49 protein-coding genes and 3 pseudogenes (2 of these 52 cut by a window edge) are annotated in these 57,671 nt (G+C 63.0%); 28 read left to right on the plus strand and 24 right to left on the minus strand.

Annotated features, from left to right (window positions below; translation table 11 throughout):
- Positions 1-841, plus strand: the 3' portion of a protein-coding gene (locus J2805_RS21060; protein WP_396134452.1) for a cupin domain-containing protein. 365 nt of this gene lie to the left of the window's left edge; only the last 841 of its 1,206 coding nucleotides appear in the window; its start codon lies off the left edge, out of view; its stop codon occupies positions 839-841.
- On the plus strand, positions 831-1,760 hold the full coding sequence (locus tag J2805_RS21065; protein WP_309979789.1) for a sucrase ferredoxin: 930 nt from the start codon (positions 831-833) through the stop codon (positions 1,758-1,760). The genes J2805_RS21060 and J2805_RS21065 overlap by 11 nt, the downstream gene beginning before the upstream one ends.
- Positions 1,761-2,024: 264 nt before the next feature.
- On the opposite strand, the gene J2805_RS21070 is transcribed toward J2805_RS21065, so the two are convergent.
- A complete protein-coding gene (locus J2805_RS21070; RefSeq protein ID WP_309979790.1) occupies positions 2,025-3,059 on the minus strand; it encodes an AAA family ATPase in 1,035 nt (344 codons plus the stop codon).
- 78 nt (positions 3,060-3,137) lie between these two features.
- Between J2805_RS21070 and J2805_RS21075 the strand changes: the two genes are divergently transcribed.
- The 4 genes and pseudogenes from J2805_RS21075 (at position 3,138) to J2805_RS21090 (ending at position 5,630) form a co-directional block, all read left to right on the plus strand.
- The gene (locus J2805_RS21075; RefSeq protein WP_309979791.1) at positions 3,138-3,902 is read left to right on the plus strand and encodes a hypothetical protein; all 765 of its coding nucleotides are present in this window, start codon (positions 3,138-3,140) and stop codon (positions 3,900-3,902) included.
- Between the two features lie 18 nt (positions 3,903-3,920).
- Positions 3,921-4,080: pseudogene (locus J2805_RS21080) on the plus strand (recombinase family protein); the annotation flags it as partial.
- Positions 4,081-4,143: 63 nt separating this feature from the next.
- Entirely contained in the window at positions 4,144-4,725 is a 582-nt protein-coding gene (locus J2805_RS21085) for a carboxymuconolactone decarboxylase family protein (RefSeq protein ID WP_309979792.1), read from the plus strand.
- Positions 4,726-4,730: 5 nt separating this feature from the next.
- A complete protein-coding gene (locus J2805_RS21090) occupies positions 4,731-5,630 on the plus strand; it encodes an RNA polymerase sigma-70 factor (protein WP_309979793.1) in 900 nt (299 codons plus the stop codon).
- A gap of 239 nt (positions 5,631-5,869) precedes the next feature.
- Here J2805_RS21090 and J2805_RS21095 read toward each other — a convergent pair whose 3' ends face one another.
- The gene (locus tag J2805_RS21095; protein ID WP_309979794.1) at positions 5,870-7,186 is read right to left on the minus strand and encodes an aspartate aminotransferase family protein; all 1,317 of its coding nucleotides are present in this window, start codon (positions 7,184-7,186) and stop codon (positions 5,870-5,872) included.
- A gap of 80 nt (positions 7,187-7,266) precedes the next feature.
- Entirely contained in the window at positions 7,267-7,878 is a 612-nt protein-coding gene (locus J2805_RS21100) for a TetR/AcrR family transcriptional regulator (RefSeq protein WP_309979795.1), read from the minus strand.
- Between the two features lie 167 nt (positions 7,879-8,045).
- Between J2805_RS21100 and J2805_RS21105 the strand changes: the two genes are divergently transcribed.
- From J2805_RS21105 to J2805_RS21130, 6 genes are all read left to right on the plus strand, one after another.
- Complete coding sequence (locus J2805_RS21105; RefSeq protein WP_309979796.1) at positions 8,046-9,062, plus strand: phosphotransferase enzyme family protein; 1,017 nt, start codon at positions 8,046-8,048, stop codon at positions 9,060-9,062.
- 135 nt (positions 9,063-9,197) lie between these two features.
- A complete protein-coding gene (locus tag J2805_RS21110) occupies positions 9,198-10,730 on the plus strand; it encodes an APC family permease (RefSeq protein WP_309979797.1) in 1,533 nt (510 codons plus the stop codon).
- A gap of 227 nt (positions 10,731-10,957) precedes the next feature.
- A complete protein-coding gene (locus J2805_RS21115; protein ID WP_309979798.1) occupies positions 10,958-11,725 on the plus strand; it encodes an SDR family NAD(P)-dependent oxidoreductase in 768 nt (255 codons plus the stop codon).
- Positions 11,726-11,921: 196 nt separating this feature from the next.
- Positions 11,922-12,716: a MoaF C-terminal domain-containing protein gene (locus J2805_RS21120; protein WP_309979799.1), complete on the plus strand. Its 795-nt coding sequence runs from the start codon at positions 11,922-11,924 to the stop codon at positions 12,714-12,716.
- A gap of 374 nt (positions 12,717-13,090) precedes the next feature.
- On the plus strand, positions 13,091-13,741 hold the full coding sequence (locus J2805_RS21125; protein WP_309979800.1) for a ScbR family autoregulator-binding transcription factor: 651 nt from the start codon (positions 13,091-13,093) through the stop codon (positions 13,739-13,741).
- An 884-nt stretch (positions 13,742-14,625) separates the two neighbouring features.
- Positions 14,626-15,171, plus strand: coding sequence for a hypothetical protein (locus tag J2805_RS21130; protein ID WP_309979801.1), 546 nt, complete (start codon positions 14,626-14,628; stop codon positions 15,169-15,171).
- 823 nt (positions 15,172-15,994) lie between these two features.
- Here J2805_RS21130 and J2805_RS21135 read toward each other — a convergent pair.
- The gene (locus J2805_RS21135; RefSeq protein WP_309979802.1) at positions 15,995-17,476 is read right to left on the minus strand and encodes an MFS transporter; all 1,482 of its coding nucleotides are present in this window, start codon (positions 17,474-17,476) and stop codon (positions 15,995-15,997) included.
- 141 nt (positions 17,477-17,617) lie between these two features.
- Here J2805_RS21135 and J2805_RS21140 point away from each other — a divergent pair, with 141 nt between their 5' ends.
- Positions 17,618-18,502, plus strand: coding sequence for a helix-turn-helix transcriptional regulator (locus tag J2805_RS21140; RefSeq protein WP_309979804.1), 885 nt, complete (start codon positions 17,618-17,620; stop codon positions 18,500-18,502).
- Between the two features lie 699 nt (positions 18,503-19,201).
- Here the strand turns inward: J2805_RS21140 and J2805_RS21145 are convergent.
- The 5 genes from J2805_RS21145 to J2805_RS21165 all read right to left on the minus strand — a co-directional run bounded on the left by J2805_RS21145 (position 19,202) and on the right by J2805_RS21165 (position 23,962).
- Positions 19,202-20,002: a peptidase M56 family protein gene (locus J2805_RS21145; RefSeq protein WP_309979806.1), complete on the minus strand. Its 801-nt coding sequence runs from the start codon at positions 20,000-20,002 to the stop codon at positions 19,202-19,204.
- The gene (locus J2805_RS21150; RefSeq protein WP_309979808.1) at positions 19,999-20,607 is read right to left on the minus strand and encodes an RNA polymerase sigma factor; all 609 of its coding nucleotides are present in this window, start codon (positions 20,605-20,607) and stop codon (positions 19,999-20,001) included. Before J2805_RS21150 ends, J2805_RS21145 begins: the two co-directional genes overlap by 4 nt.
- A gap of 470 nt (positions 20,608-21,077) precedes the next feature.
- A complete protein-coding gene (locus J2805_RS21155) occupies positions 21,078-21,392 on the minus strand; it encodes a GmrSD restriction endonuclease domain-containing protein (protein ID WP_309979809.1) in 315 nt (104 codons plus the stop codon).
- A gap of 411 nt (positions 21,393-21,803) precedes the next feature.
- Complete coding sequence (locus J2805_RS21160) at positions 21,804-22,562, minus strand: SDR family NAD(P)-dependent oxidoreductase (RefSeq protein ID WP_309979811.1); 759 nt, start codon at positions 22,560-22,562, stop codon at positions 21,804-21,806.
- Entirely contained in the window at positions 22,559-23,962 is a 1,404-nt protein-coding gene (locus J2805_RS21165; protein ID WP_309979813.1) for a DUF6421 family protein, read from the minus strand. Before J2805_RS21165 ends, J2805_RS21160 begins: the two co-directional genes overlap by 4 nt.
- Positions 23,963-24,640: 678 nt before the next feature.
- Here J2805_RS21165 and J2805_RS21170 point away from each other — a divergent pair.
- Entirely contained in the window at positions 24,641-26,203 is a 1,563-nt protein-coding gene (locus J2805_RS21170) for an amino acid permease (RefSeq protein ID WP_309979815.1), read from the plus strand.
- Between the two features lie 229 nt (positions 26,204-26,432).
- A complete protein-coding gene (gene arr / locus J2805_RS21175; RefSeq protein WP_309979816.1) occupies positions 26,433-26,843 on the plus strand; it encodes an NAD(+)--rifampin ADP-ribosyltransferase in 411 nt (136 codons plus the stop codon).
- Between the two features lie 134 nt (positions 26,844-26,977).
- Here the strand turns inward: arr and J2805_RS21180 are convergent, their stop codons facing one another.
- Complete coding sequence (locus J2805_RS21180) at positions 26,978-27,874, minus strand: LysR family transcriptional regulator (RefSeq protein ID WP_309979818.1); 897 nt, start codon at positions 27,872-27,874, stop codon at positions 26,978-26,980.
- Between the two features lie 129 nt (positions 27,875-28,003).
- On the opposite strand from J2805_RS21180, the gene J2805_RS21185 reads away from it, so the two are divergent.
- On the plus strand, positions 28,004-28,705 hold the full coding sequence (locus tag J2805_RS21185) for a type 1 glutamine amidotransferase domain-containing protein (RefSeq protein WP_309979820.1): 702 nt from the start codon (positions 28,004-28,006) through the stop codon (positions 28,703-28,705).
- Between the two features lie 308 nt (positions 28,706-29,013).
- Here J2805_RS21185 and J2805_RS21190 read toward each other — a convergent pair whose 3' ends face one another.
- On the minus strand, positions 29,014-29,922 hold the full coding sequence (locus J2805_RS21190) for a GGDEF domain-containing response regulator (RefSeq protein WP_309979822.1): 909 nt from the start codon (positions 29,920-29,922) through the stop codon (positions 29,014-29,016).
- Positions 29,919-33,359 carry a response regulator gene (locus J2805_RS21195; protein WP_309979824.1) on the minus strand — a complete coding sequence of 1,147 codons (3,441 nt, stop codon included), beginning with the start codon at positions 33,357-33,359 and terminating at the stop codon, positions 29,919-29,921. Before J2805_RS21195 ends, J2805_RS21190 begins: the two co-directional genes overlap by 4 nt.
- 515 nt (positions 33,360-33,874) lie before the next feature.
- On the opposite strand from J2805_RS21195, the gene J2805_RS21200 reads away from it, so the two are divergent.
- Positions 33,875-35,338 carry a protein adenylyltransferase SelO gene (locus tag J2805_RS21200; protein WP_309979826.1) on the plus strand — a complete coding sequence of 488 codons (1,464 nt, stop codon included), beginning with the start codon at positions 33,875-33,877 and terminating at the stop codon, positions 35,336-35,338.
- Positions 35,339-35,382: 44 nt separating this feature from the next.
- Here J2805_RS21200 and J2805_RS21205 read toward each other — a convergent pair whose 3' ends face one another.
- Positions 35,383-35,601, minus strand: a complete 219-nt coding sequence (locus J2805_RS21205; protein WP_309979827.1) for a YegP family protein — start codon at positions 35,599-35,601, stop codon at positions 35,383-35,385.
- A gap of 689 nt (positions 35,602-36,290) precedes the next feature.
- Here J2805_RS21205 and J2805_RS21210 point away from each other — a divergent pair.
- Positions 36,291-36,554, plus strand: coding sequence for a GlsB/YeaQ/YmgE family stress response membrane protein (locus J2805_RS21210; RefSeq protein WP_309979828.1), 264 nt, complete (start codon positions 36,291-36,293; stop codon positions 36,552-36,554).
- 254 nt (positions 36,555-36,808) lie between these two features.
- On the opposite strand, the gene J2805_RS21215 is transcribed toward J2805_RS21210, so the two are convergent.
- Positions 36,809-37,741, minus strand: coding sequence for a LysR family transcriptional regulator (locus J2805_RS21215; RefSeq protein ID WP_309979830.1), 933 nt, complete (start codon positions 37,739-37,741; stop codon positions 36,809-36,811).
- Between the two features lie 160 nt (positions 37,742-37,901).
- On the opposite strand from J2805_RS21215, the gene J2805_RS21220 reads away from it, so the two are divergent.
- The 5 genes from J2805_RS21220 (at position 37,902) to J2805_RS21240 (ending at position 42,256) form a co-directional block, all read left to right on the plus strand.
- Positions 37,902-39,203 (plus strand): aromatic ring-hydroxylating oxygenase subunit alpha, encoded by a 1,302-nt coding sequence (locus J2805_RS21220; RefSeq protein WP_309979832.1) that lies wholly within the window; start codon positions 37,902-37,904, stop codon positions 39,201-39,203.
- Positions 39,200-40,615 (plus strand): ferredoxin reductase, encoded by a 1,416-nt coding sequence (locus J2805_RS21225; RefSeq protein ID WP_309979834.1) that lies wholly within the window; start codon positions 39,200-39,202, stop codon positions 40,613-40,615. Before J2805_RS21220 ends, J2805_RS21225 begins: the two co-directional genes overlap by 4 nt.
- Positions 40,616-40,816: 201 nt before the next feature.
- Positions 40,817-41,224, plus strand: a complete 408-nt coding sequence (locus J2805_RS21230) for a YybH family protein (RefSeq protein ID WP_309979836.1) — start codon at positions 40,817-40,819, stop codon at positions 41,222-41,224.
- Between the two features lie 106 nt (positions 41,225-41,330).
- Positions 41,331-41,687 (plus strand): hypothetical protein, encoded by a 357-nt coding sequence (locus J2805_RS21235; protein ID WP_309979839.1) that lies wholly within the window; start codon positions 41,331-41,333, stop codon positions 41,685-41,687.
- Positions 41,684-42,256, plus strand: coding sequence for a hypothetical protein (locus tag J2805_RS21240; protein ID WP_309979840.1), 573 nt, complete (start codon positions 41,684-41,686; stop codon positions 42,254-42,256). Before J2805_RS21235 ends, J2805_RS21240 begins: the two co-directional genes overlap by 4 nt.
- Before the next feature lie 103 nt (positions 42,257-42,359).
- Here the strand turns inward: J2805_RS21240 and J2805_RS21245 are convergent, their stop codons facing one another.
- From J2805_RS21245 to J2805_RS21270, 6 genes are all read right to left on the minus strand, one after another.
- Positions 42,360-42,524: a hypothetical protein gene (locus J2805_RS21245; protein ID WP_309979842.1), complete on the minus strand. Its 165-nt coding sequence runs from the start codon at positions 42,522-42,524 to the stop codon at positions 42,360-42,362.
- Between the two features lie 122 nt (positions 42,525-42,646).
- Positions 42,647-44,101 carry a family 43 glycosylhydrolase gene (locus J2805_RS21250; RefSeq protein WP_309979843.1) on the minus strand — a complete coding sequence of 485 codons (1,455 nt, stop codon included), beginning with the start codon at positions 44,099-44,101 and terminating at the stop codon, positions 42,647-42,649.
- Positions 44,102-44,162: 61 nt separating this feature from the next.
- A complete protein-coding gene (gene yjfF / locus J2805_RS21255) occupies positions 44,163-45,179 on the minus strand; it encodes a galactofuranose ABC transporter, permease protein YjfF (protein ID WP_309979845.1) in 1,017 nt (338 codons plus the stop codon).
- Positions 45,179-46,210, minus strand: coding sequence for an ABC transporter permease (locus J2805_RS21260; protein WP_309979847.1), 1,032 nt, complete (start codon positions 46,208-46,210; stop codon positions 45,179-45,181). Before J2805_RS21260 ends, yjfF begins: the two co-directional genes overlap by 1 nt.
- Positions 46,207-47,733: a sugar ABC transporter ATP-binding protein gene (locus tag J2805_RS21265; RefSeq protein WP_309979849.1), complete on the minus strand. Its 1,527-nt coding sequence runs from the start codon at positions 47,731-47,733 to the stop codon at positions 46,207-46,209. The genes J2805_RS21260 and J2805_RS21265 overlap by 4 nt, the downstream gene beginning before the upstream one ends.
- Positions 47,734-47,812: 79 nt before the next feature.
- The gene (locus tag J2805_RS21270; protein WP_309979850.1) at positions 47,813-48,796 is read right to left on the minus strand and encodes an ABC transporter substrate-binding protein; all 984 of its coding nucleotides are present in this window, start codon (positions 48,794-48,796) and stop codon (positions 47,813-47,815) included.
- A 366-nt stretch (positions 48,797-49,162) separates the two neighbouring features.
- Between J2805_RS21270 and J2805_RS21275 the strand changes: the two genes are divergently transcribed.
- The 3 genes and pseudogenes from J2805_RS21275 to J2805_RS21285 form a co-directional block, all read left to right on the plus strand.
- A complete protein-coding gene (locus J2805_RS21275) occupies positions 49,163-51,700 on the plus strand; it encodes an alpha-L-arabinofuranosidase C-terminal domain-containing protein (protein ID WP_309979852.1) in 2,538 nt (845 codons plus the stop codon).
- Between the two features lie 121 nt (positions 51,701-51,821).
- Positions 51,822-54,077 carry an immunoglobulin-like domain-containing protein gene (locus J2805_RS21280; RefSeq protein ID WP_309979855.1) on the plus strand — a complete coding sequence of 752 codons (2,256 nt, stop codon included), beginning with the start codon at positions 51,822-51,824 and terminating at the stop codon, positions 54,075-54,077.
- A gap of 56 nt (positions 54,078-54,133) precedes the next feature.
- Positions 54,134-54,274, plus strand: a pseudogene (locus J2805_RS21285) (thiolase family protein); the annotation flags it as partial.
- A 63-nt stretch (positions 54,275-54,337) separates the two neighbouring features.
- Here J2805_RS21285 and J2805_RS21290 read toward each other — a convergent pair.
- Positions 54,338-54,694, minus strand: a pseudogene (locus tag J2805_RS21290) (CoA transferase); the annotation flags it as partial.
- A gap of 79 nt (positions 54,695-54,773) precedes the next feature.
- Between J2805_RS21290 and J2805_RS21295 the strand changes: the two are divergent.
- Entirely contained in the window at positions 54,774-55,595 is an 822-nt protein-coding gene (locus J2805_RS21295; protein WP_309979857.1) for a hypothetical protein, read from the plus strand.
- Between the two features lie 52 nt (positions 55,596-55,647).
- On the opposite strand, the gene J2805_RS21300 is transcribed toward J2805_RS21295, so the two are convergent.
- On the minus strand, positions 55,648-55,980 hold the full coding sequence (locus J2805_RS21300) for a ribosomal maturation YjgA family protein (protein ID WP_309979859.1): 333 nt from the start codon (positions 55,978-55,980) through the stop codon (positions 55,648-55,650).
- A 372-nt stretch (positions 55,981-56,352) separates the two neighbouring features.
- Between J2805_RS21300 and J2805_RS21305 the strand changes: the two genes are divergently transcribed.
- Positions 56,353-56,694: a DUF1801 domain-containing protein gene (locus tag J2805_RS21305; protein ID WP_309979861.1), complete on the plus strand. Its 342-nt coding sequence runs from the start codon at positions 56,353-56,355 to the stop codon at positions 56,692-56,694.
- 39 nt (positions 56,695-56,733) lie between these two features.
- Here J2805_RS21305 and J2805_RS21310 read toward each other — a convergent pair whose 3' ends face one another.
- Positions 56,734-57,438 (minus strand): SOS response-associated peptidase, encoded by a 705-nt coding sequence (locus tag J2805_RS21310; RefSeq protein WP_309979863.1) that lies wholly within the window; start codon positions 57,436-57,438, stop codon positions 56,734-56,736.
- A gap of 38 nt (positions 57,439-57,476) precedes the next feature.
- A protein-coding gene (locus J2805_RS21315) for a LacI family DNA-binding transcriptional regulator (protein WP_309979864.1) crosses the window boundary here: on the minus strand, positions 57,477-57,671 show its 3' end. The gene runs 885 nt beyond the window's last position; only the last 195 of its 1,080 coding nucleotides appear in the window; the start codon falls outside the window, past its right edge; it ends in the stop codon at positions 57,477-57,479.

Genomic DNA, 57,671 nt, shown 5'->3' on the forward strand with positions numbered 1-57,671 from the left:
CCGCACTTGGGAGCCTGTCACGGACTTCAGCAGCAGGCTGAGCACCGAGCTCGGACATCCGGTGCAGGCCAATGCCTACATCACACCGCCCCAGAACCGCGGGTTCGACGATCACTACGACGTGCACGACGTCTTCGTCCTGCAGATCGAGGGGACAAAGCGCTGGATCATCCATGAGCCGGTTCACACGGACCCGTTGCGTGATCAACCCTGGACCGATCGCCGCTCCACCGTGGCCGAGGCCGCGAAAGGCGAGGCCTACATCAATACGGTGCTCGAGCCAGGGGATGTCCTTTACCTGCCGCGTGGCTGGTTGCATGCCGCCCAGGCGCAGGGCGAGGTCTCCATCCACCTCACGCTTGGAATCCACAGTTGGACCCGCTACGCATTGGCCGAACAGCTCGCCCAGACCGCGCTCGCAGCGCTGTGCGACGATCCTGAGATGCGCCGTACATTGCCATTGGGCGTCGACGGACCAAACGGGGAGATCGACGTCGTCCGCGAGCGCCTGGCCGCTGCTGTCGTTGAGGCTGAAACCAGTTCTTTGTTCCACCGCACCCGGCGAGGACAGGGCCGCCCGGCACCGCTGGGGCCGCTGGCCCAGCTCGCGGCTGTCGACGGCCTAAGCCCCGAGTCTGCGGTCCGGCTTCGCGATGCACTGGAAGCACGGCTAGAGGGATTGCGCCTTGCCACGCGCGTGGGTTGGCTCGACTTCCCGGCGACGGATCTGCCTTCTGTAACGAGCCTGCTCGACGGGGAGATTCACACCGCGGGTGATCTCGGCGTCGAACTCGTTGAAAGACTGTTGCGCGCGGGGGTCCTCGTTCCCGTTGAACAGTGATCTAGACAGTGACTTCGCCACAGTGGCGGCCACGGAGCGCTTCTTCTGCTCTGAAGGCGCCCGGTTGCGCGGCGACCCGATTGCAGGCACAGCGTCGCACGGCGTCGTCTGGGTGCTCATCGAGTACCGGGGTGGGTGGCCTCTCAATGGCTTCGAAGGGCTTGGTCTCGAGCCTGAGACCAAAGAACTCGTGCTCGCCGCCGCGAAGGCGGCGCGGGTGCGGGTGCTGCTGGTGAGACGGCCCGGCCCCCGCCGCCGTGAGGGTCAGAGCCATTGGGCAGTACTGCACCATGAGGATTCGGGCGCCTATCGTCAGCAATGGGGAACGTGGGGCAAGGATGAGGACCTGGCGGAGATTGCCAGCGCCCTCAATCTCCCCGGAACGCTCGGCTATCCGCCCGTCATCCTGGTATGCACTCACAGCAAACATGACCAATGCTGTGCCGTGTGGGGACGGCCCGTGGGACGTGCGCTGAGTGAACAGTGGCCGGAGCTGGTGTGGGAGTGTTCGCATGTAGGCGGAGACAGGTTCGCAGCCAACGTCCTGGTTGCACCCGACGGCGTCTATTACGGGAATCTGGACGTGGAGTCGTCCGTCGCCACGATCAAAGAGCACCTCGCCGACCGTATCCACGCGGAATATTTGCGCGGATACACGGATCTCTTCCCAGCACAGCAGACCGCTGTCGCGGCCACGCTCAGACGTTTCGGCCCGGCCGGCCGGAATGACTACAGGGTGGTCGAGACCTCCCGCAACGGAGATCACTGGCGGATCCGCATCACCGGCCGCCCGCCTCACCCGGCGAGTGTCGACGTCGAACTGCACGCCCGCCGCGCTACGCCATGCCAACTGACCTGCCGCGGGCCGGCGATGAGCTCCGCCCTGGTCTACGAGCTCATTTCGATCCGCGCCGTCTAAAGGACGGTTTTACCGAAAGCAGTACCTTTGTCGGTGCGCCGCCAGCAAACCATCGGCATCCGCTTCGGCCAGGCAGGAATCGGAACACTTGTTGGTCTTCACTCATTCATGGCCAAGCGTTGTGGTGACGACATGACTAAGCCGAATGTCTTCGAGGATCTTCCTCGGAGAGCTGCTTTCTGACGGTTGCACGATAGTGGAATAGGTGTGCTTTTCCCGCTCGGAGGCGGGACTGCATTCGGCTGACAGCCGCCGCAGATCCGGTCAGGCCAGCCAGCGCCACCAGCGTGACCGCTCCGGTTCCGGCGTCGGTTCCGGTTCCGGCTCCTCGCCCAAGGCCAGTGCGGCCTCGACGATGTCGTCCGCGGTGAGCGTCATGACGGCCTCACGATCGAGCGCGTCGAGACTTTGTTCCTCGTCGAGCGACAGCCGCAGCGCCTGGCGGTTGAGCGCCTGCTCGAACAGCGTGCGGGCAAACCGTGCGTTGCCGGAGTCCTCGCCCGCGTGGAGCCCGGTGAGGATGCGGCGCAGCATCTGGTCCGCACCCGGCTCCAGCGTGTACTCGTGCTGGGCCAGCATTTGGTGGAAGATCGTCTGGAGCGCGTCGACGGAGTAGTCGGGGAACGTGATCTCGCGGGCGAACCGGGAGCGCAGTCCGGGGTTCGAGAGCAAGAAGGACTCCATCAGCCGCGGGTACCCGGCCACGATCACGACCAGGCGGTGGCGGTGGTCCTCCATCCGCTTGAGCAGGACCTCGATCGCCTCGGGGCCGAAGTCCATCCGGCCGTCCTCCGGGGCCAGCGCGTAGGCCTCGTCGATGAACAGGACGCCGTCCAGCGCACGCCGGATCACCCGGTCCGTCTTGATGGCGGTCGCGCCAACGTACTGGCCCACCAGACCCGAACGGTCGACCTCGACCAGGTGGCCTTTCTGCAGCAGACCGACCGCGCGGTACATCTCGGCCAGGAGCCGCGCCACGGTGGTCTTGCCCGTGCCCGGGTTTCCGAGGAACACCAGATGCTGTGATGTGGCCACCTCCGGCAGACCGTGCGTCTTACGGCGGGCCTGGACCTGGAGCAGTGCGACGAGGGCCCGCACCTGTTCCTTCACGGTCTCCAGTCCGACCAGCGCGTCGAGCTCGGCCTGCACCTCGGACAGCGGCCGGGCCGGCCCGGGCCTCGCACCGATCAGATCGCCGACAAGGTCGTCGACACGCTCCGAACCGTGCAGCTTGAGCTGATCGGTCAGATGGCCGATGGTTTCGCGCAGGTCGTCGAGCGGATTGCGGCTGGGAGCCATGCATCCACTGTAGTACTCGATTCCCGAGCGCAGTGGGGTTGGGGGCACAGCGTAGTCCCAGCCAGACACCTCCAGTACATGGGCGAGGACGAGAAGTTATCCAACTCGCCGTTCCCGAGCGCAACGGCGGAGCCGCGGTCTTTCCAAGACAACATTGATGACGTGGCGCGTTTGCTTGAGGTATCCGAGAATGCTCCTGGGATGCCATCGGAAGCAAACCCCGCAGGGGAGCTTACGGTGGATCTCGCTCCGGGGGATTATGAGATCAAGGCCGCCTGTGCTGGCCTGCTTACGGCTAAGCTCACCTTGGTGAAGGGCGGAGGCCCGCCGGAAACACTGTTATATCCGTGCGAGGCCACCGCTATGAAGAGATTCGAAAGGCACGCTGGCGGTCCCATCATGATCCGCGCGGAACCGTTGACAGGCAATACGGCTGTTGCCGGCGTTACGGTGGCGCCCAACCATCCCGTGGGGCCTAACCATGATTTGCAGGCTTCAAGGTCGAGAGATCTGTTGGAGTGGTCAGTACAGCAGCTGAAACCAGAGTTGCCCGGTGAATTGTCTTGGTCGGGGGAGTCGAGCACAGCCACCGGCTACAGAAGTGGTCCGTTGGCTGCATCCGGGAAGTACGAACTGCACTTAGTATGCCAGGGACCATCCGAGTCCGAGCTGTCGGTGTCGGACTTGGCGGGCGCCGAAGTTCTCGCCCCCGTGCTGGTCACATGCGATGGGAGGGTCTTCAAAGCAACCGTGCACCTGGCCACCGAAGGCGCAGACATCACGATGAATCCCGCTGCTGGTCCAGACTTCCGCTACGCCTTCAGGCTTGTACCATCCACCTAGCTTTGATGGAGGCGGCCCAGAATCTTCGCCGATCACGGATTTACGGGAGCGAATCGGGTGCGCCCCGGGCTCCGTGAAGCAATGGCGGCCTCCCGCGCCGGGCGACACGCTCGACCGGTTGGCGCGCTCACTTTCTGATGCCAGGGACATCGCCGACGAACTGTGCGCCCGACGTGTCACAGATCGTGCGCGGGCGGTGTCTTCATGTCGTAGGACCCAGAACCGACCCGCAGGAGGAGAAATGACCATCAGGATCCCGGCCGCAGAAATCACCGGTTTCTACGGCGCACTCATCAAGAAGTTCAGCGCGAAGATGTTCGGTAGAGTCCCGGAATCGCTGGGCGTCATGTGGCACAACCAGCCCGTTCTCAAGGCATCCATGGGCTTCGGACAGAAGCTGCAGAGGTGGAACAGCTGCGATGAGTCGTTGAAGTCCTACGCTCACATGGCCGTGGCCTCTTTCATCGGCTGCACCTGGTGCCTGGACTACAACTACTTCATGGCGCACAACCACGGCCTGGACCTGGAGAAGGCCCGGCAGATCCCGTGCTGGCGCGAGTCCGAAGTCTTCACGCCGCTGGAGCGGGACGTCCTGGAGTATGCCGAGGCCATGAGCGCCACGCCCGTCTCAGTGACGGACGAACTGTCGGCCCGGTTGCTCGAGCAATTGGGCGCGCCGGCGCTGATCGAACTGACCAGCGTCATCGGCTTCGCCAACCTCACGACCCGCAGCAACGTGGCCCTCGGCATCGAATCCGAGGGATTCGCGGACTCCTGTGAGCTGAAGCCGCTCGCCGCGCGCAGCGGCCGCGGGGTAGCCTGAGCGGCATGAGCAGCCTCGGCGCCACTGACAGACCGGACCCGTTCGTCGCCCACCGCAGCCTCTTCTTCACTGTCGCCTACGAGATGCTCGGCTCCGCCGCGGATGCCGAAGACGTGGTGCAGGAGGCCTGGCTCCGGTGGGCTGAACTGGGCCCCGACGTCCGCGCGGGCGTCCGCGACCCGCGGGCCTACCTCGTTCGCACCGTTACCCGCCAGGCCCTCAACCGCCTCCGCGCGCTGTCACGACGGCGGGAGGATTACGTCGGGGAATGGCTGCCCGAGCCCCTGCTCACCGTGCCGGATGTCGCCGAGGACGTGGAACTGGCCGAAAGCGTCTCGATCGCCATGCTCACGGTTCTCGAATCGCTCACCCCTGTGGAGCGGGCAGCCTTCGTTCTGCGCGAGGTTTTCGACGTGCCCTACGAGGAGATTGCCGAGGCTGTGGGCAAGTCAGCGGCAGCAGTGCGCCAGATCGTCAGCCGTGCACGCTCTCATGTGGTCGCCCGGCGCCCCCGCATGCGCGTGGACCGCAGAGAGCAGCAGGAAGTCGTCGAACGGTTCCTGGCGGCGGTCACCACCGGGGATGTGCAGGGCTTGATGGACGTGCTGGCTCCCGACGTCGTACTCATTGCAGACGGCGGCGGCGTCGCCCAGGCGGTTCGGGTGCCGGTGTACGGGGCGAAGAAGGTGACAAATCTGCTGCGGTCCTTCCCACAGGCCGCGCTCAACCCGAAAATCGCTCTGCTCTGGCTCAACGGCGGCCTCGGCATCCGGATCGACGACGAAGCAGGCGGTACCTCACTCATCAGTCTGGTGGTGGAGGGCGGCAGGATCGCACGGATCTTCGCCATGCGGAACCCGGACAAGCTCGGCCACGTGGAGGAGGAGACCCGGCTGGCACGTTAGCCGCTCAGAACGAGGAGGACGTGCCCTCCGCAAGGTGTGCCGCCCGCATCTGCGCGTCGGCGTCGTGCCTCATCCCTCATGGAGTTAATCGAACTCGATGAACTTCCGTACCGCCGCGACGAGCCACTCATCCATCGATGAGTACTCCGAGATCGCACGGCGTACCGCCGCCCCGCCTGCGTCTCGAACAACGTCGAAGTCATCGATGATTTTCCTGGCCTTATGTCCAGGCTGATTTGTTAGAGCAGGCTGGCGAGTGACAGCTCGAGCTGTTCGAGCAGGATGTCTGCGTGTTCCCGGCCGAATACAAGCGGCGGACGCATTTTCAGGACGTTGTCATGGGGTCCGACGCGGCTGATCAGCACTCCGCGTTCGCGCATGTCCTCGATGAGGATCTTCGTGAGCGCCGGGGCCGGCATACGGCTTCCGTCACTTTCTATGATGTCTATTCCGAAGAACAGTCCGCGCCCCCTTACGGAGCCAACGTTGGCGCTGCCTTGGGCAATCGTTTCGAGGCGTGCACGAACGTATTCGCCTAGCTGCCCGGCTTTGGCCATCAGGTCTTCCTGTTCCATGCAGCGCAGCACGGCCAGTCCCGCGGCGGAGGAGACAGGGCTTCCTGCAAAGGTGTTGAAGAACATATTGTGCCGGCCGAATTCGTCGAGCAGTTCAGCCGTAGTGACTACGGCACCGATAGGGTGTCCGTTGCCCATTGGTTTGCCCATTGTGACGAGTTCGGGTTCTATACCGAACATTTGGTATCCCCACATGCTGGAACCGGTGCGGCCGAAGCCTGATTGCACCTCGTCGGAGATGACAAGGCCTCCTGCGGCCCGGACGCGGGCAGCGACGCCCTTGATGTAGCCGTCGGGCAGTTGCAGCAGCCCTTCGGTGGAGAAGAGAGGGTCGAAAAGGAATACGGAGACGCCGTGCCCGGCCGCCTGGAGTGATGTGATGGCGGCATCAACATCAGCCAAGGACTGTTCGAGCAGTGCGGGAACGTCCGCCTCGGCAATTGCACTGATGTCAGGTATCCGCAGGGCCCGGACATGGGCACCGAGTGGTTCGCGCACGGTCAACCCGGTTGTAATCTCGGCCAGGCTGGTGGTGTTTCCGTGGTAACTAAAGTCCGACACCAAAACTCCGGTGTTCCCGGTGTGCTGCCGTGCGATACGCAGGGCCAACTCGTTGGCTTCCGACCCGCTGTTGGTCAAAAACAGCCGCTCCAGGGCACCGTCAAATTTCGAAAGCAGGGCTTCGGCGTATTCCACCACACGGCTGTTCAGATAGCGGGTGTGCAGGTTGATGGTGCGCAGCTGCTGGTTGATGGCATCGGCGACGGCAGAGTTCGCATGCCCCACGTGAGGCACGTTGTTGTAACCGTCCAGGTAGACCCTGCCTTGCGCGTCGGTCAGCCAAACGCCTAAGCCGGAGACCAGTTCCAGAGGCTGCTTATAAAAAAGGGGGGAGTGTGGGCCTAGTGTGGCAAATCGGCGGGCCAGCAGGTCCTTGCCGCTCTGCTGCACCTGGGGCGCAGTTGTGGATTCCGTAGTCATGGCTGTCTTTCTGGCGTCTGCCGGCGCATGCTGGCAGGTTCTATTCGTGTTGGAAGTGACGTGTGGGTGAAGGCTTGGCCTTATACCGGTTTGCTGAGGAGGCCTTCGACGAGCAGTTTCACGGCGGCTATCTGCTGCTCGGCGGTTCCAGGTTTCACGGCGGCCCGGGCGCCCGAGGCTCGGATGGCTCCTGAGAGCGCGGTGGCCAAGGCGTCAATGTCAGGCCCTTGGTGCAACTGACCTGCAGTGCGTGCCGTGGAAAGGTCGAGCTTGATCAGTTCCTCGAATGACTCGGATGTCCGTCGCACACCGGAAAGAACAGGTTCGACGTCTGGTCCCATGAGGCCATAAAAGCGTCCGGAGGGGCTACTGGTCATTTCCACAAAGGCCCGGGCCAAAGCCGCTATTCGACCGGCTGCGTCGTTGGCCTCCTCGCGAAGATGTATGCCTCTGGCATGTACAGCATCTGCGACCCGCAGGTATACCTCCCTGACCACGTCGTCCCGTCCGCCGGGAAAATGCGCGTACACAGTCCCCCGGGAGAGGCCGGCCCGCTGGCTGACTTCTTCGAGGGCGAGCCCGGCGTACCCGACCTCGCCCAACATTTCCGCCGTCGCGTCGAGAATGTCTGATCGTGTCCGCAGCCTGTTGCGTTCACGCAGCGACAGCCGCTCGTCCGTTTTCAGGTTCATCTGGGCACCCAACCTCTCCAAGGCCATCCGATTTGCTTACTTACTCAATAATGACACATGCCACACAAAAACTGAACACGCTGTACTGTTGCCAAACCGCGTGTTCAGGTTTAGCTTTGGATATGACCCCGCTCACACAATTGGGCGCAGGAAGCAGGTAGATCCGCATGAAGACAGAAGCAGCAATCCGTACAGCCAGGGGAGCGCTGGAGCAGTATGGTTTTGATCAAACTGCCCCCATTGAATTGGTCAAGTATCGGGAGAACTACGTCTTCCGGCTGACATCTGAGACCGGTGACAGCTATGCCATCCGCCTGCACCGGGCCGGCTACAGGACAGATGCCGAGATCAATACCGAACTCGCCTATCTGCACGCCCTGGCCGAGCAGGGGTTGGGCGTGTCTCAGCCGGTTGCAACCCTGAAGGGTGACTTCATGTGTGTTGTGGTATCTGAGGACGGCACGGTTTTCCAACTTGACGTTCTGCGTTGGGTCGAAGGCGGAGAACCCATGGGCGATGTCACCGAGGCCATGTCAGGTGAGAGTTCCCTTGACCCGGAAGCGTTCCGCCGATTGGGCATTCTCACCGCGGAACTGCACAGACGTACGTCCATCATCGGACGAGGCGCGGCGTTTCACCGTCAGGCCTGGGACGCTGAGGGCCTGGTGGGTGCATCAGCCCAGTGGGGAAACCCGCTTGCCCTGCAGGATCTGGGCCAGAAAGAGGCAGCACTGCTCGAAGCAGCGAAGGAGAAGCTGCGGCGTGACTTGGTACACCTGCCAAAGTCAGCCGACAGGTACGGGGTGATCCACGCGGACCTGACGCCGGAAAATGTCCTTGTCGGAAACGACGGGCAGATGGTGTTGATCGACTTTGACGACTTCGGTGAGGGGTGGCACCTCTTCGATCTGGCAACGATCCTGTTTTTCTTCCAGCCACACCCGCTCTACGACAACTACCGCGAAGCCCTGCTGGAGGGCTACGGCTCAGTGCGGCCCTTTCCTGATGGATTCCTCCAGCCTTGGGACCTGATGCTGCTCGCCCGCGGCCTGACCTATCTGGGCTGGGCAGCCTCGCGCAGAGGTGACGAAGCCGCTGAATACATCATCGAACGAGTTGTTCCTATGGTCCTTGGACTCGCGCAGAACTACACCTCCAAAAGCTTCACCTCCGCGGCTCCCTGACCTTCCTCGCCGCCGGTGGATCTTCGGCGCGCTCCCAAGCGCTCCCGGGCAGCGCACCCTTCCTCAGCCCGCCGACGATGGCCGGGACAATACCTGAACAGCCCGCCCCCCTTTCATCTCTCCTAGGAGTAACCCGTGAAACCTCAATCCCCTGAGCAAGGCGCAGCCAGCACTGAGCTCTCCTCCAATGCCTTGGGCGTCGGAGGCATCGTTTTCCTGGTCCTGGCAGCGGTAGCGCCGCTGACCGGCATCATCGTTATCTCGACGTTGGGCATCGCCTTGGGCAACGGAGGGGGTATGCCCGGGGCGTTCATCATTGCAACCCTGATCTTGCTGCTCTTCGCTGTCGGCTACGCCCAAATGGCCAAGAAGCTCGTCAGCGCCGGCGGATTTTACGCCTTCGTTGTCAAAGGCCTCGGCCGGCCCATGGGGCTTGTAGCCGGGAACATAGCCCTGCTCGGCTATAACTGCTTTGTTGCTGGAGCAATCGGCACGTCCGGCTTCTTCACCGCTGCAGTCATTAAGGAACTGACGGGCCTGGACCTGCCCTGGTTCGTCTGGAGCCTCATCTCCGTGGTGCTGATCTTCTTGCTGACGCGCAGGGGCATCGGTTTCAGCGCAAAAGTGCTGGGCGTCTGCCTGGTTCTCGAGGTGTCCATCCTCCTGATCCTGGACTTCAACATTCTGTTCACTCACGGATTCTCCTTCGAAGCGCTGATGCCCCACACAGTGTTCTCCGGCTCGCTGGGACTGGCGCTGCTCTTTGCAGCCAACTGCTTTGTCGGCTTCGAAGCGACCGGCCTGTTCAGCGAGGAAGCCCGGGACCCTCACCGCACCATCCCGAAAGCCACGTACATCGCAATCTTGTTCATTGGCGCTTTCGCCGCCTTCACCACGTGGGCCATTGTCAACGCCCTGGGTGTCGCCCAAGCTCAGGAGACCGCTATTGAGCACTTGCCCACAGGCGACCTGGTTTTTATGCTCTCCGCTCAGTACCTCGGTGACACCCTGACCAAGGTCATGATGCTCCTGCTTCTGGTCTCCCTGTTCGCTGCGCTGCTGGCACTGCACAACTCCGCGGCACGCTACATCTACTCCTACGGCCGTGTCGGCATCTTCCCGAAGGTCCTCAGCCGCACACGCCTCTCCAACGGATCCCCCCAGAACGCCAGCGCCGCCCAACTTGTTTTCGGGACACTAGTGGCTGGCATCTACTACGTAGCTGGTTTGGACCCCATCACAGCCCTGACAGCCTCAATGACTGGCTTCGGCACATTGGGGATCCTTGCCCTCCAAATGCTCGCCGCCGTTGCCGTTGTAGTGCACTTCCGCCGTAATCGGGACACAAGGTTGTGGAAGACCCTGGTAGCCCCGGGCCTCGGAGCACTCGGTCTTGCCCTGATCGTGCTGCTCGCGATCCTTAACTTCACCACACTTGCAGGTTCCGACAGCCCCATCATCGGCGCCCTGCCATGGCTGCTTGTCATCGCAGTAGTGACGGGACTCGCAACTGCGCAGTGGCTGAAGTCCCGCAGGCCCGCGGTGTACAAAGAGCTGCTCAGCGACATGGAGCACTACGACAAAGTGCATCACGAGCTGGCCGATGACACCAACGCCCGTGCAGCCAGCTCAGCGGTCATTGAGGACCGGGACCACAGCCAGCCCTAGACTCGCTGGACCCCGGCCAAGCGACATCAAATGGGCAGTAACTAACCCACCAACCTCTGGCATCGACTGGTGGTGCGAACGCGCAATCAGCCGCCAGCATCCCACCCCTGAGCCTTGTCGGAACCTGGCTCCCTAAGGCACGGCGACAACCTCAAAACCGTCGCGGTTGCCTGCCCGGCGGAAACAGGCGCCAAGCACTTTCAACAATGACAGCACAAGGAGAATCTATGGTAGACCTCGGATTGGCGGGCCGACGGGTCCTGGTCACCGGCGGAACGTCGGGTATCGGTCTTGCAGTAGCCGATGCCTTCGCGGATGAAGGTGCGCATGTTGGAATTATCGGCAGATCACCCCAGCGGCTGTTCACAGCGCTGGAAGATCTGCGCAGAAGACATCCCCGCGCAATGATCGTCGGGGGTTCCTGTGACATTTCCGCAGAGCCGGCTGTACAAAGCACCACCAACGACCTGGTGTCACAATTAGGCGGGCTGGATCACCTTGTCAGCAGCGCCGGCATCTCAGGGTCCCTTGGCGGCACCGTGGATCAGGTTGCAGCCGAGGAATTTATGGAGGTTCAGCGGACCAATGTGCTGGGCCCATTCCTGGCAATAAAGACCGCGTTGCCCCATCTCCGCGAGGGGACAGATGCGACCTATACGCTCATCGGAAGCGACTCTGGCTTTGTCACCGTGCCAGGCATGTTGGCCTACAACGCATCCAAAGGCGCCATCGTCCAGCTAACCCGGGCTCTGTCGACAGAACTCTACAACGACGGCATCCGAGTCAACAGCATCTGCCCCTCAATCGTAGATACGCCGATGGCCCGCGACGGTCTGGGCATCGATTCATTTCAGGATGCCGGATACCCCGTTAGCAAGCCCGCAAACATTGCCTGGCTGGTGCTCAGTCTTGCATCTCCACTCTCCGGTCCCGTCAACGGGGTCTCCCTTCTGGCTGACTACGGTTACCATGCGCGTTCGTCTTTTCCCGCCTGAGTGGGGACACTACCCACCAAAGCAATCAGGCAACCGGAGCATCTGAACCGCCACCGGAAGCCGTTCGACCGCCAACCCGGGCAGTCACTGTTTGAACCCAGCGATATCGGAGACAGGGTCTGTCACTGTCAAGGTGCCATCACCGTCCCCTCATAGCACACGCCCAATCTCACGAAACTCCTGAAAGGGATCTATTTTGAACATCACAGCAACACCAGAGTTTATTTCCGTCGGCGCACTGGGTGAAGGATTCGCCGTTAACAACAACATTCTCGAGGTGCACGAGGGCCTGAATGACCACGACCTCACCCTCAACTTCCCCAACGGCCGCACCCATGAGTGCCGGATTTTGAACAGCCACACGCTGGTCTGGGACGGCCGGGAGCAGGAAGCACGTGTCACATCCGTCAGGGAGGGCATCTACTTTGTGGATTTCCTCGCGGGGGACGCGGTAAAGAAGTCCGTAAGCCTTGTACTGGACGACAACAACGGGCAAGTGACCCTGATAGAGGGAACACTGCCTGACGGGCAGGCCACTTCCATCAGTGCTTACGACCGGGCACGCCAGGGCATGGAACTAACAGGAGTTGAAGCAGTCATTCTCCATGGGGCAGTGGCCGGGAACAAAGGCGGAACTGCGCACGCTCCCACCGATGAACTGATCGGTCTAAGGAACCGCTACCACTACAGCCCCGAAGAGGTGTACGAACACGTCTATCTGAACAACAACTTCTACACCTGGCACTGCATCCAAGGTTCAGAAGCCGGTCTGGGGGACACGGACCGCTGCCACTACATCAAGATCGCTGAGGATCTGTATCTTTTCGTCTGGCGTGAAAAAATCGTCCCCACCCTCGGCGTCATTCTCATCGATATGAAACGGCTGAAAACAGACGGCAAGATCTTTGGGTACAACGGCTTCGACTTCTCCAGCCACACCAACTTTCCCGTAGGCGCCATTACGGAGGTAATCAACGTGACCACTCACTGATCCTCCTAAGCTTCGCCGGAGGCGGGCAGCCGCCTCCGGCGCCTTTTATACCGACATGAACACCTGGGGCTGGCGGGTGCCTTTCCTGCGGTGGCGTCATGGGACTCTACGCCCTGATCATGCGGGCCGTGTGAAGGAAACAACGGCGTTCGAGGCTGAAACGCGGCACGTATGATCCCCACGACGCGTTCGCCGGATCGGAAGACCTGTCCAAATTTGGGTCGATACGCGACCCTTAACCGGGCCGAAATTAGCCTCCGGACCGGACCGGTTGACCGTCTTGCTAGGATCGAAAGGAGGATGCCAGCTTCTTGCGGGCAGCGAATGAGTGAGGGTCCGGGAAGCATCCGGATGGATGAGTTGAGGTTACATTCATGGTCCTTCAGGATCGCGCAAAGGCCACCCGCGACGCGGTAATTTTCGGGGCTTCCGCGGTTTTTGAGGAGCACGGCTATGGCAGCGCGAGTCTGACTCAGGTATCCGAGGCGGCCAAGGTGACCAAGGGTGCTCTCTACTTCCACTTTCAGTCCAAGGAAGACCTCGCCCGAGCGGTCATCGAAGAGCAGCACCGGATCGTGGTGGCAGAGAGCGAAGCTCTCCTCGCGGAGAACCGACCAGCCCTGCCAACGATGATCCTCTTGTGCCGCGCATTCGGTCTCAAGTTAGTGCACGAACCTGTCGTCCGTGCGGGCATCCGGCTCACTCTGGAAGCGAGCGCATTCGGCCAAGTGGTCCAAGGCCCCTACCAGGACTGGATCGCCGTCATGGAGCAGCTGACTGATAGGGCCAAAAGGGAAAGACAGGTGCGATCCTCCGTCGAGTCCGCGGCCTTTGCCAGATACCTCGTTGCGTCGTTCACGGGGGTGCAGATGGTTTCCGGAGTGCTGACTGGTCGCGCTGATGTCATGCAACGGATCGAGGAGATGTGGGCTCTGCTGCTTCCGGGGATCATGCATCAGGACTTTCACGAGGATCCGCGGGCCCTTTCCGGACTGGTTTCTGCGGGAAGTCTTATCCCTAAATAGGGCAGACACTCACCGGAGCGGACGAAACTCCGATGCTGTGAAATCAGCGTGGCCAGACCGTGAAGTTAACCCAAGGGCAGCTCATAAAACCGGCCAACCGTATTGTTTCTCGACCACTGTTCACTTACTCTTGTGTCGGATCTATTCAAAGTTCCGGCAGTAACGACGGCCGTGTCGGCGGCATTTTGGGGGGCGCCGACACGGCTCCGTCGTTAATTCTGGGCAACAGCCTGTATCGCCTGAGGTCCGGACAGCGTTCCTCGACAGATATCAGTCCTAGCGCCACGGGCTTGAATAGCGGCTTCAGGCGCAACCAGCCCCGTTGTCTAAACGCCGATGCCTTTTTCGTCAACTGAGCTTCCGGGGAGCGGGGTTTCCAGCGACTATTTTCATGGAATCCGGTAGGTTCGCCAGAGGCTTGTGGAAAACTGCGGACTGGAGAAATCGGATGCCGGGAGCCGAAGTTGAGGTTGTCTGGACTTCGCTGTCAAAGGCGTGGCGGAAGGCCCAGTACGAAGAACTGTGGCTACAGTTCCGGCTCCGTGGCTCGAAGGACGTCTTTGAGGCAGCGGAGGCTGCCGTCCAGATGGCGAACCAGGCCCACGATGACGCCGGCTGGGGCCATGACGTGTTCACAGCAGGGGTCTCGGATTCGGACGCCGTTCCGGTGGCGCTGATGAGCAGGGCCGGGCTCGTGGAAGGAGTGCGCGCCTGGTTCGCTGCTTTCGCCAAATCTGAGGACGCATTTGCGTTTAGACTTTGCCGGGATAGGGCCGAACAGGCCGATCACATACTGGGGGAAATATGCTTCGTCGTACCATCAGCGCGTCTTTGCTCATACTCACAGCCACGTTGGCATTCTGCGTCCGAGGCATGTAGCCGAAATGACGACAGCGCAGATCCTCAACATCGCCATCACCGTATTCACGACCGTGTCCATTGCCGCGATAGCGTGGTGGGCGCGGAAGCACCCCAATCGGTCCAAGGAGTACCCGGAGCGGGTCCGTATGCCCAAGGTGCTGCCGATCTTCGGCTGGATCTGCGTGGCTGTGGGGCTCCTCATGGGCGTGTTCGCCTTCACTACAGCCCGCGCACCCCTTGGTGCCCGTATTGCTGCGGTGGCGATTCTCTTGGGCGGGATGGCATTCGTCGCGATGTATCGCAACTTCTATGTCGCTCCGCGCCCCTATGAGGTGGCCTTCCGCAGCGTGCTCGGCAAGGAACACCTGTTTGCCTACAGCGACATCGCGCACTACAGCGCGGGGACGTTGAGAGGCCAGCAGTTTCTGACAGTCAAATCCATTCACGGCGTCAAGCTCAGCCTGAACATGAGTGCTTACGACATGACGCCATTACTACGGGCCATTGATTTCCGCGAGGTGACAGGCCGTTGGCCTGTCAGACCCGAGGTCACCAACCACGACATATAGCGCAGCGGCTAGGCTGGGAAATAGAGAAGCCGGGATGTTCCTCTAAGAAAAATGGCGGGCCTTGTCCTTCGGGAAGCAGGCCCGCCATTTCTGCGTGCATCGGCGCCTGCTAGGCGCCGAAGCTGTTCAGGAAGCCGAGGTGCTTGGGATCTGTAGGTTCGTAGGCCAGGTCGGCGTCGTGGTCCGTGAAGACCGTTCGGCGCTCGGAGCGTATGGCTGATTTACACCAACACCGTCAGCGCGCGATTCACGGAACAACTCGCAACTGCAATGGGTGGCAATCCGAAAGTCACCGCAGTACTTTTGACGGCTTCAGACGAAACTGCCTGGACCAGGTTGAGCGGCCGGAATCAAGGGCATGACCTGCTGGAGCACATCCGCCGCAGCAATGCCAGAGCGCTGGAGTTAGAAGATCTGACGCCGAATTGGATACATCGATTAGCCACAGACCGGCGAACCCTACAAGAGGTCGCCTCCGAACTGCATGCGTTAGCTGAATGGGCTTGAACATAGGACCGGGCGACCAGTTTCGGCTTTTCCCCTGAACGACTCGCACGGTGAAAGACGTCGCAGAAGGTGCACTGCACCATATCGAACTGGGGCCGGATCTCAAGAGAGCCATGACTGAGTGGGGCTGGATTCTGTCCACCTTTGGATACGCGACGTATCAGAGTTGGCCACATGGAATCAGTTGGCTGAAAGGTTCAACCTACAAAGAATCGCCGGACCTTGTTGCCGGGACATAGGGAAGAGTCCAGGGAGCATAAGAAAGCCCGACCGCCAAAGGGTGCTGGCGGCCGGGCGTCGTTAGAGGCTCGGAGGATTACGCTCTGGCAGGTGCGGGCCGGCGAAGGAACACAGCGACCAGGAGAGCGGCCGCCAGGCAGAGGGCGGCGTTGACGCCGATGGCCGGGAGCACTGCGCCCAGCACCTGTCCCGGGGCGGCGCTGCTGGTGCCGTGGTTGAGCAGAGCCGCGGCGATGATGGCGCTCATAATGGGGATGCCCATGGTGATGCCGATCTGCTGGCTCATGGTCGTCAGTCCGGTGGCGAGGCCCTGCTCAGTGTCGGGGAGCCCGGTGGTGGCGGTGACCATGAACCCGACGATCGCGGCGAGGTTCGCGACACCGCCGACGAACGTCGCCACGAGCACGATGATCAGCGAGGCCTGGTCAGTGTTGATGAAGAGCAGAGAACCTGTGGCGGCCGCCTGGACGGTGAGGCCGGCGATGATGGTGTTCTTGCTACGGAGCCTGCCGATAAGTTTCGGGGCGATGGTCCCGCCAACGACGGTCCCAATGCCGAGGACGGCGAACGCCAGCCCGGCCTCGAGCGGGGTGTAGCCGAGGACCTGCTGAAGGTAGAGGGTCAGGACGAACACCAAAGAGGTTTCAGTGGCGAACGCCAGGATCCCGGCGATGTTGCCCCACGCGATGTTGTTCCGCCGCAGGATCGTCACGGGCACCAGCGCGTGCGCGGTGTTCTTTTCGATGAAGAAGAACACGACGGACAGGAATACGCCAGCGGCAAGGGGTCCCCAGGCGAATGCGTCAGCCCAGCCTTTTTCTCCGGCGGTGGTCAGGCCGAAGACGAGCAGCAGCAACGCCAGGGTCACAGTGACCGCCCCCGGAATATCCAGGCGCGTTTTGTGCGCGCGTGCAGATTCTGTCAGGAGCTTGGGTGCAAGCACCAGCACGAACAAGGCGACCGGGATATTGATGAAGAACGCCCACCGCCAGGACAGCAGGTCCGTGAGCAGCCCGCCGAGGATCGCCCCGGCGGTGAACCCGGCAGCCATCAGTGACCCGTTCAGGCCCAGTGCTTTGTCCCGCAAGGGCCCTTCCGGGAAGGACGTGGTCAGCAGCGACAGAGCTGCCGGCGTCACTGCGGCGGTCGCGAGGCCCTGGGCGACGCGGGCGGCGAGCAGCAGCCCGGGCTCGGTGGCGAGCCCGCCGACCAGGGAGCCGATGCCGAGCAGTGCCATGCCGGCGATGAAGAGTCGTTTGCGGCCGAACAGGTCCGCCACCCGGCCAAGGAACAGGGTGAACCCGGCCGCGCACAGTGCGAACGACGTCGCGATCCATTGCAGGTGTTCCAGGGAGAAGCCGATGTCGGCCCCGATGCGGGGCAGTGCGACGTTGAGGATGGAGAAGTCCACCGCGAGGGTGAAACTTGCGGTCAGCAGCAGGACGACGATCAGCCGCTGCCGGGCTGTCATCCGGACAGGGCTCTGTTGAACCAGCTGTTGCGGTGAGTCCGGTGGTGCGGCCAGCAGGGGGAGGGGCGTGGTGTCGTTCGCTGTCATCGCGGGAGTATCCAATCAGTAGGTGCGTGGGCGTGTTTTCCTCTCCACCCTGCCGACCGTGGGTCGTAACAGCTACGCCGTGTTGTGGGTAGCACTGGCAGTGCTACCCAGGTTCTCGATTAATCGTGAATACTCGGGGATATGAACGAATCAGCGATGGGCGAGTTCCTGCGCAAACGCCGGGCTGCGCTGACGCCGTCAGATGTGGGCCTGATGGACTACGGCACGCGCCGTGTGCCAGGGCTGCGCCGCGAGGAAGTGGCCATGCTGGCCGGCATGAGTGTGACCTATTACGCCAGGTTGGAACAGGGCCAGCACGTCAATGCCTCCGATGCCGTGATCGACTCGTTGGCCCGGGCCCTGGCTCTGACGGATGTCGAACGGAAGCACCTCGCAGACCTCTCCGGCATCAAGCGCCGGACAGCCAAGATCACGAGAAGCAAACCGGATCAGGTCAGGCCCGGCACCCGTCGTCTTGTCGGGGCCATGGGTGGTGTCCCCTCAGTGGTGCTGGGCAAACGGACTGAAGTCCTGGCCTGGAACCGCGCCGGACACCGGCTCGTCGCCTCCCACCTGGGCTTTGATGCCCCGGACACGCCATCACAGCGGCCGAACTTGACCCGCATGCTCTTCCTCGATGAGCCGACGCGCACCCTGTACCCGCACTGGCGCACCGAAGCCGGCCGTGCAGTGGCGTCCCTGCGGCTGCTCTCCGGACGGTTTGCGGACGATTTAGACCTCGCTGCACTCGTCGGGGAACTGACCCTCAAAAGCCCCGAATTCGCGAGCATGTGGGCAGAACACCCCGTCGAGAACTGCATGTCAGGGCACAAGACACTGAACCACCCGCAGATCGGGTCCCTGGAGCTGGGGTTCGAGGTGCTGACCATGCCCGACGACTCCGGCCACCGCGTCCTCACCTACACCGCGGACCCGGGAAGCGAAGCCGCGGCCGCACTTGCCCGGTTGCAGAGGCCACCGCTCACCGTAGTTGCAGAAGATGCCAGCGTGGACCAAGCCGTCTAGGCCGGGGACGAATATTTCATGCGCAGCTGGGCCACTACTGAAAGGGAAGCTTTGAGCCTTGGGGGAAAGGCAGGACACCTTGTGCTGGCGTAATGGTGAACCACTCGTCACCCTGCTTGGAGGCAAAAATGATGACTCTTTCAGCGGTATCGAGTGGATCGCCGTCCGGGTAGGACCCTCCTACAGCGCAGGTCGGGGGCGGGGAAGTGATGCGCAGGTTCCCCTTTCCGGGATTCCCTTTGAGTACCTGCTCGACTTCTACAAGGTGGGTCGTGGCCTTGTGGCCATAAATGCTGGTTTCACCGGCCCGGCTTGCGGGCTTTCCGATGAGCACCAGGCCGGCGTTGTCGTATAGGTCCTGAGGGGTCTCGAACCGGACCCAGTCAACGCACGCGAAGGGGCCACCGTTTTGGACGGGGCTGCTGGTAGAACCAGGGATTGAGGTTGTGGTTTTGGGCGTGGGCTCGGCAGTTCCCGGTCCGCCCGTCACTCGGTCGCCGCATGATGTTAGCAGCATGGTGAGAAGCAGGAATGGAATCAGGCATCGCCACAACCTAATGCGTTCCATTGTGCTCCCTCATAAGTGGACCCTGATCGGTGGAAATAGGGTGGGTACCCGCATCCGTAGGATGGTGCTCTCGGCTCGGGGCTGGAACGGCATAATGCGCCGGAGTCAATGAATACGAGCGCATGATCGGTTCATCCTGGCGGGGCACTTCGTGGTGGGTAGGAGGGTATTCCTCCGCCGGAGCCGGCGGCCATGAAGACGCCTATCTGGGTTTCTCCGTCGCTTTGGAAGACGGGGATCTCGCGGGGAGGACGCGGGCTACTGAAGTTTTTGACGGCGTCTTCCGGGCTGGTGGGCATGGGACCTCCGTACAGGTCATGGGCGTAGGCGTACCCGGATTGTCCGTTGGTGGCCATCACAGCGATCAGGTCGGGGGTTCCGTTCTCCTGGCTTTCGACGCCATAGGTTTCGCCCTTGGCATTGACACCCAGGGGTGTCCGTTCCTGCTTTACGTACTCTGCGGTGAGCTGCCAACGGGCCTCTGGGTCGGTTTTTATCGTGACACTGTCCTGGCCAGGGGCGAGGCTTATGGTGTAGCCGCTCCACCCCAGTCTGTCGTTGGCCACATCCTTGTCCGAGCAGCTGCTCGATGCGCCGTCGGGATACTCAAACCAGCCAGGGGTCAGGCACCGAAGTTCCATTTGAATCCCCGTGGTTCCCTCGGGCGGAGTGCCAAGCTCAACGGTTGCTGTGCCGGTGTAGGTTGTGGTCACGGGCGAAGCCAATGACGTCACCTTTTCGCCTCCGGGGATGAAGATAAGCCCTGCGGCCGCCGCTCCAATGCCAAGCAGTCCCGCCCCGGCCAGCGCACCGGTACCTAGCCATAGCCTGGTACGCCTCCGCTTCGCGGCTGGTGATTCCTTCTTGACCTGTGAGACGAGTTCTGCCCGCAGGGCGTCACTGAAGCGGTCATCGACGTGAAACTGGTTCATGTCCGTTCTCCTTCCAACACCGGGGTTGGAGCGGTGCCCGGGTAAGTTGATGCGCCGCCGTCGAGGGCAGCTCTGAGCCGCTGGCGGGCGCGGTGCATCCGTGATTTCGCTGCACCAGGGCTAAGACCCAGGACAGCGGCGGCAGCGGCAATGGCGTACTCCTCGAAAACGACTAGGGCGACCAAGCGCAGGTCCTCGGCCGTCAAGGTAGTCAGCGCCCGTGCAAGATCCTGATCAAGGGAGTCCTGGTAGGAGCGGTAAGAATCTGCTGTTGGGTCGCTGAGGTCCTCGGTCCTGGGAAGGGCGCTTAGGAGGCGTTGGTAGCGGAGCGTTGAGCGGGTGCTGTTGCGTGCCATGTTCGTGGTCGTAACCAGCAGCCACGGAAGGATCGATCCTTCCACAACCCGGACCTTCTTTCGCCGCCGCCAGAGTTCAAGGAAGGAGGCAGCCATGATGTCTTCAGCGTCGTGGTGGTTCCCGCACAGCCGGTACGCGTGGCGGAAAACCCTGTCGCGATGCAGGTCATACAGGGCGCCAAAGGCGTCGCCCTGGCCCAGAAGGCTCTGGTGCCACAGCCCCTCTTCGCTGTCTCCGTTGTTCCCCATGCCCTTTAGTGTCCGGCAAAGCAGGAAAGGTTTCACTGAAGCGAAAAAACTTCAAACCGGAAAGTAGTCGTCGCAAGAGAATTTCCCGCGAGCATCTAGTTCCCACGATAATCGCGAACACGATGAACACCAGCAGCAGGGCCGGCGATATGAATTGCGCGAGGTCTCATGTCGGGAAGCCCAATTCCGTTATGGGCAGGAAGTGCACGGTATGGGGGTTTGCTCCATAAGTCGGGGACGCGAATCGGATTGTCAGTGAGAGCCTCCGTGTTGGTGCTGGCAGGAGTTCTTCCACGGCGAGGTGGTCGAACGCTGTCCCCGAGCTGTACACGTCCCTACAACGGCTGCCGGTCCCCGGCCAGGGGCCAGGCCGCGTTCTGGAATGCGGGTGCCCTCGGGACAGTTATGGCTGAGCATCTCCATCAGGGCGTCGTACTCTGCGGGGTCTACGCTCAGATTCCACCGCGACTTTACGAAGACACACTTGTCTGCATAGCCGCATTGCACTCCGGAACCCGCGGTTGCCACTGGGCCGGGTCTTTGGATCCTTTGTCCTGATCGACTGCCGATGTCACGGCCATCAGGGTAGTCTCCGGGTATTTCAGGTCGTTGGCGAAATCGCGCCGCTGTTCGGCTGTCCAGGCCCAGGCCCCCGACTGCGAGGCTTCCTCCAGCGGGACCATATGATCGACCGTCAGTTCGGCTGGGTCCGATGCAAAGGCCCGGTCGTACAGAGAAGACCAGCTGCCGGAAACAATCGCGCACAGTGGCTCGACGACGATCATGGAAGGGTGGGAAGCTGCAATGAGCACCTCGTTGGCAGTGTCACAGCCGTCGCCGTCCGCATCAGTCCAATGATCAAAGCTTATGGTATCGAACGGCGCCCTGTCTTCCTCCCGGACTTGCAGAGTTCCCAGCAGATCCGCCGAGGACGTTATCCCGCCCGGAAAAGGCCACCGCCGTTGTGGGCACTGCCAGGCCTATGAGGAAGAGGACCGGCACCAAGGCCGCTGCAATCCTGGATGGATGGCCTTTCGATTCCGCCGAATAGACTTTCCTGGCATTTCGTTTCCCCAGCGGCAGGTGCTGCCTCATGGGGTCTGGTCTCCGGTCGGCTGTGGCTTCGGCTGCCCGGCCGTCGTGCAGGCGCGCCGGCAGTCCCTACGGGAGGCCTGCTTTGGAGTCAAGGCTGACGCTCATGCCGGTAGACCCACGAGTTGGCCGGCAGTGAGGGGCAAGCGCTGCCCGTTGATCTTTTCTGCCTCTATGTCGAAGATCTGCTGAACAGCGTCGGCAAGGACACTGACATCGGTGAAACCAGGGAATTTCCGTTCCGGCTGGGCTGCTCGCATCCGGTCATCGACCAGAGCCTTGACGACGAAGATCAGGGCGGCCGCGTGCTGCCTGGAGAGAGGGCTTTCCTTTGCGCCCTTCAGGTGACGGAAGCCGTCAGCCACGGCCAGGGTCCACGCTTCCGCCGCGGACTTGACCGCGGCGTAAGCGGCGCCGTCCGCTGTCGGGGAGGAAGCGGACTGCGCGGAAACGATAGCCAGGCGTCCCACAGGGGACGTAGCTAGGTCATCATAGAACGCGCGGCTGGTGTTCCTCAGGGTGGTGAGGACACTGGTGTGCAGGAAGTCCCAGTCTTCATCCGCCTGGCCACTGATGCCGGCACCGCCTCTCCACCCTCCTACAAGGTGGATAAGGCCGTCAACGGGACCCAGATCGTTCCGGACCGAGGTTGCCAAGTCCTCAACGGCCTGAAGATCCGCGAGGTTGCAGACATAGCCCGCGACGTTTGCGTACGCTCCCGAGAGCTCCTGCACCCGGTCCTCAAGAATGTCTACCGCGGCTACGCGTGCCCCTGCCTGCGAAAGGGTGCGGACTACTGCGACGCCGGCTGCGCTTGTCGAACCGGCGACGACGACAGTACGCCCCGCGAGATCCTGACTCATGCGCCCGTCTCGCCCTCAGTCTTGACAGGGCTCTTACCCGTGATTCCCGCAGTTGAGTCAATAACACGGCGCATCTTCTTCTCCAGTGCCTCGTAGAACATCGATAGGGGGAATTCGTCATCAAGGATCTGGTCCGTTAGAGCCCGGGGCGGACCGTCCAGCGGAAGGGCATCCGGTCCCTTGGCCCATACGGAGGCCGGGTGGGGGGTGAGGGTTTCCGAGACGAGCTCATAGGCAGCGAGCCAGTGTGCCGTCTTGGGTCGGTCGATCGAACGCCAATAGAGTTCTTCGATGCGCAGGCCCAGCTCGACGACCACGTTGGCGACGTCCTTCCAGTCGATGCTCAACTTTCCATCGGTCCAGTGCAGGACCCGGTGCTGGTGCATCCAGGCGAACAGCAACTGGCCGCCCACGGCGTCGTAGTTACGGACCCGGTTCCCGGTGATGGCGAAGCGGAAAATGCGGTCGAAGATCACGGCGTACTGGACCAGCTTGGCGTGCTTGCGGGCATCCTCGGAAGCCGTTTCGTCCCGCTCGATGAGGACTGATTCGCGGAACGCGGTCAGGTCACAGCGGAGCTCCTCCAGAGAGTAGAGGAAGTATGGCATCCGCTGCTTGATCATGAACGGATCAAAGGGCAGGTCACCGCGCATGTGGGTCCGATCATGAATCAGGTCCCACATCACGAAGGTCTTCTCCGTGAGGTGGTGGTCGTCGATCAACTCCGCGGCGTCAGCGGGCAGGTCCAACGAAGTAATGTCGGCAGCAGCTTTCAGGACGCGGCGGAACCGGGCAGCTTCACGGTCCGCAAAAATCCCTCCCCAGGTGAACGAGGGGGTGCTTCGCACCGCTACGCTCTCGGGGAAGAGCACTGCAGAGTTCGTGTCATAGCCGGGCGTGAAATCCACGAAGCTGATGGGGACGAACAGCTTGTTCGAGTAGTTGCCCGCCTCCAGTTCAGCGACGAAAGAAGGCCAGATAACCTCCACGAGGACGGCCTCGAAGTAGCGGTTGGTGCTGCCGTTTTGCGTGTACATGGGGAACACAACCAGGTGCGCCAGCCCATCGATGCGCCACTGCTCGGGGTGGAAGGCTACCAATGAGTCGAGGAAGTCAGGTACGACGAAGCCGTCGGACGCCCACCGCTGGAAGTCCTGCACGAGCAGTTCCAGGTATTCGCTGTCATGGGGGAGGTGGGCGCGCAGGTCGTTGATGGAGTCAATGATGCTGCTGACATACTGGCGGGCCTGGACACGGTCAGCCGGTTCCGGAACGGAACCGTCCTGGACCTGAACCTGCTGCAGCCCGATGACGGCGGCCTTCAGGGCCTGCCATTCCGGGAGCGTCTTAAGGTCTTCTGCCTGGGTGGCTGTCACTTCCAGGTTCGCAATGAGAGACATGCTCGTTCCTTCTGTTGTTTCGTAATTCCTGATGAACGTAGCAATGCATAAGCAGCAGTGAAAGCCGAACTGGCCATGCGTAAGGGATTCTGTTGCTACCCGAGGTTCCTTCCCTGCTATGCATGAGAGAGGCCTTACGGTCGCGCATTTCTAGACATTTTTTTGCTGCGTCTCACCCCGGCTTTGTCGTTTGATGCCGATCGCCTGTCGTATCAGTACTTCAGTGCTGCTTACTCACTGTGCGAGCCAAGATCAGCGATTCTTAGGCTCAGCGCGATTAATGCCTGCCTTTCCGTAAGGACTTGGCGCCTTCGACGTGCAATATTCGTTCAGCCAGAGGTCGCCTCCTTTTCGTGTGTTAGCTTGATCACCGTCCTTTCCGGCCCGGGGCGCTGGAAAGCTTTTTCTTAACCGCAGCTACCTTTTCGGAGGCATCATGGGACTTGGATCCCACACGCAAACAAATGATCGGGCCATTGCTCCCGGCACCCCTGAAACCGGTCTGTGTTCCGGTTCAGGGCGGTTCCCCAGCGCGGGGCGAACCGCGCAGGCAGGACTCCGAGGGAACCGTTCGTCCTACCCGCTCGGCACGGCAAGCGAAGATGCCTGCACCGGTCGAGCCGCTGGCAGCACGGGAAACCTAAGCCGGAGCGCACTGATGCCCTTCGGGGGTGTTGCATGACGCTAGCGACGGGAACCTCCGCAGATATCAAGCCAGATAAAGTGGCACAACAGGGTTCTTCACTTGCAACCGGCGAAGATCGTAGCCCTGGCAGAACCGGCAATGAGCTCAAGCGCGGATTAAGCAGCCGTCACCTGCAGATGATTGCCATTGGCGGTGCAATCGGTACCGGGTTGTTTGTCGCCTCGGGCGGCACCATCTCACAGGCGGGTCCCGGCGGTGCGTTAGCCGCCTACGCACTGGTCGGGCTGATGGTATTCCTCCTGATGCAGTCACTGGGCGAAATGTCGGCCAAAATCCCGGTTGCCGGTTCTTTCCAGTCCTTTGCCACCCGTTTCGTCTCCCCGTCCTTTGGGTTCGCGATCGGCTGGAACTATTGGTTCAACTGGGCTATTACCGTGGCCGCCGAGCTGGTTGCGGCGGGAATCATCATGGATTTCTGGTTCCCGGGGGTCCCCGGCTGGGTATGGGCAGGAATCTTCCTGCTGGTGTTGACCGGGCTCAACGCCCTCTCAGCCAAGGCCTTCGGTGAGTCGGAGTTCTGGCTTTCCCTGATCAAGGTCAGCGCAGTGGTGATCTTCCTGATCGCCGGCGTGCTGATGATCTTCGGCATCCTCGGCAACTCCTCCCCAGGACTAAGCAACTGGGAAAACCGCGAAGACGTATTCCACGGGGGTTGGGTCTCGATCATCTCGGTCTTCATGATTGCCGGTTTCTCGTTCCAAGGCACCGAGCTGGTGGGTGTCGCAGCAGGCGAAGCCAAGAACCCCCGACGCGAGGTGCCAAAGGCTATCCGCACTGTCTTCTGGCGAATAATGCTTTTCTACATCGGTGCCATCTTCATCATCGGCTGCCTGATCCCATTCACCGATCCGAGCCTGCTGGCATCCGGCGAAGCCGATATCGCAACATCCCCGTTCACCCTGGTCTTCTCACGCGCTGGGATCGCCTTCGCAGCGGCCTTGATGAACGCGGTGATCCTGACCGCCATCCTGTCCGCTGGCAACTCCGGACTATATGCCTCCACCCGGATGCTTTACGCCATGGCCCATGACGGCATGGCGCCGAAGATCTTCGGCCGAACCAATACGCGTGGAGTGCCGATCCCGGCCCTGCTGGCTACCGCGTCCGTGGGACTCTTCGGGTTCCTCTCCGCGATCATCGGCCAGGGCGCGGCCTACTCCTGGCTTCTGAACATGTCGGGCCTGTGCGGCTTCATCGTCTGGGCGGGAATCGCAATCTCCCACTACCGTTTCAGGCGCGGCTTCCTCGCTCAGGGAAATAAAGTCAGCGAACTGCCGTATAAAGCATCCCTGTTCCCCATCGGCCCGCTGTTGGCCTTCGCCTTGCTGATCCTGGTAATCGCAGGACAGAACTACGAGGCAGTGCTTGCCGGACGGACTCTGGAGGTGCTTTCCTCCTACATCGGACTGCCAATCTTCATCGCCCTATGGCTGACTCACCGCTTCATCACCAAATCAAAAGTCGTGCGACTGCTCGAGATGGACCTCACAGGTCCAAAGGACCTCGAGGACGAGCCTCGGGGCGGCACCCAATAACCATCTGCTGCGCGGCTACCCTTTACAACGCAAGGGCCGCGCGGAACCCAGGGATAGCGACTAAAACGCAGGATTAGGCGAACAACAGGAAGGCCGGGTGAAAACTTCACCCGGCTTTTCGGTCCGCATGCGCAGGTCTTATTGGGACATTTTCGGTCAGTTTGGAAGCCAACGTACATGAAGGGGGTTTCGATCGCCGTAAAAACGGGCGTCGGTTTAGGCTGTACCTGTGAACCAACCGCTGGACGAGGGTCCGTTCTTTCACGGTACGAAAGCCAACCTGCGGGTGGGTGATCTCCTGACGGCGGGCTTCAGGTCGAACTACCGGCCCGAAGTCGTGATGAACCACATCTATTTCACCGCTCTTCAGAACGGTGCGGGACTCGCTGCGGAACTAGCGGCAGGTGATGGCGCCCCGCGGGTTTACACCGTCGAGCCGACCGGCGCATTCGAGAACGACCCGAACGTGACAGACAAGAAATTCCCTGGCAATCCAACCCGGTCATATCGCAGCAGCGCCCCGCTCAGGGTCGTCGGGGAAGTCACGGACTGGACACGGCTGGCGCCCGAGGAGCTCCAGGCGTGGAAAGATCGCCTGGCCGTACTCCTTGCGGACGAGCGAGGCGAAATCATCAACTGACGAGGAACAAGGGCCCAGGCCAGCTGCCGCGGACGGACTGGGGCCTGCGGGATCAAAAGTCGTCAGAAATCCGTCGTCGGTCCGGCGCGGCCCGTAACGGGTTTAGGTCGTCCGAATCTGCTGATGTTGGGCTTTCAGGAACCCGTTAGCCGCTGGATAACCGATGTGAGGGAGCGCAGCTGGTGGTTGCGGTCGAGGTCCCCGGTGCGCGTTGCCAGGTACACGGTGTTTAGGGGAGCCACCTCTGGAGTGTGCAGGGACATAAGGGTTCCGGCGGCGAGATCGTCTTCCACCAAATATCGGGGCAGCACGGACATTCCGGCTCCTGCCAGGACTGCCGCGCGCACGCCGCGGAGATCGGGGACGATGCAGCTGGGTCGGAGATCGTCAGGGCGTCGTTCGAACACGGTGCGCCAGTACCGCCTGATGATAGGCATGTTCTCGGCGTAGGCGACCACTGGGACCGCTGCCAACTCAGCGTCGGCCGGCGAAGTTCCCGGGCGGCTTGCCTGCCAGGACGGTGCGGCGACCAGAACAAATTCCTCGTCGTAGAGGGGCGTTCCGGTGACTCCTTGGACCCTCGGCTGGACTGCGCTGACCACGATATCCAGGTCGCCGGACCGCAGCTCCTCGAGCAGGCCATCAACCAAGCCAAAACGGATCCGCAGCCTGGCCCCCACTGCTGCGGCAAGTACCGGGGTGTGTGGAAGGAGCATGGTGGTAAGGAATTCTGCAGGGCCGCCCAAGTGGATCGACTCGTTGGCCCCCGACAGTGCGGAGATGTAGGCCAGGTCGTCCAAGGCGTCTATGTGAGGACCGACATCCCGGGCCAAGCCGTCTGCCCTGGGCGTTGGCGTCACGCCCAAGGGGGTGCGGTCGAACAGCCGTAGGCCAAGATTCTGTTCGAGGGAATGAACGTGTGTGGAGGCTGTGGGCTGCGAAATGCCAAGCAGCTTCGCTGCCTCGGTCAGGGACCCGGCGCGGTAGACGGTGAGGAACGTCCGCAGGTGCTCCAGATTGTGAGTGACCATTCCTGCAATACTCGCACGCTCCCGTCCAAGAAATACCAATAGGGGCCAGAGCTTTTTCGATAGGTGGCCCCGCCGCCTACGGAGCATCATCGAATAGCACCGCGTCAACCACTACCGAAAAGGAACCTCATGTCCCGCATTCTCATGGTCGTTTCGGCGGCCGATTCCCTTGTACTCGCCGATGGCACCCAGCACCCCACGGGCTTCTGGGCCGAGGAACTTGTAGTCGCCCACCAAGCCCTCAAAGTCTCCGGCGCCGACATCACCATAGCCACCCCAGGTGGAAAGCAGCCCACCATCGACCCCGCTTCCCTGCACCCGGGGGTCGTGGGCAGCGAAGAAAAGGTCAGCGAATTCAAGCACTACCTGACAGACATCGCAGGGGAACTTGAGAAGCCGAAAGCCCTGGCCTCGGTCAACGTTGCCGATTTCGACGCCGTCGTCCTCCCCGGTGGTCACGGCCCCATGGCAGACCTCGCCACCGATGCAGATCTTGGTGCCCTGCTGATCCAGGCCAACGACGCCGGCATAATCATCGCGCCGTTCTGCCACGGCCCCGCCGGCCTTCTCAGCGCCACCACCAAGGACGGCATTTTCGCCTTCGCAGGCCGCCAACTGACCGTATTCACGGATGAAGAAGAGCTGACGGGCGGAACTGGCGAGGCGACCCCATGGCTGGTAGCGACCACCCTCGCCGAGCGCGGTGCAATCGTGAAGGCCGGCCCGGCCTGGAGCAGCTACGTAGTCCGCGATGACAACCTCATTAGCGGACAGAACCCGCAGTCCAGCGAAGCAGTCGCCGCTGCGGTAGTCTCAGCACTCGCCGAGTAGGGCGGGGGCGATGCAAAGAACACGTACGACGGCGACGCTTCCCATTCGGGGGAAAATGTCCCCTCTAACGGAAGCCGTGTGGGTGCGAAGCAAATTTTGGCTTGGCATGTGCTGGTCTGCCGGACAGCTCATGAGATGTGTGAAGCACGTGTTGTCGCCGCTGACCGGTCCGTTGTCAGGCTGGCGGGCGGCATCTCACCAAAAAACGAAAACAGGGAGGGCACTCGCCCGGGATGTCCGCCGCCTACGTCGTTGACCCCTTCAAGCATTCCAGCCAGCAAGCTACCGATTTAGGAAGCACGCCCTAGCTAAACCGCCAGCTCCACACGGTTCCGGCCGGCAGCCTTCGCAGCGTACAGGGCGGCATCGGCCTTTCCCAGGAGGGTCTCGGGGTCGGACCTATGGCTTGCGCTGAAGGCGGCGATGCCGGCACTGAGGGTCAGTTGCCCCATCGGATCCCCGGAGTGCGTGATGTCCAGATCCCGGACGCAGGCCAGCGCGCGCTCTACGAACGCCTTCGCGGCCAGCTGCGACTGGTTCGGCAGGACCAGCAGGAACTCCTCGCCGCCGTACCGATAGACGCCGTCGCTCTTCCGGGCCGCGTCCACAAGCGCGACGGCGACGGCCCGCAGTGCAAGGTCGCCAGCCTGGTGACCGTAGATGTCGTTGTAGCTCTTGAAATTGTCCACGTCGCACATCGCCAGGCAATATTCCTCCGTGTAGCGCTGACTGCGTGCGTGCAGCTGCTCCAGGTCCTCGGACAGTTTCAGCCGGTTGTGCAGGCCCGTGAGCGGATCCGTCCGCGCCTGTTGCGACAGGACCTTGCGGTAATGCGCCAGGTCCGCGTGCAGTGTGGTCACCCGCAGCGCCACCAGCAGCCGTGCGTGCAGGATAAACGGGTCCAGCGGTTTCGTGACGTAGTCGTCCGCGCCGGCCTCGAGTCCGGCGAGCACGTCGTTGCGGGACCCCTGCGATGTCAGCAGGACAATGTACGTGTACAGGTCTGCATCCCGCGCCCTGATGGCCCGGCACAATGCGAGTCCGTCCATCCCGGGCATCATCCAGTCGGTCACCACGACGTCCGGCTGGTGCTCCAGGTACAGCGCCCAGGCCTCGTCGCCGTCCGCCGCCGTCACGCAGTGGTGCCCGGCTCGTTCGACGGCGGCCCTGGCCACCAGGAGCGAGCCCGGATCGTCATCCGCCACCAGGACTTTCATTGCGCCGCCTCCAGTGCGAGATCAAGGTCAAAATTCACCTGCACAAGCTCAGCTTCCAGGCGGCTGACGAGCTGCGGGCCGTCGTCGTGCTTTCCGCTGTGTCCCATCTCCTCCAGCTCACCGCACAAAGCTGCCGCGCCGGTTGCTCCGATGTTGGCTGCTGCGCCCTTCAGAGCATGTGCGGCCTGGGCCAGGGCGGGTCCGGCGCCCTTGTGCACCAACTCCCGCAAAACGTCGAGCCGGGCAGGGAGGTCCCTCCGGAACGCCTCGGCGGCCGCCGGGAGCAGGCCCAGGCCGCCCTCCGGGCCAAGGTCGCGCAAAATGGCCAGCCGGTCCGAGTCCAACGCCGGCGGCCGGCCTCCTGTGACAGCCAGGAGCTGGGGCGCCCGGTCGGGGACCCAGCGGGTTAGCGCGGCTTCAAGTTCGGCGGCGTCCACCGGCTTGGAGAGGTAGTCGTCCATGCCGGCGGCGAGGCAGCGTTCCCGGTCGCCGTCGAGGGCGCCTGCGGTCATGGCGATAATGGGGAGGCGGCTGTGTTTTCCGTCCCGGCTCCTGATGATTCGCGTGGCCTCGAAACCGTCCATCACGGGCATGTGGCAGTCCATCAGGACAGCGGCGTAGCGGACGCGGGCGGTTGCTGCCACGGCCTTTTCGCCGTTGGACACCACATCCACCGTATAACCGAACTTGGTCACGGTGGCGCGGGCCACCAGCTGGTTCACCTCGTTGTCCTCCACCACCAGGATGCGGCCGCGGGACGGTCCCTGCAGGACCGACTCAGAAGAAACCTCAGCGGACGACGCAGCCGCGGACCCGGCAGGGGACCCAGCCGAGGCCGGCCCGCTCATCGAGGCTGAAGGCGCTGGGGACGGGGCGGTCTGTTGGCGCGTGGACATCAGCCGCATCAGGCGGTTGTAGAACTCGGAACTGCGCACCGGCTTCATGAGCCATTCCCGGACCCCGGCATCGGCGATCTCGGCAGCGTTCACCTGCATGGTGGACGTGAGCATGATCAACTCGATATTGGCCAGCCCGAGGTCGGCCTTCATCCGGCGGGCCAGCTCCAGACCGTCGGTGTCCGGCATGCAGAGGTCCAGCACGGCGAGGTCGAACGGCTCGCCGGCCGCTGACGCTTCCCGTGCCCGGACCAGCGCGGCCTTCGCGTCCGGTACCGCCTCCGGCTGAAGCTTCCAGCCGCGCAGCTGGGATTCCAGCACCAGCCGGTTGGTGGCGTTGTCGTCCACCACCAGCACCCTGAGTCCGGCGAGGTAGCCTGCCGCGGGCACAGGATCGGTGGACGGCGGGGCCACCGGAAGCGGGATCCGGAACCAGAAGGTGCTGCCCGCCTCCGGGACGCTGTCCAGCCCGATCTCGCCGTGCATGGCCTCCGTGAGCCGGCGGCTGATGGCCAGACCCAGGCCGGTGCCGCCGTAGCGCCGTGTGGTGGAGGCGTCCGCCTGTGAGAAGGATTCGAATAGCCGCGCATGGTGTGCGGGATCGATGCCGATGCCGGTGTCGCGGACTTCGAAGTACACCATGGCTGTTCCACCGGGCCGAGGATCATGGGTGTCCACCTTCACCCGGATGGACACCTCGCCGCTGGCCGTGAACTTTACGGCGTTGGAGGCGAGGTTCAGCAGGATCTGGCGGATCCGGCCGGAATCGCCTTGCAGCCTTGCCGGAACGTCGGGTTCGCAATAGGCGATGAGCTCCAAGTCCTTGGCCTGCGCCGGTTCGGTCAGCAGCCCGGCAACTTCCTCCACGAGGATTCGGGGATCGAAGGGGCCGACGTCCAGGTCCACCTTCCCGGCCTCTAGTTTGGAGAAGTCCAGAATGTCGTTAATCAGGGCAAGTAGCGCCTCGCCGGCTCCCTTGACGCCCTGCGCGTACTGCTTTTGCGTCTCGTCCAGGGGCGTCTCCAGCAGTAACGCAGTGAGCCCCACTACGCCGTTCATGGGCGTGCGGATCTCGTGGCTCATGGTGGCAAGGAACTCGGACTTGAGCCGGCTGGATTCCAGTGCGGCTTCACGCGCGGCCTTCAGCTCCTGCTCGGCGGCCCGGCGCAGGGTGATGTCCCTGGCAATGACGGCGACCCCGCGCACGTTCCCGGCTTCCCGGATGGGGGAGATAGTCAGGGACACGGGAACGACCGTCCCGTCCTTTCGCAGATGCTCGATCTCGAAACTCATGGCTTCGCCGTTGTCGCGGAGCTGCTCAAACACTTCATCGTCCCCGACGGTGCTGTCCGGCGGCAGCAGGAACCGGGCGTCGCGGCCCAGCGCTTCCGCCGCCGAGTAGCCGTACTGCCGTTCCGCTCCGGGGTTCCAGCTGGTGATGACGCCCTCAGGCGTGGTGCTCAGGATGGCGTCCGAGGAGGAGTTGACGATCGCGCCGAGCCCCTCGAGCTCCGCCGTCCGGGCAGCCACCTCCTGCTCCAACCCTGAGGTGAGGGTGAGGTTTTCGACAATGATCAGCACTTGGCGGACCAGGATGAGGGCCACAGTGATCCTGGCCACCGCCAGCAGGAAGGCGCTCATCTCGCTGACGTGCGGCTGGGCGACCATCACGAGGGCAACCAGGATCGGTGCGTACGGAAGCAGCTCAAGTGCCAGGGCAAAAGCTTTGCGGTCCGGCCGAGGCTTCTCCGCGTACGGGAGCAGCGGTGCCAGCGCAATCAGGAGGAAGGCGCCGATCCAGCCCAGGGCGAGCGGGGACCCAGTGACGCCCGTCACGCCGTCGAACGTCAGCCGCACGTAGATGCTGTCCGTGATGGTCAGGACCAGCAGGCCGCCGCCGAAACACAGCCACGGCAGGCGCTCGCCGGGCTGCCGCCGCATCCCGAGGACCAGCACCAGGGATGTGATGATCACGTCCACCACGGGGTAGCCCATGGACGTGAGTCGGGTCAGGACATCGCCCTCGGCGCTGAAGGCCGGGCCCAGCGCGGTGTACCAGCTGACCACCAGGACTGCGCCGGCGATCACCGCGGCGTCCAGTGCGGTCCGGACCAGCCCCACCCGGGTGGTGCCGCCGGGGCGCTTGAAGCTGAAAAGGGCGATGGCGGCCGGCACCGAATAGGCCAGGAACAAGGCGTCTGCCAGGGAAGGAAACGGGTAGACGTGGTTGTGGGCGAGGCCGTAGTACGTCCAGACGAGCATGCCGGCCGCCCAAACATAGGCGGCGACCGACATCAGCGTCCAGGCGCGGGCATTTGAGCCGCCACGGCGGGCGGCGTGGGCGCAACTGCGGCCAGCCAGCGCGGCTGCCAGGAAGATGGAGAGATCACCCGTCACGATGGCGGCGGGAGTGCCGCTGGCGGCAGCAAAAACCAGACCGAGAACGGTCATGACCACGGCGCCAATCACAATCAGCCATCCCAGTTTGGCCATGCTCGTGCCGGCGGCGGGACGTTGCTCCAGGCGACCTATCTGAGACACACGGATCCCTCCCCATAGGTGCGCCTGTTACCCACAAAAAACCGAGACCGGGCCCGCCCGAGACCTGGGCGGAGACGCATCCTTATGATATCCCTCACAGCTCCGGAAGGGCGTTCGCCGCGACTGCGTGAACCATGTCCGCGGCGGCGTGGCGCCGCTGCTCAGACTGCCCGGTACTCATCGTTCCTCGCTGCGTATGAGGATGCCAGGCGCTTCTGCCATGGAATTCGAGTACGCCATTATGGCCCCGACCTCTCGCGTATCCCCCTCTTTTGGCCTGCGCTTTGGGTAACGCGTCGGGGTCAAGTCCACGCTCTGAGGAACACCCCGGGCGACACGAGTGCTCCTCAGGAGTACAAACCCACTTGGTCCTGTCTGTTGCCCGGGTCGGTGACGGCCATGGCAGGCGTCCCGAAAGCCCGGTTCAGGACGGGCTCCCTCCTGACCGGCCACGGCACGGGTGAAGATTCTGTGCCGGCGAACTGTTGGGACATTGTCGCCGGTATCCTTGGTAGATGGGTGACATCGCGCATTCAACAATTACCTTTGATTCTCTTTTCGCCCGGGATTTCAGGGAGATGGCCATTCCGTGGCGGGCGGCAGAGGTTCCGGATCCGCAACTTCTGGTACTTAATGAGACCCTCGCCGGTGAGCTAGGCCTCGATCCGGCCTTTCTCCGCAGCCCTGCTGGTCTGCATCTGCTGACTGGCAACGCCGTACCTGGGGAGGCTACTCCGGTGGCCCAGGCCTACGCCGGTCACCAGTTTGGCTGGTACGCGCCACGACTGGGTGACGGGCGCGCACTGCTGCTTGGCGAGATCGGGCACGCTGACGGGCAGCTCCGCGACATCCACCTCAAGGGATCAGGACCGACGCCGTTCGCGCGCAATGGCGACGGCCAGGCCGTGATCGGTCCGATGCTGCGCGAATACCTTGTCAGTGAGGCGATGCACGCCTTGAACATCCCCACCACCCGATCCCTTGCCGTCGTAGCGACGGGGCGCCAGGTCCAGCGCGAGACTCTCCTGCCGGGCGCCGTTCTGACACGCGTTGCCAGCAGCCACCTGCGGGTAGGCAGCTTCCAGTACGCCCGGTCCACAGGCGATCTCGGTCTTCTTCGCCGTCTTGCCGATTACGCCATCACCCGTCACCATCAGGCCGCTGCGGAGGTCGGGAACCCTTACCTGGCGTTGCTCCAGGCCGTCGTATCTGCCCAGGCTTCGCTGGTGGCCCAGTGGATGCTCGTGGGGTTCGTTCACGGGGTCATGAACACTGACAACATGACGATCTCCGGCGAAACCATTGACTACGGTCCGTGTGCCTTCATGGACGGCTTCGACCCCGGCGTCGTCTTCAGTTCGATCGACGAGACCGGTCGCTACTCCTACCGCAGTCAGCCAGTGGTGGCCGAATGGAACCTTGCCCGGCTCGCCGAGTCCCTCCTGCCTCTGCTCCACGAGGACCAGGATCAGGCGGTGGAACTGGCGGTGGAAGCACTTGCTGGTTTCCGCCAGCAGTACAGCGCCGCATGGTTCGCGGGCATGAAAGCCAAGCTGGGGTTCCGTGAAGGGCTCGGCGATGACGTGACCTCACCTCTCGTCGACGAACTCGTTGCCCTGATTCAGGAATCAAAGGCGGATTACACATCATTTTTCCGGAACCTCGGCAAAGCCGCCCGCGGCCAGTCTGGACCTGCGCGGGGCCAAGTTCTGGACCTAAGTGCCTTCGACGACTGGGCAGTGCGCTGGTACGCCTTGGCACCCGATGCTGACGCCATGGACCGGGTCAATCCCGTCTACATCCCGCGGAACCATCTGGTGGAAGAAACCCTCGACGCCGCCACCGCCGGGAATCTTGGTCCGCTGGAACGGTTCCTGGCTGCAGTTTCCTCACCCTTCGACGAACGCCCCGGTTTCTCCAGCTACGCCGATGCAGCCCCGGAAGGCTTCGGCACGTACCGGACCTTCTGCGGCACGTAAAGGCATTGTCGGGGTCCTGCATCAGTTCCTGCAGGTCTTGGATTTCAGACAGGCGCTGCACGTCCTTTTGTCTTTGGCCAGGACTCGCGCTTGTCATCGATGAGGCCGGAGGCGGCGATCTCCCGGATGGTGTAGATCCCGCGGGCGGCGGCTTCGGTGGTGGTGTACCTTTCCGAGACAGCCAGCACGTTCCCGGCATCGTCTACCAGTGTGACCCGGTATCCGGCCTCTGTGTCGTTGATGAGTTCAAAGTGACCGGTCATGGGCCCACAGTCCCTTCTTCTCGGGGGATTGGGGTGTGAGCGGCTGCTCTGCCTGTCTTTTCGCAGGCTCGGAAGGGCTGTCTATTTGTTCTCGTCGCTGGAGTTCGGCTGTCACAAGGTCCAGCAGTTCCCGGGCAGACTGAGACAGTGCTGGTTGCGGTCCGCCTCTGCTCGAGGCGTTTAGCAGGACGTGGCGGATGCGTCGAAGTTCGCGTGAGGGCACAAGGGGCAACCGGCCAAAGTGGTGTCGTGCTGCGCCAAGCGCGTATTCCGCTGAGGGGAGATCGGTAGCTGATCCGGGAGATGGGATGGGCCGATTGGGGGAGGAAGCCATGCCTTAGCCTTCCTAAAAGGGGTGGAAGCCGGCTGCATGACTAAACCCAGCATATCCACTGTTAGATAGCTCACACCAAATATGAAGCGGCTAGAGTCGGGGAAACCCGTCTTCAAAAGGCGGGCAGCGCTATCCGCAGAAACCCTTCCACATGACAATCATCACTTCAGATCTGCGGCGTCAGGCCTGGCCAACCAGACCGGCAGAGAGCCGCCACCGGCTTACGAAGGGCGCTGGCGCCCGCTCGCCCGTTCTTCAGCGTCGATTACTCCTTGCCAGATGCTAAGCATGCTGATTGAATCATGCATATCGGCGTCATTACGGCGCAGATGGTCCTTTTGGAAGGAAGTGCATCATGGGATTTCTCGGATTTCTCCTGCTCGGCCTGATCGCGGGTGCCATCGCCAAGGCCATACTTCCAGGCAGACAGGGCGGCGGCTGGCTGGTCACCCTGGTGCTGGGCGTCGTGGGTGCGATTCTGGGTGGATGGATCGGCTCACTGATCTTCGGCGGCGGCCTCGGTGACTTCTTTGACCTCAGGACCTGGCTGCTGTCGATTCTTGGCGCAGTGATCGTTCTGGGAATCTTCGGGGCAGTGACCCGCAGGAGCCGCGCCTGACCCCGGCAAGTCGCCGCCTTGAGGACAGACTCAGGACCGCATTAGCCGGTCCTGAGTCTGTTCATTTCCATTAATAACTTCAGGCTAACCCTGATACAGGGAAACCATCCAGAAGAAGTCGGCGGGGGAGACGCTCACCGCCAAGAAGATGTCGGTAGATGCCACTGGGGGTCGGTCAGCTCCGCCGGCCGCGGGGACGTGTCGCAACCCCTGGACCTGCCTCTCCGTCAGCAACAAATCGCGGCCATGCGTTCTCAGAGATCGTCTTCGGGTCGGGCGGTGAGGATCCGATTGGCCCTGACCTGAAGGATGCCGAGCGACTCCTGGATTAGGGGCGATGCGATGCTGCCGCTGCGCACCGCAGCGACAATGCGGCGCGCGGGCTTCCCCTTGCCGGTAATGCGCAGTCGAACCACGTTTTCGGCACTACGGAGGGGCGCCAGTCGCGGCAGCAGGCCCACGCCCAGCCCCGCACCAACGAAGGCGATCTGGGTTTCCCATTCAACGGCCTCATGGGCAATCCGGGGCGTCACCCCGACTGCCGTGAACGCCGCGGTGAATAGGGAATGGTAGGTGGAGCCGGCGGCCTCGGTGATCCAGGGTTCCGACGCCAACTCTTCGAGCGTCACCGTTTCCCGCGATGCCAACGGATGGTCGGAGGGAATGATCACGTCCAGGGGATCGTCGAGCAGAACGGTCTGCTCGAAGCGCGGATCGTCCTCAACATAGGTGTCGGACTGCATGGCGACGATGACCGCGAGGTCGATTCGCTCGGCAACCAGCAAGTCGAAGCAACGGTCCGGGTTGGCCTCGAGTACTTGCACCTCCAGCAGGGGGCGTGTTGAGCGCAGGGTAGCGGCCAGCGGCGCGAGCAGCTGGGCGGCCGCTGTCGAGAATCCGCCGAGGCCAAAATGGGACTGCACCTGGTCGCCGGCCTTCATGGCTGCGGCGCGCAGGCTCTCCCATTCGGCAATGAGGGTGTCCGAGCCCGCCACGAGAAAGCGGCCCGTGGCGGTCAGCCGCACACCCCGGCCGTCCTTCGTCAGCAGCTGCATTCCAAGCACGCGCTGGAGCTCCCGCAACTGCGCGGAGACGGCGGAGGGAGAATAGCCTGTCAGCTCCGCGGTTGCGCCGATGGTCCCGCACCGGGCAAACACCCGAAGTGTGATGAGCCTTGGATCGATCATGCACCTATTATGCAGGGTTATCATCTAAATCTTGCGCTTTTGTTGCAGTTCAATCGTCCCTAATCTCATGACTACAAGGATTTCGACAACGGCGGTTGCACCACGCACCGGTGGTCGTCACGAAACGTACTACTTACCCAGGCCTCCCGGGAGGAAACACATGTCTGCTCCAGTCTTGCCCCTCAACTCACGCGGAAAACTCGCGTCATCTTTGCCTGCAGCGCAGCTGGCGGAGATCAGCGAGCTGTTCGAGTTCCGGCGCAAGGGATATTCCCTCGACGCGCCCTTCTACACCGATGCCACGATTTTTAAGATCGACATGGAAGCGATTTTTGGCAAGCACTGGATTTTTGCCGCCAGCATCGCCGAACTCCCGGAGCCGGGCGACTACGTCACCGTCGACTATGGGCCCTACTCCCTGATCGTGCTGCGCAATGACGACGGCGGCGTGAACGTCCTGCACAACGTCTGCCGCCACCGCGGCGCCCGCGTCCTGACTGAGCCCGCCGGGTCAACAGGAAACCTGGTCTGCGGCTACCACTCTTGGACATACTCCCCGGAGGGCAATCTGATCCACGCCTCGGCACCGGGGGAGACGAAGTTCGACAAGGGCTGCTTCGGCCTTAAGCGCGCCCACAGCCGCGTTGTGGCCGGACTCATCTTCGTCTGCATTGCGGACGAACCGCCGACGGATTTTGACGAAACCGCTAAGATCTTCGAGCCTTACCTCGCGCCCCACGATCTGTCGAAGACGAAAATCGCCTACCAGCAGAACATCGTCGAGGAGGGCAACTGGAAGCTCGTCATGGAGAACAACCGTGAGTGCTACCACTGCGACGGCCACCCGGAACTCGCCTGTTCCCTCTTTCCCACCTGGGGCCTGACGGAGGGCCTCATCCCGGCCCACCTTGAGGAAGTGTGGGACCGCAACAAGGAAGCACAGTCATCGCTCGAGGAGCGTTGCCGCCGCTATGGCCTTCCCTATGAGGTGGTGGAAGAACTCGACACGCGCATCGCAGGAATCCGCATCTCCAGGGAATCGCTCGACGGCGACGGCGAATCGTTCTCGCCCGATGGGCACAGGCTCTCCAAGAAGCTGCTCGGCGACTTGCGGGACTTCCGCCTTGGCCGCTGCTCGATGCACCTGCAGCCCAACAGCTGGTTCCACTTCCAGAGCGACCACGTCATCACGTTCGGCGTTTTCCCCATCAACGAACACCAGTCCCTGGTGCGCACCACCTGGCTGGTAGCTGACGACGCCGAGGAAGGCGTCGACTACGACCTGGAGAAACTCACCTACACCTGGAAGCAGACCAATCTGCAGGACAAGGCGTTCGTGGAGTTGTGCCAGACGGGCGCCGGCAGCCCCGCCTACGAGCCCGGCCCTTACATGAAGAGCGAGTACCAGGTGGAGGCGTTCATCAACTGGTACGTGCAGCGCGTGCAGGAGCACCTGGCATGACTGAAGTCCTTACCGAGACGGCCATCCAGGAACCACAGCGCATTCGCGGTCTGGAGATGCCGTGGAACAGGGTGATGGGCACCACCGAGGGACCCGCCGGCGCCGCCCGCGCATTGGGCCCCTGGCATCCGCAGGAGTTCATGGCCGAATGTGTCGAGACCGTTCCCGAGGCTGGCGGCATGATGACCTTCGTGTTCCGCCGCTGCGACGGTGCGCCCCTGGCGTTCCGTGCGGGCCAGTACGTGAACGTCGCCTTTCCCGTGAACGGCGAGGACCAGGATCCGGTGGACCGCAGCTACTCACTGTCCAGTTCGCCCACGCAGCCGTGGACCTTCAACATCACAGTCAAACGCGACACCGCTGGAATTGTCTCACCGTGGGTGCACGAGAACGTCAAACCCGGCACCGTCCTCGAAATGCTCGGACCGGTCGGGGCATTCCACCTTCCCGATGCCGACCGCCGGGCACGCTACCTCTTGCTGGCCGCCGGCGCAGGCATCACCCCCATCATGTCGATGCTGCGGACCATCCACTCCCTGCCCGGAACGGCCGATGTCGTGGTGCTCTACCACGGAGCGGAGGCCGGAGGATTTGCCTTCCACCAGGAGCTTGCCTACATCGCCTCCGTGGACTCGCGAGTCAAGGTCTTCTACGCCCTGGGCGACCGCAGCAAACCCGAAGGATGGGAATGGCTCAGCGGAAGGCTGACGGCGGCCATGCTCGACGAGGTTGCCCCCGATGCCAACGGCCGCCAGGTCTATGCCTGCGGCCCCGAAGGTTACCTGAACACCGCCACCGAGCTCCTGGGGAAGATCGGCGTCGACGACACCTCCATCAACATGGAATTCTTCACGGGAGACCGCCAGACGATCCTTGAATACCAGGCGGAGCTCGCATTTGCAGTGGACATTGCGGAGGAAATCGCCGAGGAAATCGCTGATTCGGCCGAGGACTACTACGAAAGCCAGCCGACAGCGTTCGGGCTCTACGAGCCCGGTTACGACGCCGGGGGAACCCTAAAGGCCACGGGGCTGCCGCTGGAAACCGTCGACCCGGACGCGCCCAAGTCCGAAGCCCCTAACGGCGGTTCGGATGCGGGAGCGGAGGTCTCAACTCCCGATGCTTCGAGCTTCGAGACAGTGGGAACGGGAAGCCTCACCCTGTCCTTCATGCGCACGGGCATCAATGTCCGCGTGGACCCCACCGAGCACATCCTGGGCCCGGCCCAGCGTGCTGGCGTCAGGATCGGCGCCAACTGCAAGGAAGGCATGTGCGGCTCCTGCAAGGTGGTCAAGCTGTCCGGGGAGGTGGAGATGAATCACCAGGGCGGGATCCGGGCACGGGAAATCGATGCAGGCAAGTTCCTGCCCTGCTGCTCCACCGCGCGGACCGATATGGTGATCGATGCCTAGCCGCTTCCAGGTGCTCTGGCCGAAAGACTTCTGAACACTCTTCGGGCTGCAGGAGGGTCTGCCCCGGGAGACTGCGGCGATTGGCGGTAGACAACCTGAACGATGGGTGCCACCATGGCCGGATACTGGCGGCGTCCGTACCAGGACACGGGCAGGAGCCGAGGGCGGAGGAATCAGATGTCGGGGCCGGATTTTGAGCTGATGGTGGAGCAGTACCATCGGGCGCTTGACGCGGTCGTCAGGGGAGACCCCGCTTTGATGAAGGGGTTATTTTCCAGAAGGCCTGACGTCTCGCTCGCCAATCCGATCGGTCCGCCAGTGCAGGGCTGGGGCGAAGTCGAGAAGACGATGGAACGCGCGGTTGCCCAGCTCAGTGAGGGTGAGCCCAACCGTTTTGAGCGGATTTCCGGGCATGTCGGGACCGACTTGGCCTTCATCGTGGAGGTGGAGCGAACGCGCATGAAGGTCGGTGGGTCCGATGAGGTGTTCTCGGTGTCACTTAGGGTGACAACCATATTCCGGCTGGAGGACGGAGTATGGAAAGTTCTCCACCGGCATGCAGATCCGATAACGTCCCCCCGGCCGATCCAGTCCATCGTCCAGATGTGACTGGCCAAAGCCACGGGGCCTCCTCGCGACGGTAGGCTGAATCAATGACGTTGGGGGACGCAGAGCAGTCACTGCACTGGATTATCGACACCGTGCGGGGCGGGCCATGAGCCCTTTACTGGTTGTACCCGTTATCGCCGTGGTCCTCTGGTTGGTGCACGCCAGCTTGGGCACCGGTGGCCACAGAGCCTACTGCTTCACCCGCTGGATTCTGTTCGGCGGGCTGGCAGCGGCGGCCGCGGTGTTCTTTTCGCTCGCGGTCGCAGCGAGCAGGTCTGTCCCAACAGCCTGGAAGGACGACTCCTCAGCCGGGGTCTTTGAAGGTGTACTCGCACTCCAGACCCTGCTGGTGCTGCCGGCCCTCGCACTTTTGGCGGTCATCCATGTCGCGGTGACCATGACGATCCGTGATGCTCAAGCCAGGGCCGAGGTCCGGCGCCCGACCCAGCTCAGCAACCCATGAGACGCCGCGAGATCTGGGGCGCAGCCCTTGTGACTGTTGCTGCCCTGGCCGCCTGGGCAGACCACGCCATCGATGCGGCGTATTGGGCCGCTGCACGGGAAGACCTGCTGCTCTACGCCGGCATCCCTGGCGACTCCATCGCCTCCTGGTTCCGGATCATTGCGCTCTTGTCCGCCGCCGTCGGCCTGTTTCTCATGCTCCCCGCGCTGATTTCCCGCGTTCCCGGCAGAATTCCACGGCGCATCATTGGGTGGACCACGGCGGTGGCAGCGGTAACGGCGGTGCCGTATTTGGGCATCATCTTAGTCTTCGCGTATTTGGGCGCCTTCGGCATAGGGGACACCGTCAAAGTCGTAGCCGCGAACGGACAGTCCGTGCTCATCACCCAAGACGGTTTCGACGGCGACAGCGTCAGCATCTACACCGAGCACGATGAGCTCCACTACAGGCGACTCCGCGGTGCAACCGAAATTTCCGGTTGGCCGCGGGTGAAAGACCAGGACTGCCTGTTGGACGCGTCCGGCGCGGATCTAGTGCTGACCTGCGGGGCCATCACATTGGTTGTTTGAACGTGTCACCTATGGAGCTGAACTGGACGTAGCCGATCGCCAGGCCGAAGGGGATTTAGCCCGGCGCCGGTGGGACTTTGACGTCGATCTATTGCGGCCTGCCTTAGTGGTGGTTCGCTTTGACCAATTCGCTGGTGAGGATGCTGGTCGGGACGAACCGCCGGATACCGGTCTGGTGGGCCGCTTCGGCGAGGCCGGTGAAGGCCCGCTTCTTCGGGTTCCCATTGTTGCAGGGGCCGGAACCCGGTTCGAGTCCCACCTCGGACACGGCATATCCCTCGTCAGATAACAGGACTGGCGGAGAAACCGCCGGCCCTGCCCAAATGCACAACCACCCGTCATCAGCTATTAGCAGTCACGGACGCACCCTGCACGGGGGTCGATGCAGGGCTAGGAGCGCAGGTAGAACGTGGCCGCCGGCCGCTCGTCTTTGCCCACCTTTGCCAGCGCCAGGGCACCCTGCCGGAGGACTAGGTAGGAGCCCGGGACGTCGACCGACTCGAAGGAGGCGCCGGCGGCGTCCGACAGGCCGCCCCGCCGAAGGAAGGCCGAGGACGACCCCTCCGTGGTCGCGATGCTCACCGATGATCCCTGTACCCGGAGGTAGCGGCCCTTGGTCAGCACCGGTTCGATCACCACTGAGTTTTTCTTGGCGTAGCCGGGCGCGATGCGGAACTGGGATGACCCAAGTGCAGGGTTCCATGCCGCGGTGAGGGTGGCGCCGTCGTGCGCCAGGAAGGTGCCCCGACCTGAGGCGGACTCCAGGCGGACGGGCAGTTCGCCGTCGCCCACCGGTACGCCGAAGTTCGGCGTGCCGTCTGCATTCCAGTACAGCCGCTGCACCCGCGCGTGCCGGTTGGGGTCGTAAAGCGGGTCGCCAACGATAGTGCGGTAGGACCGGGCGTGGTACACCAGTACGTCGTTGCCGGCCTCGTCAACAGTGAACGAGTTGTGCCCGGGGCCGTACTGCTTCGAGCCTTCGGTGGTGACAAAGACGGGAGTCGGAGTCTTCGTCCACGACGCCGAATTGAGCAGGTCGGCGGTGGCATCGGCCGTCAGCAGGCCCATGCAGTAGTTGGCGTCCGTGGCGCTCGCGGAGAACGTGACAAAAATGCGGCCGTTCCGCTTGATCACCGCGGCGCCCTCGTTGACCTTGTAGCCCCGGGTCTCCCAATCCAGGGTCGGAACAGCAATACGTACCGGGGCGCTGGAGAGTGTGGACGGTGACGACATCGAAGCGATGTACAGGCTGGAGTTCACGCCGGTGTCGCTTTGGGCCCACAGCAGGTAGCGCGTGCCCTCGTGCTCGAACGTGGTGGCGTCCAGGGAGAAGGTGTCGGCATGCGTGTATACGCGGACCGGCGGTCCCCACACGGCGGTGGTCGGATCGGCGTCGTCAGTGGAAATCACGTAGATCCGCACCCGGAAGACATCGCTGCTGTCCCCGGCGGCGAAGTAGATGTGCCACTGGCCATCGAAGTGGTGCAGCTCGGGAGCCCAGATGTGGCCGCCCATGGTTCCGGAGGCGGGCCGTGTCCAGACCACCGCCTCAGAAGCACTGCCAAGCCCCGCAATGGTGGGGGAGGAGCGGACGATGATGCGGTTGTACTCGGGTACGGAACCGGTGAAGTAGTACCTGCCGTCCGTGTGCTTCATGAGCCACGGGTCCGCCCGCTGCGGAACCACCGGGTTGATCACCTGAGCAGGATCGGCGGCTGCCGCAGCGGCGGGCGCGGCCAGCACGGCCCCGCCTCCCGTACCCGCGACAGCGAGGACTGCGGCTGCGGCGGTTCCGGAGCCCAGGAAGGTCCGGCGGGAGAACTCGCGGTTGATGGAATCATTCATGCTGAAAAAGTCCTTTCGACGTGCGGGAGGGCGGAACGGGAGGCGCGGGACAGGTAAAGACTCAGCCGGCTTTCCGGGCGAAGAGCCGCTGGAGCAGGATAAAGACGAGGAGCAGGCCGCCGATGACGATCTTGGTCCACCAGGAGCTGAGTGTGCCGTCGTAGGCGATGAAGGTCTGGACTATCCCCAGCACGAGCACCCCGACGACGGATCCGAGCACATATCCGGTGCCGCCGGTCAGCAGGGTCCCGCCGATGACCACCGCAGCGATGGCGTCGAGCTCCATGCCCTGGGCAGCCAAGCTGTAGCCGGAGAGGCTGTAGAAAGAGAACAGGATGCCGGCAACAGCCGAGCAGAGGCCGCTAAGGGCGTAGACCAGGATCTTGGTGCTCTTCACCGGCAGGCCCATCAGCATGGCGGAGTGTTCGTTGCCGCCGATGGCGTAAACGGTCCGGCCGAAGCGGGTGTGGTGCAGGACGAAGACGGCAATGGCCACGATTCCGAGGGCCAGGAGGACGCCGGGCGAGACGAAGAGGTCGCCGGGCAGCGGGATCTGTGCCTGCGCCATACCGGTGAAGAACCCCTCGGTGACCGGGATGGAGTCGAGGCTGATGACGTAGCAGAGACCGCGGGCCAGGAACATGCCGGCCAGGGTCACGATGAAGGGCTGGATGTCGAAGTACTGGATGATCAGTCCCATCAGGAGCCCGAGCCCGCCGCCTATGAGCAGCACGAGGACGATGACGGCCCCTGCGTTCCAGCCCTGCTGCAGCAGCGTGGCGCTCACCATCATGGACAGTGCGACGACGGCCCCGACGGAAAGGTCGATGCCGCCGGTGAGGATCACGAAGGTCATGCCGACGGCCAGCACGATGAGGAAGGTGTTGTCGATGAAGAGGTTCAGGAAGACCTGGCCGGAGAGGAAGCTTGGGTACATCCCCGCCCCCACGGCGAACATGGCGAGGAACAGGCCCACCGTGGCCAGCGTCGGCGCGTAGCGGGCACCTCCGCGCAGGCGGCTGCGCGCCGGCGACGGCTGCTTGACGGTCAGGGGCGTGAGCGTGGACAGCGGAGACATTAGATGGCGACCTTTTCCTTTGCGGCGGGCTTGGGCGCTGCCTTGAAGCTGTTGAGCAGGTTCCGCGCCTTGGGTGCCTGCAGGAGGCAAACGGTGATGACGACGAGGGCCTTGAACACCAGGGTGACCTCCGGCGGGATGCCCAGGGTGTAGACGGTGGTGGTAAGGGTCTGGATGATGAAGGCCCCGACGACGGTTCCCACCAGGGTGTACCGCCCGCCTGCCAGCGAGGTGCCGCCGATGACGACGGCCAGGATGGCGTCCATCTCGATGTAGAGGCCGGCGTTGTTCGCGTCGGCTGCCGTGACGTTTGAGCTGATCATCAGGCCGGCGATCGCGGCGCACACGGCGCTGAAGACATACACGATCCAGATGATGTTCCGTGCGCGGACTCCGGCCAGGCGGCTGGCGACGGGGTTGATGCCGACGGCCTCGATCAGGGTTCCCAATGCGGTGCGCCGGGTGAGGACGGCGGCCAGGACGAAGACGGCCGCGGTGATGAGGATGGAGATCGGCAGGGTCAACAGGTATCCGGCGCCGATTGACTTGTAGTGGTCGTTGGACACGGAGATGATCTGGCCGCCGGTGATGAGCTGGGCGACGCCGCGGCCGGCTGTCATGAGGACCAGGGTGGCAATGATCGGCTGCACGCCGATAGTGGAGACCAGGAAGCCGTTCCAGACGCCAAGGGCGAGGCCTGCGACGACGGCGATGAGGACCGCCGTGGCGGCCGTCACCGGGGACCCGGGTTCGGGGGAGGCGGCGATGTAGGCGCACGAGGCGGCACCGGCGATCGCCACCACTGCTCCGACTGAGAGGTCGATGCCGCGGGTGGCGATGACCAGGGTCATGCCGAGGGCGATGAGGATAGTGGGTGCACCGTTGCGCATGATGTCGATCAGGCTGCCGTAGAGGTGCCCGTCCTGCATTCGAAGGCCCAGGAAGTCGGGGCGGAAGATCTGGTTCAGCAGCAGCAGCGCCGCGAGGGCTATCACCGGCCAGGCAAGGCGGTGTTTGAGGAGTGATTTCACTGGGCACCTCCGGCGATGACCGTCATGACGTCTTCCACGGAGACGCCGTCGTTGTTGATTTCCGCGACCATTGCCCTGTCCTTGATGACCGCGACGCGGTCGCTCACTCGCAGCACTTCCTCAAGTTCTGAGGAGATGAAGAGGATCGACATCCCGTCGGCGGCGAGTTTGTTGACGAGTTTCTGGATCTGGGTCTTGGCTCCGATGTCGATGCCGCGGGTGGGCTCGTCGAGGATCAGGAGTTCGGGGTGGGTCACCAGCCATCGGGCCAGGAGCACCTTTTGCTGGTTGCCGCCGCTGAGGTTGCGGATGAGCGCGTCGGGGTTGGCTGGCCGGATGTCGAGGGCTTGGATGTACTCGGCCACCAGCTCGTCCTGGACGCGGCGGGGGATGCGCCGCGCCCAGCCCTTGCTGGCCTGCATGGCCAGCACCAGGTTGTCACGCACGGTGAGGTCCCCGATGAGGCCTTCTTCCTTGCGGTCCTCGGAGCAGAATCCGATGTGCTTATCGATGGCCACGCGCGGCGAACGGATCTTCTGGCCCGAGCCCTTGACCTTGATGGAGCCTTCGTCGGCCTTGTCCGCTCCGAAAAGGAGCCGGGCGATCTCCGTCCGGCCGGCACCGAGCAGGCCGGCCAGGCCCACCACTTCACCCGGATAAATGGACAGGTCCACGTTGGACACCGACCCCTTTCGGCCGAGGCCCTGGGCCTCGATGAAGGGCGTGACGCCGGCGCCGCTGCCGGCGCGGGTCCGGGCGGGGGCCTGGTCCAGTTCGGCGAGGGCCTCCATGTCCTTGCCGATCATCTTGGAGATGAGGCTCATGCGGGAGAGGTCGCGGGTCAGGTACTCACCCACGAGTTTTCCGTTGCGCAGGACGGTCATGCGGTCGGAGATCTCGTAGACCTGCTCCAGGAAATGGGAAACGAACAGGACGGCGACGCCGCGGTCGCGGAGGTCCCTGATGACGCGGAACAGCTGGCTGACTTCGTCGGCGTCCAGGCTCGACGTCGGCTCGTCCAGGATGAGGACCTTGGCGTTGATTTCCACCGAACGGGCGATGGCGATCAGCTGCTGGACGGCGATGGAATGGGTGGACAGCAGGGATCCGGGATCGATGTGGTCCAACTGCAGTTCGGCCAGGACCTCCCGGGTCCGGGCCCGTACGCCCTTCCAGTCGATGGAACCCCGACGGCGGGGCTCGCGGCCCAGCAGGACGTTTTCCTCAACAGTGAGGTTGGGGCAGAGGTTGCCTTCCTGGTAGACGGTGCTGATGCCCGCTGCCTGGGATTCGCCCGGTGTCGAGAACCGCTTCGGTTCGCCGAGGACCGTGATGGCACCCGAATCGATGGTGTACACACCGGTCAGGGCCTTGATCAGCGTGGACTTCCCAGCTCCGTTCTCGCCCATCAGGGCGTGGACCTCACCTTGGAAGAGGCGGAAATCGACGCCGTCGAGCGCCTTCACCCCTGGGAATCCAATAGCTATGTCGGTCATCTCGACGACCGGAACGATTTCGTTCATCCTCGTGTCTTTTCTGTGATTGGTGTGCCGTGCGGCGGCGGTGATCCGCCGCCGCACGGACGTTCAGGGGCGCCGCGACTCAGTAGGGGCGGCTGGCGAGAACCTGCTTGGCCTGCTCCTGCGTGAAGGTCGTCTCCTCGGTGACGACGCGCTCGGGCACGCTCTCACCGGCAATGACCTTCTTCGCGAGATCCATGAGCTGGTCGCCGAGCATGGGGCTGCACTCAACGATGTAGTTGATCTTGCCGTTGCTCAGCGCTGTCATCCCGTCCTTGACGGCGTCGATGGTGATGATCTTGATGTCTTTGCCCGGAACCTTGCCGGCGGCTTCGATCGCTTCGATGGCGCCGAGTCCCTCGTCATCGTTGTGGGCGAACACGACGTCGATGTCAGCGTTGTTCTTGAGGAAGGCCTCCATGACCTGCTTGCCGCCGCTGCGGGTGAAGTCGCCGCTCTGCGAGGCGACGACCTTCAGCTTCGGGTCAGCCTTGATGGCTTCCGCGAAGCCTTCCTTCCGGTCGTTCGCAGGTGCGGAGCCGGTGGTGCCCTGGATTTCGACGATGTTGACGGTGTCGGTTGCCGACTTGGAGTCGTTGACCAGCCAGTCGCCGGCCTTCTTGCCCTCCTCCACGAAGTCGGAGCCGAGGAAGGTCTTGTAGAGCGTCTTGTCCGTGGAGTCCACCGCACGGTCTGTGAGGATCACCGGGATGTTGGCGTTTTTGGCTTCCTTCAGCACGGTGTCCCAGCCGGACTCCACGACGGGGGAGAACGCGATGACATCGACCTTCTGCTGGATGTAGGAGCGGATGGCCTTGATCTGGTTCTCCTGCTTCTGCTGGGCGTCGGAGAACTTCAGGTCGACTCCGGCCTTCTTCGCCGAATCCTGGACCGACTTGGTGTTGGCCGTCCGCCAACCGCTCTCGGCGCCAACCTGGGCGAAGCCCATGGTGATCTTGTCACCGCCGGAGTTGCCGGCAGCACTGCCGGCGCCAGCTGTTCCGCCGCACGCAGTGAGGGTAAGCATTGATGCGGCGGCCACCGCAAGCAGGGATTTTTTAAACACAACATCCTCCCGGAAGCATAGTTATATTGCAGGCGGGAGACTGCCAACACCGCCATTGCTGCAAGTGAGCTGATGCGCTCTGTGGAACATTGTGAACGCTAACAATTGCGTCGTCAAGTAGCCCCGGTCACAATTTCGAAGCATCCCTTGACGGACTGTTGAATTTTGAAAATGCTCTTTACAGGAAGCGAAAGATGTCGAATACTCAACTTCGGTCGGCAATTTGTTAGCGTTCACAATTCGCCTCCAAGCTTTCGCCAAGCCTGGTATCAGCAATGTCCTGGCGCCGGCAACCACTACGCAACAGCTGGCCGCAGCCTGCGCCGATTATCGGCGAACCGTTCAATGGAGAAAGGCCTCCCTTCCATGCCATCCAAACCATCAAGTCCCGTTAAGCGGACCTGCACCCTGGTGCTTGCCGGGTCCCTGGCGGCCGCTCTGCTGTCACTGACTCCGGCCATCGGCGCCAATGCCGAGTCTGCGCAGAACCGGACCATAAGCATCGACGCCGCCGGTTCCGGGCCTGCAATCGACTCGACAATGTACGGAGCCTTTTACGAGGACATCAACCAGGGCGCCGACGGCGGCATCTACGCGGAACTTGTCCAGAACCGGTCCTTTGAATTCAACTCCGGGGACAACCGCACTTACACTCCGATGACCGCCTGGGAAACCCTGAAGCGGGGCAGCGACGGAACAGTCGCCGTCGTCAATGACAACAACCGGCTGAACGAGAACAACCGGAACTACCTGCAGATCGAAGCCACCAGCGCGGGCGCGGGAACCGGTGCCGGAGTGGGCGTTCGCAACAGCGGCTGGAACGCCGGGCAAAAGCTCGAGGCGCACAAAAAGTACAATTACTCAGTGTGGGCGCGCACGTCCAATCCCGCCGGGTCAACCCTCGCCGTGACGCTGGAGACCCCGGAAGGTACCCGGTTGGACATCGCCACGGTCAAGATCAAGGGTGACAGCTGGGCCAAATACGAGGTGACCCTGTCGCCCAAGACCTCCACGGACGCCGGTCGGCTCGCCACCCTTGTCCAGGGCACCGGCACCGTCCGGCTCGACATGGTTTCGCTGTTCCCCAAAGACACCTGGAACGGCAGGGAAAACGGGCTCCGCAAGGACCTCGCCGAGAAGATCAACGGCCTGCACCCCGGATTCCTGCGCTTCCCCGGCGGCTGCATCGTCAACACCGGAAGCTATGACACCTACTCGGCCCCTAACTACACGCGGGCCCGCACCTACCAGTGGAAGGAAACCATCGGGCCGGTGGAGCAGCGCCCTGCGAACCGGAACTTCTGGGGCTACAACCAGACCTACGGACTGGGCTACATGGAGTACTTCCAGTGGGCAGAGGACATGGGAGCCGCACCCGTTCCTGTGGTCCCTGTGGGCGTGACCGGCTGCGGCGATACCGAGCAGGCCCCGGACCAGGCCACGCTTGACCGGTACATCCAGGACACCCTGGACCTGATCGAATTCGCCAACGGTGATGCCAGCACCGAATGGGGCGCCAAGCGCATCGCCTACGGCCACCCCGAACCCTACAACCTGGACCGCATCGGCCTGGGCAACGAGGAGTACAAGCCGGAGTTCAAGCAGTACTTCACGCAGTTCTACAACGCCGTCCGCAAGGCCCACCCCGAGATCCAGATCATTGGAAACACCGGCCCGTTCAGCCAGGGTCCCGAATTCGACGATCTCTCCAAGTTCAACGCCGAGACGGGTGTGGACCTCGTGGACGAGCACTACTACAACGAACCGTCCTGGTTCCTGAACAACAACCACCGCTACGACTCCTACGACCGCAACAGCTACAAGGTCTTCCTCGGCGAGTACGCGTCCCGCGGGAACAAGCCGGAGAACGCCCTGGCCGAAGCCTCCTACATGACGGGGCTCGAGCGGAATGCGGACGTGGTCAAGATGGCCTCGTACGCGCCGCTGATCGCGAACGAAGCGAACACGCAGTGGAGCCCGGACATGATGTTCTTCAACGGAACTTCCGTGCGCACCACACCCAACTACGAGGTCCAGAAGCTGTTCATGAACAATGTCGGCAACCAGGTGGTGCCGAGTACGCAGGACAACCCGGCATCCACCGTGGTGCCGATTTCCGGCAAGATCGGCCTGTCCACCTGGGCCACCTCCGCCCGTTATGACGACGTCAGGGTCACCGGCCAGGACGGCGCGACCCTTTTCAGCGACGACTTCTCCGGAACCGCCGCGGCGTGGACCGGCAACGGCACCGGATCCTGGTCCATCCAGGACGGCGGCTACGTCCAGTCCAGCACCACCGCCCAGAACACGTTGGTGACCGCCGGGAGCGCCGACTGGAGCAACTACACGCTCAGCACCAAGGCAACCAAGCTGGCCGGTTCCGAAGGCTTCCTCGTCTCCTTCGGCGTCAAGGACACCGGAAACTACTTCTGGTGGAACCTGGGCGGCTGGAACAACTCCAAGTCCGTCGTCGAAAAGGCCGTCAACGGCGGCAAGACGAATGTCATCGAGAAGAACACGGTGATCCAGACCGGACATGAATACGATATCCGGATCGAGGTCACCGGGCGCACGGCCAAGCTCTACCTGGACGGAGTCCTGTGGGGCACGGTGGACGACACGCAGGCCGATCCCGTCTACTCCGTCGTCACCAAGGACGCCAAGTCCGGCGACACCATCGTGAAGGTGGTCAACACCTCCGCGGACAAGACGCCGGTGGACATCAAGGTGGCAGGCGCAGCCAACATCAGCACTACGGCTGCGGTCACTACCCTGACCCAGACTGCCGACGGGCAAAACCTGGCCCCGGCGGCGAGCACCTTCAACGGAGCCGGGGCGGCATTCACCTATGAGTTCGAGTCCAAGTCGGTGACCTTCATCCGGCTCGCCGCAGCCCGCAAGTAGGCGGCACACCAAAGCCAACGCTTGGACCGGGAAGGCCCGGCTGGATTGCACAGCCGGGCCTTCCCCCTTACCCGGAACATTCCCCCAGCGGCTTCCGGGCCGCCCGAACGAAAGCGTCTCAATGTTTCCAACACCCTCAAGGGCCCGCACGGGCCCAGCACTTGGTGCAGCCGCACTGGCCGCTTCGGCAGCCTTGGCGCTCGGCGGTCTGGTCGCTGCGGCGCCGGCCCACTCCGCCATCCACGATGGCCTGGTCCTCAAGTACAACCTGACGGAAGCCGCCGGGACCGTGGCGGAGGACAGCTCCGGCAACGGACGCAACGGTGTGATCAGCGGTGACGCCACCGCGCTGGGCAGCGAAGGGCTTCAGCTCGGCGGCACAAACGCCCACGTCCGGCTCCCAAACGACGTCATGCGCGGGCTCGACTCCATCACCGTCTCCACCGACGTGAAGATCGCGGCCGACCAGGGCGCCCCTTACTTCATCTGGGGGATGGGCAACACCGCCAACGGCACCGGCAACGGCTACCTGTTCACCACCGGCAACGCGTACCGGACCTCCATCGCGAGCGGCAACTGGTCCACCGAGCAGACCCTCAGTGCCAACCGGGACCTGGTGCGCAGCGCGTGGAAGACCATCACCTACACCCTCAGCGGCGGAACCGCCGTCCTCTACGAGGACGGCACCGAAGTTGCCCGCAAGACCGGCGTCACCATCACGCCGGGAAGCATTGGGGGAGGAACGACGACGGCGAACTACCTCGGGCGGTCGGTCTACAGCAGTGACAAGTACCTCAAGGGGCAGGTCCGGGATTTCCGCATCTACAACCGAGCCCTCTCGGCAGCCGAGGTTCGCGAGCTCGGCTACGTTTCCCCGGAACAGCGGGTGGCCCTCGACCTGCAGGACCTGTCGCTGGGAGACACTTCTGCAGTGACTGCCAACCTGAAGCTGCCCGCCACCGGCCCGAACGGCTCGGCTTACACCTGGTCCTCGTCGGATCCGGCCACGGTCTCAGCCCAGGGCGAGGTCACCCGCCCGGCTAACGGCACCGGAGACAGGACCGTGACGCTGACCGCCACGGCCACCTCAGGTGAGGCGTCGGCGTCGAAAACGTTCACCGTCACGGTGCGGGAAGATATCAGCGACGACCAGAAGGTCACCGAGGCCGCAGCGGCGCTGAACGTATGGGATGCCGACGCGATCAGGGGTAGCATCACCCTTCCCACGGCGGGGCTGCACGGAACCAAGGTTGAATGGACGTCGAGCGACGAGTCCGTGGTCACTGCCAGCGGCGAGGTCACGCGGCCGGCCTACGGCAGCGAGGAGGCGAGGCTCAACCTGCACGCCACTGTTTCCCTTGGCAAGACCAAGGACAGGAAGAAGTTCCGGGTGACGGTGCTGCCGCTGCCCAAAGCCGAGGCCAAGGAAGGCTACGCCTTCGCCTACTTCACCGGCAACGATCTCGCGGGCGAGAACATCTACATGGCCGCAAGTCGCGGAAACGACGCACTCAAGTGGGACGAGCTGAACGGCGGAAAGCCCGTCCTCACGTCCGGACTCGGCACCAAAGGCCTCCGCGATCCGTTCATCATCCGCTCCCCGGAAGGCGACAAGTTCTACATGATCGCCACGGACCTCTCCATCGGCAGCGGCACCAGCTGGGACTCCTCCCAGCGCCAGGGGAGCCAGTACATCGAGGTCTGGGAGTCGACCGACCTGGTCAACTGGTCCGGGCAGCGGCACGTGAAGGTCGCGCCGGACACCGCGGGGAACACCTGGGCTCCGGAAGGACACTACGACGAGAAGATCGGCGCCTATGTTGTGTACTGGGCCTCCAAGCTCTACGCCGACAACGACCCCAACCACACCGGCGGCACGTACAACAAGATGATGTACTCCACCACCCGGGACTTCCGGACCTTCACCGAGGCCAAGGTGTGGAATGACCCGGGTAACTCGGTCATTGACTCCACCGTCATCAAGGAGGGCGACACGTTCTATCGGTTCACCAAGGATGAGGGCCGTGTCTCCGGCTGCCTGGACATCATGCAGGAAAAGTCCCAGGACCTGCTGGCCGTTGACCTGCCCGGCACGAACCCCCGCAATTGGTCGCTGATGGGCAACTGCATCGGCAAGAACGCCGGAACGGGCGGCGTGGAAGGGCCCACCGTCTTCAAATCGAACACCGAGGAGAAGTACTACCTGTTCGTCGATGAATTCGGCGGCCGCGGCTACATCCCGCTGGAAAGCACCAGCCTGGAAAACCCCGACTGGAAGCTGTCCACCAACTACGAGCTGCCCCGCGCACCGCGCCACGGCACGGTCCTGCCCGTTACCAGGACTGAGCTGGAGCGCCTGCACAGCCAGCTCGGTTAAGGCTCCGGCCAGGGGGTGTGGACATTGTCCACACCCCCTGGCACGGGGCAGGGGGAAAAGTGATCCTCGGTAACGCCAACGGTGCCAGCGAGGAGAACCGCAACGTCGCCCGCATGGCATGGCTGCTCGCCGCCTTCCCGGACACCGTCTCCGGGATCACCGTCAACCGGCTCTGCGCCTCCGGCCTGAGCGCCATCATCATGGATGAGGTTCACCTCTATGCGCTGGCCCCGGCCACTCTCGCTGCGCTCATGGAGCGCGGAAAGCACGGCGATGGCGGCGCGGAGTCCGGTTATGACACCGAAGACCGCCACGCCGGAGCGATACGCGGGGGTTTGCGGACCTCCGGTAAGGCTCATGAGCCCGGACATTGCCTGGACCAACAGGTCGTAGCCGGGCAGGGCAGCTCCTCCGGCAGAGCCGAATCCCGTGATTGATGCGTCTGGCCCGGGGCCAGGACGCAGCCTCGCCGGCATGAGACAGCAGCCAGCACCGAGACAAGGGGTGGCTCGGGGACTCGAAGGCATCGACCTCACCCTCCGATAACTCCGGGACAAGCGCACCGGCGAGCAACGACTCGCCCGGTATGGCCCAACCGACCTCAGCGTTCCTGCCATCCGCACTTGAAGTACTGAGCCGCCGCCCGTATGGATTTCCTTTACCCGGGCCCGCCGCCCGCATTGCTACAGTGAGCCCATGAGCATGGCTGGAGGGGAACAAGACCCGCCGGACGCCCAGGCAGGCGCCTTGGCGGGCGCGAAGGGAGGGGCCTTGCCGGGCGGCCCAGTCGGCGTCGGTCCGGCGGCTGTTGCGCCAGCTGCAAATAGGACGGTCCGGAATCCTGCTTCCCGGCCCTCTGTCCCGCCGACTGTCCCGCTGCCTCCGCGGCTGCCCGCCTGGCTGGTCCGGAATCCGCTGCATGCGGGCTGGGCGTGGACGGGTTTCTGGGCGTTGCTGATCATCGCTGACGAATTCGTGGACCTGGCCGGCTGGACCTGGTACGTGCTTGTGGGGATGGCCGCCCTGCCCACACTGGCGTGCACTGTGGCCGTGCTCCATGCGACCCCGCGCCGGTACCTCAAGCCACAGAAGGAATCGGTGCTCGCGCACTTCTTTGTCCGGTTCCTCGCGCTGACGGCTGCGTTTATGGTGTGGGGCCTCTCCGTGGTGGCCAGCGCTTCGATTTCCACAACGGTACAGGCACTGGCCGGAAGCTCGGAGCGTGCCGTGACGTCATTGGGGTTCAACCTGCTCCTGGCAGCGGTCCCGCTGGTTGTCTCGGTGTTGTGGATGGCGCTTATTGTGCGCTGTGCGTGGTTCCTGCGCGGTCTCCGCGGCTGGCGCCAGATCCCGCAGAATTCGCGGCTGCCCAAGAGCTTCCTGCGGCATTCGCCCCAACTCCGGCGCGTTGTGGTGGGTCTCGCCCACCCCGGCCTGCTTCTGGTGGCCGGGCTTGGCACATCGGTTCTGGCACTCTTCCTCGGTGCCGTGGAACTCACGCTCAATGTGATGGCCTGAAGACCGGCACCTTCCGGCAGAAAGAGGCCGCAACCCAGGCTGGTCCAGACGCCTAGTGATGGCGAGTGCTATTCACCGCTGTGCCCATCTTCCGATCCACTCCGTAAGCGACGGCCGCACCACCGGCGTAGGCCAACAAATCCGCGGTGCCGAACGTGGTTCCAAGGACCAGCCGAAGGGGTGGCCAGGCTTCTCCGAGTTCGGCAGGAAGGCCAGTGAGTTGGAACAGCTCGATCACCACGCAGATCGTAACGGCTGCGGCTGCAATCAGTGCCTTGGATTTCGACGGAATCAGGATGGCCACGAGAACGTAGACCAGAACCGCGTACAGGCCATCACCGGCAGGGCCGGTCCAGGCCGCATCGCTGAGTGTGCGAATGCTCAACCCCAACACAACGCTCATCAGCCCGGCGACGCACAGCAAGACCCGTCTGACTCTTGAACGCCCCGGTTCGACGGAACCGGCACCGCCACGTTTCCCAGAAAAGTTCACCGTCCCGGGCCCCCATTGTCGAAGCTGCACATTTCCCTCCCCGAGGGGGACTCCCTAGAATCTCCGCCTTCAGCCTAGCTCAGTGGTCTGCTGCGGTAGGCGAGCCGGCCGATGACGGGAAAGCTGCACTGAATCATGCCTCGACGACCTCCGGCCCGGCGACGTAGGCTTGGCGCCGTCGCCGGTTGCAGACGCCCTTGGGATCCACGGGCGCACGAGGCCGGCAGCAACTCTTGCCTGACGACAATTGAAGGAGGCTCGAACATGATGTTCACGAAGAAGGGTGATGCGGCCGTTCTCAGCAAACTCAGCGAAGCACCCGCACAGTACCGGGAGATTGGAGAACGCCTGCATCGCATCATCCGGGAGAGCGCGCCCTCATTAGAGCCGATCGTCCGCTGGGGACTCCCGTTCTATGTGAAGGACGGCAAGGACATCTGCTACATCAAACCGGATAAGGACTTCATCGCGTTCGGCTTTGGCGAAGTTGTGAACCCCGCACGCGAGGAGGGCGCCCACATGCACCCGGTCGCGTGGACAATCACCTCGCTGGACGCTGCGACGGAGGCCAAGATCCGCGCGCTCGTCGAGAAAGCGGTTGGCTGACACGGTCCGTGCCACGCTGTGGGCAATGTTCGAAACTTCTCATGACGCCGGTTCGATCAGCTCGTGGCCGTTGTTCCGGACGCTGTTCACGCGGTCGCTGACGATCCGTGGGGTGAGAACCGGTTCCGGGATGGTATTCAGCAACTGCTCTATCGCGTCTTTGTCGGTGTTGGCCGGGTCCAGCCAAGAGGCGTACACGTCCGGCGGGATGATGACCGGCGCCCTGTCATGGACATGGCCGAAAGAGTCGTGGGCAGTCGTGGTGAGGACCGTACAGCTGAGCAGCCAGCGGCCCGGGTCATCCTCGGGGAGCGACGGGTCCGGCCAGAATTCGTAGAGACCGGCGAACGCGAGCAGTTCCTCCTTCTCCGAGTAGAGATAATTCGGGATCTTCTTTCCGTCCGGGGTCTTCTCCCATTCGTAGTACCCCTCTGCGGGGATCAGGGCCCGACGCTTCACGGCGGCTTTGCGGAAGGCCGGCTTTTCCAGGATGGATTCGCTGCGGGCGTTGATCAACCGTGAACCGATCTTGAGGTCTTTGGCCCAGGACGGGACCAGGCCCCACCGGGCGATGAGCAGGCGCCGGTCAATAACGCCCTCGTCCAGCCGCTCGGCAACGATCGGAACGTCCTGTGTTGGAGCCACGTTCCAGCTAGGAGGAGGCGGGCTGCCTTCGACCTCCTTGGCATCAAAAGCGGAGAGAAGGTCGCCGGTAGCTTTCGACATCACGTATCTGCCGCACATACGCCCATTCTGCCCCACGAACACCGGTCAAGGGCTGTCTATGCGGGTGCAAGTGCCTGGACGGAGGTTCGTTCGATGGTGGGACAGTAGATTTTAGCGGCTTCCTGCAACGGTGCTTCGTCAAGGCCCAGCAGTATCCGCACTCCTGCTGCGCCTAATTCGTAGTGCGGGAGGGACACCGTGGAAAGCGGGGGGCGGAGGTGGGCGGCGATGACTTCCTGGTTGTCGAATCC

The sequence above is a fragment of the Arthrobacter oryzae genome, assembly GCF_031454875.1.
Taxonomy (GTDB): Bacteria; Actinomycetota; Actinomycetes; order Actinomycetales; family Micrococcaceae; genus Arthrobacter; species Arthrobacter oryzae_D.

Excerpts from the sequence above, each read along its gene's own strand:
- J2805_RS21190 (WP_309979822.1), bottom strand. The coding sequence starts at position 29,922 with ATGAAAGTCCTGGTGGCGGATGACGATCCGGGCTCGCTCCTGGTGGCC.
- J2805_RS21220 (WP_309979832.1), top strand. The coding sequence starts at position 37,902 with ATGTCTGCTCCAGTCTTGCCCCTCAACTCACGCGGAAAACTCGCGTCA.
- J2805_RS21305 (WP_309979861.1), top strand. The coding sequence starts at position 56,353 with ATGATGTTCACGAAGAAGGGTGATGCGGCCGTTCTCAGCAAACTCAGC.
- J2805_RS21095 (WP_309979794.1), bottom strand. The coding sequence starts at position 7,186 with ATGACTACGGAATCCACAACTGCGCCCCAGGTGCAGCAGAGCGGCAAG.
- J2805_RS21145 (WP_309979806.1), bottom strand. The coding sequence starts at position 20,002 with ATGAACCAGTTTCACGTCGATGACCGCTTCAGTGACGCCCTGCGGGCA.
- J2805_RS21170 (WP_309979815.1), top strand. The coding sequence starts at position 24,641 with ATGACGCTAGCGACGGGAACCTCCGCAGATATCAAGCCAGATAAAGTG.
- J2805_RS21070 (WP_309979790.1), bottom strand. The coding sequence starts at position 3,059 with ATGGCTCCCAGCCGCAATCCGCTCGACGACCTGCGCGAAACCATCGGC.
- J2805_RS21265 (WP_309979849.1), bottom strand. The coding sequence starts at position 47,733 with ATGAACGAAATCGTTCCGGTCGTCGAGATGACCGACATAGCTATTGGA.
- J2805_RS21250 (WP_309979843.1), bottom strand. The coding sequence starts at position 44,101 with ATGAATGATTCCATCAACCGCGAGTTCTCCCGCCGGACCTTCCTGGGC.
- J2805_RS21105 (WP_309979796.1), top strand. The coding sequence starts at position 8,046 with ATGAAGACAGAAGCAGCAATCCGTACAGCCAGGGGAGCGCTGGAGCAG.
- J2805_RS21210 (WP_309979828.1), top strand. The coding sequence starts at position 36,291 with ATGGGATTTCTCGGATTTCTCCTGCTCGGCCTGATCGCGGGTGCCATC.
- J2805_RS21225 (WP_309979834.1), top strand. The coding sequence starts at position 39,200 with ATGACTGAAGTCCTTACCGAGACGGCCATCCAGGAACCACAGCGCATT.
- J2805_RS21100 (WP_309979795.1), bottom strand. The coding sequence starts at position 7,878 with ATGAACCTGAAAACGGACGAGCGGCTGTCGCTGCGTGAACGCAACAGG.
- J2805_RS21165 (WP_309979813.1), bottom strand. The coding sequence starts at position 23,962 with ATGTCTCTCATTGCGAACCTGGAAGTGACAGCCACCCAGGCAGAAGAC.
- J2805_RS21160 (WP_309979811.1), bottom strand. The coding sequence starts at position 22,562 with ATGAGTCAGGATCTCGCGGGGCGTACTGTCGTCGTCGCCGGTTCGACA.
- J2805_RS21230 (WP_309979836.1), top strand. The coding sequence starts at position 40,817 with ATGGTGGAGCAGTACCATCGGGCGCTTGACGCGGTCGTCAGGGGAGAC.
- J2805_RS21140 (WP_309979804.1), top strand. The coding sequence starts at position 17,618 with ATGAACGAATCAGCGATGGGCGAGTTCCTGCGCAAACGCCGGGCTGCG.
- J2805_RS21200 (WP_309979826.1), top strand. The coding sequence starts at position 33,875 with ATGGGTGACATCGCGCATTCAACAATTACCTTTGATTCTCTTTTCGCC.
- J2805_RS21180 (WP_309979818.1), bottom strand. The coding sequence starts at position 27,874 with ATGGTCACTCACAATCTGGAGCACCTGCGGACGTTCCTCACCGTCTAC.
- J2805_RS21115 (WP_309979798.1), top strand. The coding sequence starts at position 10,958 with ATGGTAGACCTCGGATTGGCGGGCCGACGGGTCCTGGTCACCGGCGGA.
- J2805_RS21310 (WP_309979863.1), bottom strand. The coding sequence starts at position 57,438 with ATGTGCGGCAGATACGTGATGTCGAAAGCTACCGGCGACCTTCTCTCC.
- J2805_RS21155 (WP_309979809.1), bottom strand. The coding sequence starts at position 21,392 with ATGATCGTCGTCGAGCCACTGTGCGCGATTGTTTCCGGCAGCTGGTCT.
- J2805_RS21075 (WP_309979791.1), top strand. The coding sequence starts at position 3,138 with ATGGGCGAGGACGAGAAGTTATCCAACTCGCCGTTCCCGAGCGCAACG.
- J2805_RS21130 (WP_309979801.1), top strand. The coding sequence starts at position 14,626 with ATGACGACAGCGCAGATCCTCAACATCGCCATCACCGTATTCACGACC.
- J2805_RS21150 (WP_309979808.1), bottom strand. The coding sequence starts at position 20,607 with ATGGGGAACAACGGAGACAGCGAAGAGGGGCTGTGGCACCAGAGCCTT.
- J2805_RS21205 (WP_309979827.1), bottom strand. The coding sequence starts at position 35,601 with ATGACCGGTCACTTTGAACTCATCAACGACACAGAGGCCGGATACCGG.
- J2805_RS21235 (WP_309979839.1), top strand. The coding sequence starts at position 41,331 with ATGAGCCCTTTACTGGTTGTACCCGTTATCGCCGTGGTCCTCTGGTTG.
- J2805_RS21275 (WP_309979852.1), top strand. The coding sequence starts at position 49,163 with ATGCCATCCAAACCATCAAGTCCCGTTAAGCGGACCTGCACCCTGGTG.
- J2805_RS21280 (WP_309979855.1), top strand. The coding sequence starts at position 51,822 with ATGTTTCCAACACCCTCAAGGGCCCGCACGGGCCCAGCACTTGGTGCA.
- J2805_RS21240 (WP_309979840.1), top strand. The coding sequence starts at position 41,684 with ATGAGACGCCGCGAGATCTGGGGCGCAGCCCTTGTGACTGTTGCTGCC.
- J2805_RS21085 (WP_309979792.1), top strand. The coding sequence starts at position 4,144 with ATGACCATCAGGATCCCGGCCGCAGAAATCACCGGTTTCTACGGCGCA.
- yjfF (WP_309979845.1), bottom strand. The coding sequence starts at position 45,179 with ATGTCTCCGCTGTCCACGCTCACGCCCCTGACCGTCAAGCAGCCGTCG.
- J2805_RS21135 (WP_309979802.1), bottom strand. The coding sequence starts at position 17,476 with ATGACAGCGAACGACACCACGCCCCTCCCCCTGCTGGCCGCACCACCG.
- J2805_RS21125 (WP_309979800.1), top strand. The coding sequence starts at position 13,091 with ATGGTCCTTCAGGATCGCGCAAAGGCCACCCGCGACGCGGTAATTTTC.
- J2805_RS21090 (WP_309979793.1), top strand. The coding sequence starts at position 4,731 with ATGAGCAGCCTCGGCGCCACTGACAGACCGGACCCGTTCGTCGCCCAC.
- J2805_RS21295 (WP_309979857.1), top strand. The coding sequence starts at position 54,774 with ATGAGCATGGCTGGAGGGGAACAAGACCCGCCGGACGCCCAGGCAGGC.
- J2805_RS21215 (WP_309979830.1), bottom strand. The coding sequence starts at position 37,741 with ATGATCGATCCAAGGCTCATCACACTTCGGGTGTTTGCCCGGTGCGGG.
- J2805_RS21185 (WP_309979820.1), top strand. The coding sequence starts at position 28,004 with ATGTCCCGCATTCTCATGGTCGTTTCGGCGGCCGATTCCCTTGTACTC.